The following is a 57,671-nucleotide window of genomic DNA, read 5'->3' as shown; positions in this document are numbered from 1 at the left end:
ATCGAGCCTAAGCTGTCACCTTTTGTTAAGAAAAGCAAAATACTTGGTTCTATATCCGTGCCTCTTCTCCTCTTTTCATTAGGTAGTATATATTTCTTACTGCTAACGGAAGCGGTAAACCGTAACACGATAGTTATGGTTGTTCTTCTTTCTTTTGCTGGAGCTGTGGGAATGGCGCTATTAAAAGAAGCGATGTATCAGCTAAAAGCAATTCGAGATAAGAGCTTGGAATACATCAAAGGGAGGATCGTAAAAAGCGAGGTTCTCCCTGAAGGGGCGAAAGTAAGATACTTGGAACAACTAGGCAGCGAGGAAACGGATATGTATCACGTTTTCCATGAATTCCTTAAACACGAGCGGCGAATGAATAACATGACTGCTTCTTAAACTTAAGGATAATGAAAGATGGTGGTGTGAAGACACACCGCCATCTTTTTATTTTAGGTTCTGAAACAAATGCTGGGATGAATAGGATTAGATTCTTCCACTTCTTACATAAGGTTGATGGCGAACAGGTGAGACGCCTGCGGGACGTCGGCTAAGATAAATGAACTTCTACTAAGACCGCAAACGTCTAATATGGATCTTTTGCTAAAAGCGCAAACGTCCTGTTTGCAACGCAAAAGTCAACGCGTTCTGCGTAAGCCAACGTAGAAGCCACCACATCCTGTGGCAGTAAGATCCACCGACGGCGGTTAGCTGAAGCCTTGCCCGCGGCTAAGAAGACACAGTGAAAGTCGTTTGAACTGATGTCGCCCTTGTGCCATGGTGCAAACGAACCTGAAGAGCCATTTATACGAAAGGGGATAAGTTCATTTTAACAACAAAGCTTATTTAATTGAAAAAAGGGCTGTCACAAGTTCATTTTTTATTAGCTTTTGATACAACTTTATTTTAAAGTTACACCATCACCTTACACATATCATTAGTGAAAGCGACGGGATCTTCTACAGGTAGCCCTTCAATAAGACATGCCTGGTTAAAGAGAAGATTCGTATACAATTTCAGTTTTTCCTCATCGCTTGCTAATGCGTTGGTCAAAGAGTTGTATATTTCATGGTCTGTGTTGATTTCTAACACTTTTTCTGCCTGAATGTTTTGATTATCCGGCATCGACTGTAATACTTTTTCCATTTCGATAGAAACTTCACCTTCTGCTGTTAAACAAACAGGATGGGTTTTTAAACGCGTAGATGCTCTTACGTCTTTTACACGAGTTCCGAGGATATCTTTCATTTTCTCAAACAGTTCTTTGTTATTCTCCTCTTCTTTTTCCGACTTTTTCTCTTCCTCCTCTTCGAATCCTAAATCCCCGCTTGCTACAGACTTAAACTCTTTACCTTCATACTCTCTTAAAGTTTTGATAGCAAATTCATCGATATCTTCATTTAAGTAAAGAATTTCATAGCCTTTGTCTAACACCATTTCCGTCTGTGGCAGTTTTTCTATGCGATCATATGAGTCACCTGTAGCGTAATAGATATAATTTTGATTTTCGGACATACGAGAGATATATTCTGAAAGTGTCACTAACTTTTTTTCTTTGGAAGAATAGAAAAGGAGCAAGTCCTTTAAATCATCCTTATGAGCACCGAAGTCCATTTGTACGCCAAACTTCAATTGGCGGCCAAAAGAACGGTAGAATGTTTCATAGTTCTCTCTGTCATCTTTTACCATGCTTAACAGCAGGTTTTTGATTTTATTTTTAATATTTTTGGCGATGAGTTGAAGTTGCCTATCATGCTGTAACATTTCCCTTGATATGTTTAAGGATAAGTCCTCTGAATCAACCATTCCTTTCACAAAGCTAAAATAATCAGGTAATAGATCAGGAGACTTTTCCATAATCAAGACACTATTAGAATACAATTCCAACCCCTTTTCAAATTCTTTCGTATAATAGTCAAACGGGGTTTGTTCAGGGATGAAAAGAATAGCTTGATAGCGAACTGCCCCATCCACGCTGAGATGGAGATGTTTTAATGGTTTATCAAAGCCATAATGCTTTTCCGCATAAAAAGCTTCATAATCCTCTGTTTTTAATTCACTTTTGTTTTTTCTCCAAATTGGCACCATGCTGTTAACCGTCTGCTCTTCCACGATTTCTTCAAACTCATTTTCCGTGCTTTCTTTTGGTTTTGGAACAGTGATATCCATTTTTATAGGATAGCGGATAAAGTCAGAATACTTTTTAATAATTGTTTTGATACGATGCTCATCTAAAAACTCATCGAAATTCTCATCTTCTGTGTTTTCTCTAAGTTTGATAATAACTTCCGTTCCCGTGTGCTTTTTATCTGCTGGTTCAATGGTGTACCCATCTGCGCCATTGGAGTTCCATTTAAAAGCTTCCTTACTGTCTGCGGATTTAGTCAAGACAGTCACGGTGTCCGCAACCATAAACGCAGAATAAAACCCAACACCGAATTGGCCGATAATATCATGACCATCTTTTATTTCTGTTTCCTTTTTAAATGCCAGTGATCCACTTTTTGCAATCGTTCCTAAATTGGACTCCAACTCCTCTTCGGACATACCAATGCCTGTATCTTCAATTTTCAATAATCTATTATTTTGGTCAGCAGTGATTTTTATGTAGAAGTTGTCTCGGTCGAAGGATATAGAGTCATCGGTTAAGGACTTATAGTACATCTTATCAATCGCATCACTTGCGTTTGATATTAACTCTCTTAAAAATATTTCTTTCTGAGAATAAATGGAATTAACCATCATGTCTAACAAACGTTTAGACTCTGCTTGAAACTCTTTCACAGCCATTCGGAGAGCTCCTTCCTTTTTAGCACTCCAAAACGTCGAGTGCTAATTTGTTTACTTTTATTTTACAACGTAAGATTTGTATGTCAATAAGTTGAAAATAGGCAGGCTATGCTAGTATGTCTGTATCAGGTCTTGTTTTGTGATCTTTGTGCAAAAGGCAATTTTAAACATTCATATGACAAGTTGATAAGGAGTGGAATGGGTGACAAAATATACGAAGCTAGGAAAGTCTGATGTCTTCGTTCATCCTGTCGGTTTAGGTACGAACACAGTGGCAGGGCATAATATCTATCCGAATACGCTGGACGAAGAAGAAGGAATTCGTACGATTGGTGTATCGAATTTTACGATTGAACAATTAAAGGAAGCAAACAAAGATGGGTACGTGGATGTTGTTCAGTCTGAATATAACTTACTAAACCGAGGAGCGGAACAAGACCTGCTTCCTTACACTGAAGAAAATAACATTACGTTTGTTCCTTACTTTCCATTAGTGTCTGGCTTGCTTGCAGGTAAATATTCCGAATCCTCCACATTCAATGACATCCACTCATCCTGAGTTTCAAGGCGAGCGTTTGAATCTATAGAAAGTAGAAGAACTTCGTGAGATTGCTCGCAGCAACGGAGTCGATGTTCCTCATGTTGTATTAGCCTGGTATTTAACCGTCCCTTCATTCGATGCTATTATACCGGGGGCAAAACGTCCTTCACAAGTCTTGGACAACCTGAAAACGATGGATGTGTCCCTTGCCTCCAAAGAAATACATAGCATCGATCACATTTTTCAATAATAGTAAAAGAACCAGCGGTGATAATGCGTCATTGCTGGTTCTAAAAATAGAAATCTCGGCTTGAAATTGTCTTACCCTGAATGGAGCTATAATAATGTATCCCTTTTCTTCTCCTAAAAAATATTTTGTTTTTTAATAAAAGTATTTCAATAGTTATTATGTTATTGTACAATATGATTAAATAATAACCTGTTATAGTACATTCAGGAATGATGAAAGGGGTAATTTTCATGGAAGGCTCGTTAGATTTTCGCGAAATTAAAGACATGGATCAGACCGCGAACCTTCAGAATTATGAGCAAACAGTGAAGGATATGAACTGGAAAGATATAGAAAAGCATTTCACCTGGTCTGATACAGGAAAAGTAAATATGGTCCATGAAGCCATTGATCGTCATGTGGAAGAAGGGAAAGGAAACAAGGTTGCACTCATATATGCCGATAGTCAACGAGAAGAAACTTTCACTTATTCTGAATTGAAAGACTTGTCTACCAGGTTTGCTAATGGCCTGCGTGATAATGGCATAACAAAAGGTGATCGAGTATTTATTTTTATGCCAAGAAGCCCTGAATTATATATTTCTATGCTCGGAATTCTTAGAATAGGGGCAATTGCGGGACCGATGTTTGAAGCGTTTATGGAAGGCGCTGTCAAAGAGCGGCTTTCAGACAGTGGGGCAAAAGCCGTCGTTACTACCCCTGAACTACTTGATAGGATACCAGATAACGATCTGCCTGATTTGGAATACGTCATTTTAGCAGGGGCGGACGAGAGAACCAAGAATAACCAGCTTCTGTTTAAGGATTTAATAAATAGTAAGGACGAACACACTATCGAATGGGTAGACCGTGAAGATGGGATGCTGTTAATTTATACCTCGGGATCAACTGGTAAACCTAAAGGAGTTTTACAAGCTCATGATGCCATGCTTCATCAGTACTTAGCAGGCAAATGGGTATACGATCTAAAAGAAGATGACGTATATTGGTGTACGGCAGATCCTGGTTGGGTTACTGGAACTTCAGCAGGAATGTGGGCACCTTGGCTGAATGGTGTGACAAATGTAGTTCGTGGTGGCCGTTTTGATGCAGAAGAATGGTTTTCTACCCTTGAAAAGCACAAAGTCAGTGTGTGGTTTAGCGCTCCTACAGCCTTTCGCCTCTTAATGAGTAGCGGGGACGAGCTTCCGAATAAATATGATCTTTCTCACCTTCGTCATATGTTATCGGCGGGAGAGCCATTAAATCCAGAAGTCATTCGCTGGGGACAAGAGGCATTAAAGTTACGTATTCACGATAATTGGTGGATGACAGAAACGGGAGCCCCGGTATGCGCGAACTTCCGTTGTAATCCAATCAGGCCAGGATCCATGGGTAAACCGCTTCCGGGCATTGAAGTCTCTATCATAGATGATAATGGAGAAGAACTACCGGCTCGCCGTATGGGTAATCTTGCCATTAAGCCGACATGGCCGGCTATGGTACGTACCGTTTGGAATAACCCAGAACGCTATGAACAGTATTTTTTAAATGGTTGGTTTATTTCGGGAGATACTGCGTATAAGGATGAAGAGGGATACTTCTGGTTTGAAGGACGGGTAGATGATGTAATCAATACGTCTGGTGAACGTGTGGGACCATTTGAAGTAGAAAGTAAACTAGTGGAACATCCGGCTGTTGCGGAAGCTGGTGTCATTGGCGTACCTGACCCTGTACGAGGGGAAGTGATTAAAGCGTTCCTTACCTTAAGAGAAGGGTATGAAGAGAGTGAGGAACTACTAGAAGAAATTAGACAGCATGTGAAGACAAAACTTGCAGCGCATGCGGCCCCTCGCCAATTTGAAATACGTGATTCCATCCCGAAAACGCGTTCAGGGAAAATCATGCGCCGCGTGTTGAAAGCATGGGAGCTTAACCTTCCAACTGGTGATTTATCAACCATGGAAGAGTAGTGGAAAAAGATAGTGACTGAGACCATTTCTTAAATTCTTCGTTTGATTGGTGAACCGTGGAACGTCGGCTGCAACAATCGAACTAGCGAGAGTGTAACCGATCTAGAATATCCACCTAGTATAATGTTCCATTGTTAGAAGAGGTAGTTGAGTTAGAAATAGAATAAAATAGAAAAACAACCAAATCCTTTGAAAGAAATGCTGACACGATAGCGGGAACGGGTGAGTGGAAAATCTGCAAACTAGAGAGCTTGCTCACTCATCTCCCGTGAAAAGTGGATAAGCATTTCTTTTTTGCTTCGTAGTACCATAAAGAATAGAACCACGTATGCTGGAGTAGTGATCTCACATAAGGAATGAGCAACTTACTTAGAATAAAGATAGTAATGATTTATACTTTTTATAGTTAATCGTTAGTTAACAAAATAAGGAGAGATAACAATGGATCATTTATTTTCCCCTTTCCGTTTAAAAGGACTGGACTTAAAAAACCGAATTGTGATGTCCCCCATGTGCCAATATTCCGTGACGGCTGAGGATGGAAAACCAAATGAATGGCATTTTCAGCACTACGTCAGCCGTGCCGTAGGAGGGGCAGGGCTTATTATGATAGAGATGACGGATGTGGAGCCAGACGGTCGTATTACAAACCGTGACCTTGGCATTTGGTCAGATGAACACATAGAGGCTTACGCCAACATTGTGAAGGAAGTTCATCGGTATGGGGCAAAAATTGGAATTCAAATTGCCCACGCAGGGCGAAAAGCAGAAGATGCTGAAACTCCTGTAGCCCCATCGGCAATTGCTTTCAATGAAAACTTTAAGCAACCGCGGGCTTTAGAAACGGAAGAAGTCAAAGAAATGGTAGAGAAATACCGTCTTGCTGCACGACGGGCTGTTCAGGCAGGATTTGATGTAATTGAACTTCACGGGGCTCATGGTTACTTAATACACCAATTTATTTCCCCTTATACGAATAAGCGAGAAGACGAATATGGTAAAGACCGCACGAAATTTGGAGTGGATATCATCCGGGCCGTAAAAGAAGAAATACCAGAAGATATGCCTTTGTTTATGCGCATATCAGCAAGAGAATATGTGGAAGAAGGGTACGGATTAGAAACAAGCATCTCCTTTTCTAAAGCTTTTAAAGAAGCGGGAGTAGATTTGTTTGATGTAAGCTCTGGAGGGGAAGGACCAATTGGCGGCGGGGGTAAACCTGGCACACATGCCGGCTACCAAGTTCCTCTCGCTCGTGAAATCAAAAAAGCTGTAGAGGTACCAGTCGGTGCAGTAGGACGCCTAGAGGACCCAGTACTTGCCAATTCTGTCATAGGGAATGGGGAAGCAGATCTGGCGATTATCGGAAGAGGAATGTTACGCAACCCTTATTGGTCATTAGAGGCGGCCAAGGCATTGAAGATGGAAGCAGAGCCGCCTGTTCAATACATGATGGGTTTTAAATAAAGTGCTCCTCGATGTTTTAGAAGATATAGAGGGAAATAAGGCATAATATTACATACTCCAGCTTTGACTCAGTCAATAGCTGGAGTATTTTAGTTGAAAAGAGTACAAGCATCACCAAATATGAAACGTTGGCCACCTTCTGTGCCTAGCCTCAGCGAACTTTGTAGGTAGTGGTTTATTCACAGGAAGTAAACGTAAATGTATTTTTGCGTGTATGTCTCTTGACCATTGAACTATAGGAAAAAGAGATGTATAATTTATAATCACATATTCAAATTTTTGAATATGTGATTATATAGAGCAAAAGAGGTAATATCATGTGGAATGATTTACAGCAATTTAAGGCGGATTTTTTTAAAGCATTGTCACATCCGCTAAGAATACGTATTTTAGAAGTTTTATCAGAGGGAGAAAAAAGTGTCAATGAGATCCAGCGTGCGCTTCAAAGTGAAGGGTCAGCTGTTTCTCAACAATTAAGTGTGCTCCGGAATAAAAATATCGTAGTTGGAACAAAAAATGGAAAACATGTCGTCTACTCGCTGCGCGATCCTGCAATTTCAGAATTGCTAGATGTAGCAAAAGATATATTTAACAATCATTTAGTGGATACCTATTCCATGTTAGAGAGGTTAGAAACCGACAAAAATAGTTAAGTAGATGAAACACTTTACTAGCAGACATTTTTTCTGGAATATACAAACAGCTTGAAGAAATGCTTGGAGATAACACAGTACATTTCAGGCAAATAGAGGCGATACTTTTTATCGGACAAGATAGAAGAAGTTTTTGGATAAAATAAATTTATATCGAAAAGAAGGGTGAAAAGTGAAAGGGTTATGGAGAGGGAGATTTGAGGGGTATTCCTTCCAGCATTTGCAAAAGGATTTATTGTCAGGGGTTATTGTAGGAGTTATCGCTATCCCATTAGGAATGGCATTCGCTGTAGCTTCTGGTGTAAAACCGGAATATGGAATATATACAACGGTTATCGCAGGTATCCTTATTTCAATTTTCGGTGGTTCAAAATTCCAAATTGGCGGTCCAACTGGTGCATTTATACCTATATTGCTAGGTATTGTGATTACATACGGATATGAGGACTTACTGCTTGCTGGTTTGATGGCGGGTATTATTCTCTGTTTGTTAGGTATGTTTAAGCTTGGTTCCTTCATTAAATTTATACCCAGACCTGTTACCATCGGGTTTACATCGGGCATTGCTGTCATTATTTTCACAGGTCAGATAGCTAATTTTTTGGGGCTGACAGAGATTGAAAAGCATGAATCCTTTATTGCAAATATGAAGGAAATTTACAAGCATATGGATACGATTAACGTCTATGGAGTCGCCACGGCAATGATTTGTCTCGTTACCATACTTATTTCCCCTAAGTTATTTCGGAAAGTACCAGGCTCGCTCATTGGTTTAATCGTATCAACGGTAATCGCATCTATCTTTTTTTCAGGACATGTTCCAACGATAAGCACAGTATTTGGCAATATTCCAAGTGAGTTTCCATCACTCTCTGTCCCTGAAATATCATGGGAACGTATCCAGTACTTGCTCGCACCAGCATTCGCCATTGCTATGCTCGGCGGAATCGAATCATTGTTGTCGGCAGTAGTCGCTGACGGAATGACGAATAGTAAACACAACAGTAACAAAGAATTAATTGGTCAGGGGATCGCTAATGTGGTGACACCATTGTTTGGTGGGATTCCAGCCACAGGAGCTATCGCTCGTACTGCTACGAATATAAAATCCGGAGCAGTATCTCCAATGTCGGGTATTATTCATAGTATTTTTGTGTTAATAACTATTTTACTTCTGGCTCCGTATGCATCTCATATTCCACTAGCGAGCATGGCTCCTGTTTTAATGGTGGTAGCTTGGAATATGAGTGAAAGGAAACAATTTGCCCATGTATTAAAAATGAAATCAGGAGACTCTCTCATTTTACTGACCACTTTCTTATTCACGGTATTTACAAGTATTACAACAGCAGTACAAGTTGGGCTAATATTAGCAGTGGTATTGTTTGCAAAGCGCATGAGTTCCATGCTTGTTGTGTCTAAGGTGCTCCCGGATCATTCGAAAGAGCAGGAAACCGTTCAGTCGCATGTAGTGAATGATCAACATGACTGCCCGCAAATTAGTATGTACACCATTGAAGGACCTTTGTTTTTTGGTGTAGCTCAATTATTTGAACAACGGATTATGGAATCGATTCACTATAAACCCAAGATATTAATACTACGCATGGGGAAAGTACCCTTTATGGATACAACAGGGGAGGCTAATTTCAGAAGCCTGATCCAACACTTTCAGAGAGGTGGCGGGACTGTTCTTGTTTCCGGCGTATTACCAGAAGTAAGAGAATCATTTAGGCGATCTGATTTAGATAACGTAATAGGTAATGAAAATATATTTGACCATACGGGAGAGGCTATTGATGATGCTCTCTCTCGAATAAACGAGAAGAAGTGTTCTGGCTGTAAGCATTTTGCTTTTCATGAGTGTCACAAGTTCTCACAACAACCTGGACATAAGGAAGTGGAATTCGTCTGATAATCGATTAGCCACCGTATGTATTATCTTTGTGTAATTATAGGAAAACAGGAATAAATGAAATAGCTTTATCTTCATGTGTCCACCAGTACATGGCATACTCCTCTTTTCCATATCGATGAAGTTGACTTTATACCCCTTGTGGTATAAAATGTAAATACTATGTTTAGAAAAAAGGAAGTGTCCTGTATGGAATATACAGATCAAATGAAAAATAGAGTAAAGAGAGTAGAGGGTCAGGTTAGAGCCATTCTTCGCATGATGGAAGAGGACAAAGAATGCCGAGATGTCGTAGGACAATTGTCCGCTGCCCGCAATGCCTTGGATCGCACTATTGGCTTAGTCGTTAGTACTAACTTGGAAGAATGTATACGAGAACAGATCGAAAAAGGGGAAGGTACCGAAGAAATGGTACAAGAAGCTGTGAATTTGCTTGTGAAAAGCAGGTAACCGGAGGCTTCCTAAAGGAGAATTATCCTTTAGGGGGCTTTTTTTGTGAGTGATGTCAACGACACAGCGATGATATTTAAACAATATTTGTTCAATTGAGTAAAAATGTTTTTAAACGCTCCGATATTAAGAATAATAGAAGTTTTGACAGATGCACGTTGAGCAGTCATTTATAGATAGATTCATGTAGATGTAGAGTGACAAGGAATCAGCAGCACGGCCGACCTGACCTGCCCTATATATGGTCGGTTCTTTTTCACTTGTTGAAGCTGACTCTACAATAGGGGCTCTTACAGCAGGAATGATAGATTTTAATCAGCTAGATGAGATGGATGACATACGAGATGGAGTGAGTAGCCAGTGAGTATTTTTGCGAAAAAGATTAGATCATGGCAAGAGTTTATGAGTTACGATGGCGATACAGACATCTATGTCGATACACGAGCTAAGGATTACTTGAAATTCTTAGGGATTGAACATGACACCCTTGAAGATGTACGGTCAGCAGCGCATGTGCTCGCCCCTCATAAAGAAGAAATCGTTAATTATTTTTATAAGCAAATAACACAGGTACCTCATTTGGAAAGTATTATTTCCAATTATTCGACGGTGGAACGATTAAGGAAAACGATGCAAATCTATCTTGATCAATTTCTCGCCGCAGATTTGAATGAAGACTATATTAAAACGAGGATCACGGTTGGGGAAGTACACAGCCGTATTAGTTTGACAGCCGATCACTTTATATCAGCTCATCATATGCTTATGCAAATGATGACATCAATTCTCATGGAAAAACTTCAACGTAAACCTAACCAGCTAATGGCTTCTGTTTTGGCTATTCAAAAATTAGCGGCATTTGACCAACAATTAATAGTGGGAGTTTACATGGAAGATACGTTTAAGTCCTTTTTGTTCGATATTTCCGGATTGTTAAATCACACGACTCAACTCGATACAACGAAAAATCTTGTAGTTGGTATGGATAAACAAATTGAGGAAACTCACAGCGTCTCGGCGGCAACAGAGCAGATGAGCGCCTCCATAAATGAAGTGGCAGATTATGCCATGAATGTCGCTGAGAGTACAGGTGATGCAGTAGTATCCGCAGAAGAGAGCAAAGAAATTATTCACCATTCCCTTGATGATATAAAAAATGTTGGAACAGTTTACGAAGATGTAGTGGAAAAGGTTAGTCAGCTGGATAGAGAAATTGAACATACGCAGAGTGTGGTAGGCATCATTAAGGATATTGCTGAGCAAACAAATTTACTAGCATTGAATGCCAGCATCGAAGCGGCTCGAGCGGGAGAACATGGACGGGGTTTTTCTGTGGTGGCCTCTGAGGTGAGAAATTTATCTGAGAATACCCAGCATCAAATCAAGCAAATTACCTCGAATATAGATGCACTGCAACACCTCTCCCGTGAAGTCACTGATCGTATTAAAAAGACTGGTAAGTGGGTGGAGCAAAGTGTGGATGGAGCGGAGCAGGCTGGAGATGCACTTTCTATGATTGTATCTACGATGAGTTCGATTAACGAATCCATCTCTCAAATTGCTGCCATGAGTGAAGAGCAAACGTCTACCGTCATGGATATCGCACAAAGAAATACAAATATATATGATCTAAGTAGTGAAACGGTGAAAATAGCGAGAGAAACAGGTACATTAGTGTTCGATCTCAGCAAACAAATGGATGACTATAGAAACTCCTTTTTTAATATAAACGTTGAACTAAATGGAAAAGACATTATGAAAGTAACAAAGACAGACCACTTACTGTTGAAATGGAAAGTATACAATACCATTCTTGGTATTGGGGACGTAAAATCTGAAGACTTCCACGCTTGCAGTTTTTATAACTGGCTCCAAGAAGACCTGCGCTCTCCTTTGAAAGATAATGAGATGTTACAGAAAATAGAGGAATCCCATGAAGCTATTCATCAACTGGCGGCACTAGCCGTGAAGCAGCATGGGGAGGGGAAGGGAAACGAAGCCCACAATACTTACGAGCGGCTAGCCACCGCGTCTGACACGTTTCTCTCTCTCGTATCTGAAATAGAATCAACCTTTCATTAGTCCAAGCCCCGTTCTAAACGAGTGAACGATGGCATCAGCTAGTGGACGGCTGATGTAGTTACACAATTTCGAATGAGAAGAGAGGGTACTTACGATGAAAGTTGAACATCCACATTTCCATCAGGATCAAACGAAGATTATCCAAATGATCTCTTCTGGGACATCGCTCAGAAAAATATTGAAATTCATTACGACAAGCATGGAAAAGTTGCAAGGTAGTGTTTCAATGTATGCTTCTATTATGTTGTACCATCCTTTAGAAAAAAAACTGGCAGATATGATTAGTACTTCTTTGTCTAAAGAATTCCGTAAAAGGATGGGAAGTGTGGATATTGGTCCTTATGAAGGCTCTTGTGGAACGGCGGCATTTTTCAAAAGAAATGTAATGGTATCCAATATAGAAGTAGATCCTTTATGGAGGAAATATCGTCACATCGCTGCTTCTTATGGATACAAGGCGTGTTTTTCCATGCCAATCCTATCTTCGAAACAGAAGATATTAGGGACAATGACTGTTTATTACAAAAAAGTCCACACACCAAGTGAAGAAATGATTAAGGCGTTAGAAATGTATAAAAGACTGGCGGCCATTGCTGTAGAGATACATTGCACAGGTGAGAGAGTGGATACGGCACCAAAGAAGGATAAGGTGGGTAAAAAAGAGAGTATCTTAATTGGGAAAACACAGAATGAATCCATCCTCACCCAGCTTCGGCGTGCTTTAGAAAAAGAAGAGTTTGAAGTATATTTTCAGCCTTATTTCGGTATAGAAGATAACAAATTTGGGATTGAAGCATTGATACGATGGAACCACCCAAATTCAGGATTATTACCCCCGGCCGCATTTATTGAAGTAGCAGAAGAAACAGGTTTTATACTGGATATGGAACAGTGGGTTCTTAAGAAATCCTTGGATGAAGTGAGCAAACTCCATCAAAATGGTTGGAAGCACCTTACCTTATCCGTTAATATCTCTGCCCGACAATTTGGGAATGATGATTTCGTCGAAGCAGTGGCTGATCTCTTACAAGTGTATTCCTTCCCTGCCTCACACCTTGTATTAGAAGTAACCGAACGCTTTATTATCGAGCGAGATAACATGGAAGTCCTAAGCAAGCTTCGAGACATTGGAGTAAAGATTTCTATTGATGATTTTGGAACGGCCTATTCCTCCTTGCATTATTTGAAAGATCTACCTGTCGATGAGTTAAAAATAGACCGCAGTTTTATAGCTAATATGGAAAAAGATATCAATAACCAAAAAATCGTTGAAATGATTATTTTACTAAGCCGACAATTAAATGTAACAACCGTTGCTGAAGGAGTAGAAACAAACAATCAACTGAAAATACTTACAGATATGCGTTGTGATCGTGTTCAAGGATTTTTGTTTAGTAAACCAATGCCTCTCAGAGAGATCACGAGAAAGTATCCTGAGATGAGAGGGTTACTGGAAAGTACCGCTAACATAACATAGCATACACGACTATTCTAACGTTACTAGGACTTGTGGCTTGGCACTTTCTCGGTGGGCTGTATGGTTAATCCTGCTTGATGCTCCTTTAAAGGTGATGCTTTGAGCAATGGCTCCGGTAATATATTCTTTAGCTGTTTTGACGCTGTTAAAGACGGAATGGCCTTTTGACAGCTCAGCTGCTATTGCCGCAGAAAAGGTACAGCCGGCACCGTTTGTATCAGTTGGTATGCGTTCCGTAGCCAACAACGTATACTGTTTTCCGTCGAATAACACATCTACCGCTTGTTTGGATGTTAGCCGCCCTCCCTTCACTATTACATATTTCGGTCCGAAAGAATGGATGATGTTGGCCGCCTCTTTCATTTTTTCCACTGAATCTACGCGGGACAAACCGCTTAGTTTTTCGGCTTCTGGGGTGTTTGGAGTTACAATAGTCGCTAATGGCAGAAGGTTGTTCTTCAACTTATGGATGGCCTCTTTCTCTACGATTTCTGCGCCGCTTTTTGTAACAATCACCGGGTCCACAATCACCCGTGGGATGCTCTGATTTATTGTTACATCCACTACATATTGAACCTGCTCTTCTGAATAAATCATTCCTGTCTTTATGGCATCTAGATCGGAACGCTCGGAAGCAGTAAGAACTTGAGCTTCCAGGGATTCTAACGATTGGGGAAAAATGTGTCTGCCTTTTTGGTCACTGATCGTGACGATCGCTGTAATAGCAGCCATGCCGTACACTTCTAACTCTTGAAATGTTTTTAAATCCGCTTGTATGCCTGCTCCGCCCATACTGCTAGAGCCTGCTATGGACAATACTTTTCTCATGTAAACCTCCTCTTTCCTACAATGCAGTTTACACTTCAATTCACGTTTATTTCTAATTCTTGGCGAAGTTTCGATCTTTCTAGCTATTATAACCATAAAGACGATTCTTTTCTAATAAAGCAAATGGTACAATGAGGGCAAAAAGAGTACCGGAGGTTATCAATGATACAAGTACTGTTTGTTTGTCTTGGAAATATTTGTCGATCACCCATGGCGGAAGCGGTATTTCGTCATAAAGTGAAAGAAGCAGGTCTTGAACGTGACATTGTCGTAGATTCTGTTGGAACAGGAGACTGGCATGAAGGAGAAACCCCTCATCAAGGAACGTGTGAATTACTCCGTGAAAAAGATATAGATTTTTCGGGGATCGTGGCGAGAAAAATAGAGAAACGAGATGTAGAAAATGCTGATTATGTCGTAGCGATGGATGCCGACAATATGAGGTCCATCCGTAGCTTGGCTGATGAAGCGAATGATACTAAAATAACGAAATTAATGGACTTCGTTCCTCGAAATAAAATAGAGGACGTACCAGACCCTTATTTTACCGGTAATTTTGATGAAGTGTATAACATGGTGGATGAAGGCTGTGACCAATTACTTGCTCATATACGGGAGCAAAGCAGCATATGAGAGAAAAGATAGAGAACGTGTTAAAAGACATGGGAGACACTTCTTCATTGAAGAACATTTATTCCGTTTCTGGAGGGGATATTAGCGAAGCATACCGGATAATCACTTCGGATGACCAATATTTTTTCAAGTATAACGGAAAAGCACCTAATGATTTCTTTCAAAAAGAAGCAGAAGGTCTTCGCATGTAAGAAACACAGACGCCTTGCAGGTGCCTTTGGTATATCATTGGAGTCACGAGAGCCATTCCACGGCCGGCTATATCCTTATGGAATGGTTGGAAGGGGAAGCGACAGTTGATACAGAGGAGCAATTAGGGCAAGGTCTGGCTCATTTACATTTTTCTCTGTCCAAGCATGGTTACGGATTAACATCAGATAATTATATTGGGACTCTCCCTCAGCCAAATGGGTGGCGGGAGGACTGGGTGACGTTTTTGCGGGATCAACGTCTTGGCTTTCAAGCGAACCTTGCTGAAAAACAAGGAATGTTGCGAGGAAAGCGAAAAGACAACCTTTATCGTTTGTTAATAAACTTAGAAAAATGGATCCCTCATCAACCAGGTCCTTCGATGTTGCATGGAGATTTATGGGGAGGAAATTGGATGACCGGTCCCAAGGGAGCCCCTTATTTAATTGATCCAGCTGTTTTTTATGGCGACAGAGAATTTGAGATAGCTTTTACTGAACTGTTCGGAGGATATTCCTCTCGTTTTTATGACGCATATCGAGAGATTTCCCCTTTATCTCCCGAATACGAGGAACGTAAACATATCTATCAACTATATTATTTACTTGTTCATTTAAACCTTTTTGGTGAGTCCTACGGATCATCGATTGACAGAGTTCTCTCTAGATATGTATAAGGTATCGAACTTTTCTCCTAAATAAGTGAAAAAAATAACCGATATTAAGGACAAGATAGTTCATAAAAAGAACTGTCCTGTCCTTTTTTAAGATAAGAAAGTATTACATTCATGGAGTAATGTCTAGCTACAGCTCCTAGTCGCTCGGAGGCCCACAGTTGAATGATCTTTTGCTAAAATCACAAACGTCCTGTTTGTAACGCAAAAGTCAGCACCTCCTGTGCAAGCCAGATCGGCGTTGTCCCAGGAACTTCCGCAGGAGGCGGTGGCTTCTACGTTGCACACACGAGGTGTGAGGTTTTAGTAGAAGTTCCTTTTTCTTTAGCCGATCATCTATATTCGTCATCACCTGCGGCCACCAGATGACCTGTATCTTATTGTCAAGCATGCGCACGACAATATGTATTCATATGAACGAATAGAGTGTCACTTCCTTTAGTAGATAGTTTTCTGCTGATAAATGATATAAAAATATTAAATTATGAAAGACGAGGAGGGGATTACATGGAGTACCAGGTAAGGAATGTGGTGTGTCAAATAGAAGAAGAGGAATTTGCTTTCCCTGTCGATCACATCACGGGGATAGAGAAACCACAACCGATCACGAAAGTGCCGAACACAGCTGATTATATAAAAGGAGTAACGAATATACGTGGAGAGGTTACCCCTCTCTTAGATTTGAGATCGTATTTGTTGCAGAAAGAAACAGAGTTGGATAACGATTATAAAATACTTCTGGCCCACGTTGGTGATATAAAGATAGGTCTTATCGTGGACAAGGCAAATGAAGTAATGGATATTCCTGAAACTATCCTTGAAACAGTTCAAGTTGATGGAGAGGAAACCGACCAAGCAGTACAAGTGGCTAAGATGGAAAACCGGTTAATTATTTTATTAGATATTGAGTACATGCTGAAAGAAATGGATGAGGAAACATTCGGTAAAATTAGATCTATGATATGAAAATAGAACACGGAATCCAGAGTGAGGAGATAACGAATGAGCACAAATCAATATATGGACCTCTTTCTAGAGGAAAGTGAAGAGCATCTGCAAGCGGTAAATGCCAATCTTTTAGAGTTGGAAAAAGAACCTGATAATTTATCGCTTGTTAACGAGATATTCAGATCTGCTCATACATTAAAAGGAATGGCTGCAACCATGGGATTTGAAGACCTTACCGCACTCACTCATCAAATGGAAAATGTGTTAGATGCCATTCGAAATGAAGAAATTCAAGTAGAGACAGATATTCTGAATGTTGTTTTTGATGCGGTGGAGGACCTTGAAGAAATGATAATAGACATTTCTCAAGGAGGGAGCGGGTCAAAGGATACAACCGTCATCGTCAGCCAGCTAGAGCAAGTATTGGAAGGATCTTCTGTTAGTGATTTCGTTGAAAAAACAGAGCGAGAGCAACCCGCGTTTGACTCCAATGTTGAATATGATGGCTTTGTACAATCTGTTCTTACACAGGCTTTTGAAGAAGAGTATCACGTTTATCAAGTGCAGGTTGAACTGCGAGAAGATTGTGTATTAAAACGCGCTCGTATCTTTATGATCATGGAGGGGCTGGAGGGCAAAGCGGAGATCATCCATTCTTCTCCTTCTGTAGAAGAACTAGAAGAAGAAAAATTCGATTATCAATTTACGATGACTTTAACTTCTATGAAAAACGCAGAGGAAATCGAAAAAATAGTCAGCCACGTTTCAGAAGTGGCATCTGTTAACGTGAAGCCGTTAACAGAAAAGGAGATAGCACCGGTAACACAGGAAAAGGAAACAGAAAAAAGCGAGACGGAGAAAAAAGTCGAAAAAGAGAAAAGTGAGCCAGCAAACAAGCCCGTTGGGGGAGGAATCACCTCTAAATCTATCCGAGTGAACATAGATCGAATCGATCAATTAATGCGCTCATTTGAGGAGTTATTGATTTATCGAGGACGACTTGAGCAATTGGCAAAAGAAAATGGAAATAAAGATAGTATAGAAACTCTTGAAAAGATGACAAGAGTATCGAACGACTTACAAAACCTTATTTTAAGCATGCGTATGGTGCCGGTAGAGCAAGTGTTTAACCGATTTCCACGCATGGTCCGAAGCTTGTCTCAGGAATTAGGTAAGAAAATTAACCTCAGAATTACAGGAGCCGATACAGAGCTCGATCGTACGGTTGTTGATCAAATTGGAGATCCTTTAGTTCATTTGATACGTAATTCAGTCGATCACGGGCTTGAACTGCCTGAAGAACGATTAGAAAAAAATAAACAAGAGGCTGGTGAGATACACCTCAAGGCTTATCATAGCGGCAACCACGTAGTCATTGAAGTGAGCGATGACGGAGCAGGCATTAATAGGGAAAAGGTAGCAAGTAAAGCGGTGAAATCTGGAATTATAACGAAAGAAGAAGCTGATCAATTCTCTGATAATGAGATTTATGACTTATTGTTTGCCTCCGGGTTTAGTACAGCAGATCAAGTTTCAGATGTGTCTGGACGCGGGGTAGGATTAGATGTAGTGAAAACAACGATTGAATCTCTAGGTGGTGCTATCACCGTCACTTCAGTCCCAGGGGAGGGTAGTCTCTTTTCTATTGAGCTGCCTCTCACGTTATCAATTATCTTGGCGTTGCTTGTAAGAGTGGCAGATGAAACATATGCTATCTCCCTATCCTCAATTAAAGAAACAACGATTATTCCAAAGTCAAAAATACGTACCGTCCATCATCAAAAAGTGATCAATTTCCGAGATTCCGTCATACCTATTATTTCGTTAAGAGAAACATTCGGATTTCCCGAGATCGATCAGGAAGAATGTCCCGCGGTTATTGTTCAAAAAGGAGAAAAAATGGTAGCACTTCTTGTCGATTCCTTGATTGGGCAAGAGGAAATTGTAATAAAATCACTTGGGGCATTTTTAACGAATGTACATGCTATTTCTGGAGCTACTATACTTGGGGATGGGAAAGTGGCTCTTATTCTAGACAGCAATGCTTTCATTGGGTAAAGTCAGGTGATTTTTACCATCGTCCTCCACGTCAGAGAAAGGTACGTAAAGAAGGAGAAACCAACATGAAAGTTGATGATTTTCAGGCTTTTAAGATGAAAGTAAAAGAGAAGGCAGGCGTAGATTTGTCTCAGTATAAAGAAAACCAAATGAAAAGGCGGTTAACTTCTTTACGGGACCGCCGTGGTTTTCACACCTTTAAAGATTACTATACCTCAATGGAAAGAGACCAGGCGTTGTTCGATGAATTTTTAGAACGAATAACCATCAATGTTACTCATTTTTTCCGAAACAAACCACAATGGACGGTACTAGAGAAAGAGCTTCCTTTATTGACCGCGGGGCGCTCCAAGATAAAAGTGTGGTCAGCTGCCTGTTCTACGGGGGAAGAACCCTACTCATTAGCTATGTTGCTTCATTCCATACCATCCATAAACGATTTTCACATTCTCGCGACCGACTTGGATGAAAAGGCACTTGACCACGCGAAAAGAGGCAAGTATAACAAAGAATCACTAAAAGAGTTATCACCGGACGATAAAAATAATTTTTTTAACAAAGACGATGGTTATTATAACGTTTTACATGAGCTCAAACAGTATGTGACATTTAAACAGCAGAATCTATTATCAGATCCTTTTGATACAGGGTTTGATCTCATTGTCTGTCGGAATGTGATGATTTATTTTACGGAAGACACGAAGAAGAAACTATATCAGAAATTTTCTCGATCCCTACGTACCGGAGGGCTATTATTTGTTGGGAATACCGAACAGATTTTTCAACCACAAGAATATGGTTTGCAATTGAAGCATTCCTTCTTTTATGTAAAGACATAGCAGCGGTGCGTGTATAAAAAAATATCATTTTCTGATATACTCAACTTTACCTCAGCTTATTGAAGGAGGAGACAGCGTTGGGTAATCAATCCAAGCTTCAAAAAGAAGCGATGCGGGTTTTAAAAGAAACAAGCAGGACATTTTACATACCTATTAATTCACTCGTCCCGGTATTAAAGAAGACCGTGGCATCTGCGTACTTGTGCATGCGTGCGATAGATGAAATAGAAGATCATGAAGGGTTAGCACCTGAACCGAAGGAGCATTTGTTGAGAGAAACGAGCAAATTGCTAAGCCAAAGGTTTGACCGGCAAGCATATGAATCTTTAATAGAGCCGTATGCATCTGATTTTCCTGAAGTGACTCGGCGTCTCGGTGATTGGATTGCATTTTGCCCGCAAGAAATTAGAGAGAAAGTACAAGAGTCAACGAGTATTATGGCTCAGGGCATGGCAGATTGGGTGAAAAAGAACTGGAACATTAATACAGAGGACGATCTTGATAACTATACCTACTATGTAGCAGGACTCGTTGGTGTGATGCTGTCCGATATATGGGAGTGGTATAATGGCACAAGCACTGATCGGGATTTAGCAATCGCGTTCGGGCGTGGCCTGCAGTCCGTGAACATTCTTCGGAATCAAGAGGAAGATTATGAGCGAGGCGTGGAGTTTTTCCCTGAACATTGGAGCCGGGAGGACATGTTTCAATACGCCCGCAGGAATTTAAGACTAGCCGATGACTATATGAAAGAACTCCATACAAGAAACATTCGTCTCTTTTGTAAGATCCCGCTTGTTCTTGCAAAGAGAACACTCAAAGCGTTAGAGCGGGGGCAAGAGAAAATGACTCGAACGGAAGTAGAAGCAGCTGTAGAACAAGTGAAAAGTGAATCGTAACAGGATGCCGCTCTAATGGGCGGCTTTTTGTTGCTCTCTTTTCCTTTTTTCGATATTATTTTAAGTAGAGAATAACAAGGAGTGGGTATATAGTGGTTGATGTTTCTATCACATCATTGATTGAAAGCTTCGAAGAATTGTTACCAAAAGAGACCTCTTACGCTATAGCGGATCCCGACCATTTTATTTACTATAAACCAAGCAAAATCATCGACTTAAAAATTAGACCAGGCGACAAAATAAATGAAAATACAGTGACTTATCAAGCGCTGGCAGTTCAACGGAAAATGTCACAGAAAGTAAGCAGTCAAGTCTTTGGAGTACCTTATTTCGGTACATCGGTCCCCATTCTGGATGAAGGTAATCCAAAAGGCTGTGTAACTGCTATTTTGCCAGCCAGTTATGGGAAGCCTCTTTCGAATGTGTTAACGGTTCGCACAGGGGACACTTGGAAACCGACAACGCTGCAAGATATCATATATTTAGAAGCCCAGAATAGAAAGACGTGGGTACAGTCCGTAAAAGGAATGGGAACGAATAAATATACTTTGAGTGAACTGGAGTTCCTGCTCCCTGACGAAACGTTTTTACGGTGTCACCGTTCTTATATTATTAACGTTCATTACATTGAAGAGATACAGCCTGATTCTCACTCAACGTTTTTGCTTATTATGAAGGATGGGTTAAAAGTACCTGTCAGTCAAACGTACGCTAGAGTATTTAGAAAAAGGCTCGGTTTTTAATAGGAGGAAGACTGCTCTTAAAGATGAGAGCAGTTTTTTTATTATAAAGTTAGGGAATCATAACATCTACAGCGAACAGTCCATTCAGATGATATCGGGTCGATCGTCTTAACATTACGGTGGGTGCTTTCTGTTTTTTTGTCAGTTGAGTACATGCTTTTCTGCTTCGTCCGATATATTTCTGTTTCGATCACAAATTAAGCCCTTTCATACAAAAAGACAAGAAATCGCCAAAAAACACTGATAAAATAGTGAAAAAACAACAATGAAATGAGGGATTGGTGTGGAAAATAGCATTAAGGAGCGTGTGCGTCACGCAGACCTCCAGAATCGTGTGGTTTCCCGCCAGATTGCGGCGTCATGGATTGAGGATGGAATGACGCTTGGCTTAAGCGGTTTCACCCGAGCAGGCGATGCAAAAGCAGTTCCGCTGGCACTCGTGGAACGAGCAAAAAAAGAGAATCTAAAAGTGAATGTATATACAGGTGCTTCTCTAGGGTCGGATGTAGACCGACTAATGGCGGAAGCTGGGATTGTTAATAAACGCTTACCGTTCCAGGCGGATAGCGTGATGAGAAAAAAAATAAATGAAGGCGACATGTATTTCGTAGACCAGCATTTATCGCATACCGCTGAGTATTTACGCAATGATGCCTTGGAGGCAGTGGACGTTGCAATTGTGGAAGCGGTTTCTATCACGGAAGATGGTTTCATTATTCCGACAACTTCTGTAGGTAACTCTTCTATTTTCGTAGAAAAAGCGAAGACAGTGATTGTTGAATTAAATGAAGCGCAGCCTCTTGCTTTAGAAGGAATGCACGACATTTATGAATTAGGAAAACAAGGCGAGCGGAATCCGATACCTTTGCAACACGTGGACGATAGAATAGGAACGCAAGGAATTCCAGTAGATTTAGATAAAGTAAAAGGAATTGTGTTAACCAATCAGCAAGATAGTCCGTCTACCATTGTTCCTCCTGATGAAGAAACAGCGACGATGGCAGACCATCTTATTCAATTTTTGAGAAAAGAAAACAAAGAAGGACGTCTACCGAAGAATCTTGCACCTCTGCAATCTGGGATTGGTTCCGTAGCGAATGCTGTTCTTCACGGATTGCTCGAATCCGAATTTACAGATCTGGAAGTTTATTCTGAAGTCTTGCAAGATGCTGTATTTGATTTACTGGATGCCGGTAAAGTCAGATTTGCTTCTGGTTGCTCCATTACGCTTTCAGAAACAAAGCTTGAGGGATTGTTGTCTGACTTAGATCGTTACAAAGATCGATTGGTTTTACGTCCGCAAGAATTTTCAAACCATCCTGAGATTATTCGTCGTTTAGGACTTATCGCTATTAATACAGCCCTTGAATTTGACATTTATGGAAATATAAATTCCACTCATGTTTCCGGTACGAAAATGATGAATGGCATCGGCGGGTCAGGAGACTTTGCCCGAAATTCAAAACTGTCCATATTTGTAACGAAATCGATTGCGAAAAATGGAAATATATCTAGCGTTGTGCCGTTTGTATCACATGTAGACCATACCGAGCATGACGTAGATGTTATCGTGACAGAACAAGGATATGCTGATTTGCGCGGGTTAGCGCCAATAGAGCGTCCGCCGGTCATCATTAAAAATTGTGCTCATCCTATGTATCGGGAACAATTACTAAATTATTTTGAAGAAGCCTGTAAGCGCGGCGGTCAAACCCCACACGTGCTAGAAAAAGCATTTTCCTGGCATACAAATTTTGCGAATAACGGAACAATGCTTGAAAAAACACCACAGTATTCAGGATAATGAATCATCAAAATGAGGATAAAATTAAAACGCACTTCTGATTATCAAAATGATATCGGAAGTGCGTTTTTAATACTACGTTTTGTTCTTAGAGAGAAAACTTTAAGAGATATAAGAAATTTGCCTCCATGTTTCATGTGAAACAGAGGAAATTCTTGTTGTGAGGGCAAGTAACTTATGCATGAGTGAATGAAACATGTAATTTACTCTATGAGGAAAGTCAGAGTCTGCTTTCCTGTCACAGGATATAATTAAATCACATTTTTAATTTATCTTCGGTCTCCTCCGAAAATATCATAAAGGCCGCGAGCAATACTTCCCTCGCCCTTAGATCCGCCTTCTTGCGGCATAGCAGCAAACACACGGCTGGCTAATCGGCTGAATGGAAGAGACTGAACCCATACTGTACCGGGGCCGCGTAAGGTAGCAAAAAAGATACCTTCCCCGCCAAATAATGCAGTTTTAATTCCTCCTACAAACTCAATGTTGTAATCCACATCTCCTGTCATAGCGGCAAGACAACCGGTATCCACTTTAAGTACTTCTCCTGCTTCTAGTTTCTTCTCATGTATTGTACCTCCTGCATGAACAAATGCCATGCCGTCCCCTTCGAGCTTTTGCATAATAAACCCTTCTCCACCAAAGAAGCCGGTACCCAGTTTCTTTTGGAATTCAACCCCAACAGATACTCCTTTGGCTGCTGCTAAAAAAGCATCTTTTTGGCAAATAATTTTTCCACCCACTTCGCTTAAATCAACAGGTACAATCTTACCTGGATAAGGGGATGCAAAAGAGACATGGCTTTTTTCTGTTCCCTCGTTCGTAAAAGCGGTCATGAATAGACTTTCCCCAGTTATCACTCTTTTCCCCGCTCCGATGAGCTTTCCCATAATCCCGCTCACGCTTGATTCATTGGATCCGTCCCCAAAGATTGTTTCCATTCTGATATTGTCGTTCATCATCATTAAGCTCCCAGCTTCGGCAATAACGGTTTCTTCCGGATCCAGTTCTACCTCAACAAACTGCATATCGTCTCCGAGCAGTTTGTAATCAATTTCATGATTATTCATCGTATCCCACTCCTTTCAAACGTAAAAACTAACATAACCTCGTTTAATAATTCGCGTTAGTTTCTGCTCATTCCTTTTCAAAATAAGTGAAACTATGGAGGGGATGTAATATTTTTGTAAAATGAATGTTAAATATTTTTAGGTTTTTACATTTGATAAAGAGGAAATATAGAGGTAGTTTAGAGGATAAGGGAGGTATGATGAATGAAAGGAATTGTACTAGCTGGTGGAAGCGGTTCAAGGCTTTACCCGATGACCAAATCAATTTCAAAACAAATGCTTCCTGTTTATGATAAACCAATGATTTTTTACCCGTTATCTGTACTCATGCTATCGGGGATTAAAGAGATTTTAATTATTTCCACTCCGAAGGACACACCGAGATTTCAGGAACTTCTCGGGGATGGAAGCCAATTTGGTATTTCATTGTCTTATAAGGAACAAGCTTCCCCTAATGGTTTGGCAGAAGCTTTTAAAATTGGAGAGTCATTTATTGGAAATGAGGATGTGGCTTTAATTTTAGGAGATAATATTTTCTATGGACAAGGTTTCACCCCTCTTTTAAAAAAGGCAGCTACTCGAAAAGAAGGAGCTACTGTCTTTGGATATCGCGTAAGTCAGCCGGAAAGATATGGAGTTGTAGAGTTCGACGAAGATTTACGGGTGAAATCTTTAGAAGAAAAACCGAAGAAGCCGAAATCAGATTTTGCGGTGACCGGTTTATATTTTTACGATAATGACGTAATAGACATTGCCAAAACCATTCGTCCGTCTGCCCGGGGAGAATTGGAAATTACTGATATTAATAAAGCTTATTTAGAAAAAGGAACATTGCACGTCGAACTTCTTGGCCGAGGGTTTGCTTGGCTGGATACGGGGACGCCGGAATCTCTGTTTGATGCCTCGCAATTCATTGAAACGGTCGAGAAACGTCAAGGATTCAAAGTAGCTTGTTTGGAAGAGATTGCATTTTATATGAATTATATTAGTAAAGAGCAACTCATGCAGCGGGTGGCCGGGATGAAAAACAGTGATTACAAAAAATATCTCTTGAAAGTCGCAGAACGGTCGGAGCACATGGCATATTTGTCTAACTCCAACGAGGCGTACAGAATGGAATTGATGAAATGAGGAACAACCATCAAACTCTATTAGTGACAGGCGGTGCTGGTTTTATAGGTCTGCATTTCATTCATTACTTTGCGGAAAAGTATCCGGATACCCGAATAGTGAACCTAGATAAGATGACCTACGCCGCCAACCGCACCGAAGAAGAAAAACTCAAGAAATATCCTAACTATCGCCTCGTCGAAGGAGACATCTGTGATAGAGAACTAGTAGAAAAGCTGTTTAAAGAAGAGGACATCCGAGGAGTTATACATTTTGCTGCAGAATCCCACGTGGATCGATCCATTACCGGACCCGACTTATTTATTAAGACAAATATTGAAGGAACCTTCGTTTTATTAGATACCGCCATGAAATATTGGATGAGACGTCCAGGTGAATATTATTCAGGTTACGAGTCATCCAGATTTCATCACATTTCGACTGATGAAGTGTACGGCACACTTGGGGAGACTGGTTTGTTTACAGAAACTACTGCTTATGCGCCAAACAGTCCGTATAGTGCTAGTAAAGCAAGCTCTGACATGCTAGTTCGCAGCTATTATCATACGTATGGTATGGATGTCGTTATGACTCATTGCTCTAACAACTACGGACCGAAACAACATAGTGAAAAGTTGATCCCTACCATTATCAGGAAAGCAGTTCATTTAGAGCAGATTCCTATTTACGGAGATGGAAAAAATGTACGTGACTGGCTTTACGTAGACGATCATTGCAGAGGCATTGATCTTGTGTACCGAAAAGGTAGGGCAGGAGAAAGTTATAATATAGGCGGTAACAATGAACGGACGAATGTGTATATTGCGAAAAAAATATGCGAACTCCTTGACGAAAGACGTCCGCATCAACTAAAACATAAACACATCACCAGTCATAAGGATCTTATTACATTTGTAGATGATCGCCCAGGTCACGATCGCAGATATGCAATTGACGCTAATAAGATAAAAACTGAACTAGACTGGCAGCCTGAAGAGAACTTTGAGAGTGGGATAAAAAAGACAGTGGAGTGGTATTTGCGCCATGAAGAATGAAAATCCTCATATGTCTGTGGTGATCCCAGTATACGGGTGTGGTGATTGCTTAATACAATTATATAAGCGACTGAAAGAAACACTAGAAACGGTAACGAACAACTTTGAAGTTATTCTGGTGGATGATTGCAGTCCCGATCAAGCTTGGGAAGTCATTCAGCAATTAATTATTCGCGACAACAGGATACGCGGTGTACGTTTTTCCCGTAACTTTGGACAGCATGCTGCGATTACCGCCGGTCTTGACAAGGCTTCTGGTGATTGGGTGGTTGTGATGGACTGTGACCTCCAAGATCAACCTGAAGAAATAACAAAGTTATATGCAAAAGCTCAAGAAGGGTATGATGTCGTCTTTGCCAGACGTTATGACCGCCGTGACACTTTTATGAAAAAGTGGAGTTCCCGAATGTTTTATAAAATATATGATTATTTTACAGAAGGGAAGTCAGATCCAACCATTGCCAACTTCAGCATCACTTCAAGAAAAGTAGTGTCTCATTTCAGGCAGATGCGTGAACAGAATCGTAATTTTCCATTATTTATCCAATGGATGGGATTTCGTACGGCTGCTGTTAACGTAGAGCACCACGAGCGGGTGCACGGGAAATCATCATATAATTTATCAAAGCTGGTAAACTTGGCCATTGACGGTATTGTGTCCCAATCCAATAAGCCACTTCGTCTTTCTATTAAATTCGGTTTTCTTTTAGCGGTGGGAGCCGTAATATATGGCCTTTATTTAATGTACCAGTATTTCTTTATGTTTAAACCTGTTCCGGGCTGGACGAGCTTAATGGTATCCATTTACTTTGTCGGAGGATTGCTGTTTGCTAATTTAGGTATGATTGGATTATATATTGGAAAAGTTTTCGACGAGGTAAAAAAGCGTCCTCTCTATATCATTGAGGAATCTTCCGGCTTTGAGGAGAAGAATATTCATAAAACCTTTAGAGACTCCACGTTAGCCGATAATGGGGAATAGAGTAGGAGGATAGAGAAGTGAAAGAGAATCTTATTCGCGAAACGCCATGGGATAAACGTTCCTTAGAGATGGAAACGTATGAATTGCTAGAGCTCTCTGAAGCAGCTCTCGATAAGAGTCAAGCAATGAAAGGTCATTTTTCCATTAAAGTAGATCCACTTGCCTCAAAAGAGCTTCTGCATGAATATGGGTTCTATTACACAGATACGTTGCTTACACCCGTTTGTACAAGAGATCAGTTTGTTCCGTATGATCATGATAAGATAGACGTTATCAGTGAGGTGGAAAAGGGTGAAGTCATAGCCATATCAGAAGGAATATATGAACATGGCCGGTTTCACAGAGACTTCATGTTAGAGCGCCGACTTGCTGATCAACGCTATGATAATTGGCTGGGACAGCTGTATGATGAAGGTACCGTGTGGGGATTCGTGTATGACGAAGAACTTGCTGGATTCTTCGCATACTCTGGCAATCAAGTATTGCTGCAGGCCTTTAAAGAAGAATATCAAGGTAAAGGGCTGGCAAAATACTTTTGGAGCCGCTCGGTCCGTACTCTTTTTGATGAAGGACATAAGGAAGTGGCCACCTCCATTTCTGCAGCTAACTTGGCAATGGTGAACCTTACTGCTTCTTTAGGATTTAAATTTAAAAAAGCCGTTGATGTTTACCACAAACTGAATAGGTAAAGCAGAGAGGATTTTAATCGTGGGTTATATCTATATTTTCGGCACGGTGTTTTTTACTGTTTACGGGCAAATTATACTAAAATGGCAAATTTCTAAATACGGAGGCCTGCCTCCAGAACTATGGGACAAAGTTCTATTTGTATTACGACTGTTATTAGACCCGCTCATTCTATCGGGTTTTCTTTCTGCATTTGTGGCTTCCTTGTTTTGGATGGCGGCGATGACGAAGTTTGATATTAGTTATGCCTATCCGTTTATGAGCTTGTCGTTCGGGCTTGTTTTCTTATTATCGATTTTTCTTTTTCATGAACCGATTACCGCCCATAAAGTGATTGGGCTTGCTTTAATTATCGCTGGTATCCTTGTAACCAGCCAGTCTGCTTAATGTGGTTATCTCATTGCATGGAGGTAATGAACCTGTGATTCCTTTTAACCGACGCCCTTATTTAGGGACTGAAGATACTTATATACAAGAAGCGCTGCAGGGTCAGTCATTGGCTGGGGATGGTCCGTACACGAAAGACTGCCAACAATGGCTGGAGGAGGAGTTTCATTGCAATCGTGCTTTTTTAACGCCATCTTGTACGCACGCTTTGGAAATGACTGCCATCCTTGCAGGAATTGAGCCGGGAGATGAAGTCATCATGCCTTCTTATACCTTTGTCTCTACGGCCAATGCTTTCGTTCTTCGAGGCGCTGATATCGTATTCGTGGATATCCGTCCTGATACGTTGAATATCAATGAGAAGTTGATTGAGGATGCCATCACTCCCAAAACAAAAGCGATTGTTCCTGTCCATTATGCTGGGGTTGCCTGCGAAATGGACACGATTATGGAAATAGCGGAAAAACATAAATTGTTTGTCATTGAAGATGCTGCTCAAGGCGTAAAAAGTACATATCATGGAAAAGCGTTAGGGACAATTGGGCACTTAGGGGCATATAGTTTCCATGAGACTAAAAATTACACAAGTGGTGGTGAAGGTGGCGCTCTGCTCGTAAATACGAATGATTTAGAAACACGTGCAGAAATTATACGTGAGAAAGGAACAAATAGATCTCAATTCTTTCGTGGGCAAATCGATAAGTACACATGGGTGGATGTTGGCTCTTCTTATTTGCCGGGAGAATTAAATGCCGCCTATTTATATGCTCAATTAAAAGAGGCAGATCACATCAATGAAGACCGTCTGACTTCCTGGAAGCGTTACTATGAACTCTTAGAACCTCTTTGTGAGGAAGGAAAAATATCTCTTCCTGTCGTCCCGGAAAGCTGCAGCCATAATGCTCATATGTTTTACATAAAAACCAATAGCTTAGAGGAACGGACCGAGTTAATCCAGTGGTTGAAGCAAAAGGGCATACAAAGCACGTTTCATTATGTACCGCTTCATACCTCAACAGCAGGAGAACAATTTGGCCGTTTTCATGGGGTAGATAAATACACGACTGAAAATAGTGATCGCTTAGTAAGACTTCCTATGTATTATGGCCTTACATTAAAAGATATTAAATATATAACTACGACGATCAGGAGCTTTTACGAATGAAAAAAGAGCGTTTTTATATATTTCTTTCCATTGTAGGCATCATTATCTACTGTTCCCCCTTTCTATTTCTCGGGGAAGGGGTGCATGTACGTCTGCATGATCATTTGGATTCAAATGTAATCTGGTACAAGACATTGGTTGAGACAGGTACGGTGTTTGCGCCAAGTCATACAGAGATTCAAACGATGATGAATGGCTTGCCGCGTGGATCATTGGATACTGCCTTTAGTTTATACGTTCTTTTATTTTCGTTGTTTGAGCCGTTGACTGTTTTAGTCTTGAATGAATTTCTTATGAGATTCATCGCTTTCTTCGGAATGTTTTTGTTTTTAAAACACCATGTCTTCAAAAGCGATCACTCTTACATTTTAATTGTGGCAGGAGTATCTCTTGCCTTTGCCCTACTCCCATTCTGGCCATTTGGAGGGGCAAGTATTGCAGGGATTCCTTTGGCTTTATATGCTTTTCTTAATATCAGAAACCGGTGCTCTTCTTTCAAAGACTGGTTTATTATTACTTTCCTTCCTTTTTACTCAAGCTTCGTATTGTCTTTTATTTTTTTTCTTGGTCTTATGGGAGTCGTATGGCTCATTGATTGGTTCCGAACAAAGCGCTCTAATTGGCAGTTTTTCTCAAGCATTGCCTGGATGACTATGCTATTCCTTCTGAAGCAATATCGGCTAGTGATGGGAGTGTTGTTTGGGCAAGGGTTCGTCGATCATCGCGTCGAATTTTCTCGTGGCCATAATTCGTTTTCACGTACGATGGAACTTTTCGGGGAGAACTACTTAACAGCGCACACTCACTCTTATTCACATCACGATACTCTCATTGTGTATGTTGTTCTTTTTGCCCTCCTGCTTCTGGCAGGGCTGAGAATACGAGAGTGGCTTCGGCCTTCTGGACAATTAATAACATTTACGGCCGTTGAAAAAGCGTTACCATCTTTGTTAATAGTGGCTGCCTTGTTTTCTTTTTGGTATGCCCTGTGGTACTGGGAAGGTTTCCGGTTATTAAAAGATACGATTGATATTACAAATACTTTTAATTTCGGCCGCTTTCATTTATTAAATGCTGCCATTTGGTACATTGTGTTTGCCATTTCTTTGTCGGTGATAAAAAAGTATATACCGCGGATTTCCTGGCTCATTGCTATACTGATAGCAGGACAGCTATATGTTGTCTTCTACGAAAACTTCGAATGGAAGTATTCGCGTTCTGATTATCCTTCCTATGGAGAGTTTTATGCGGAAGAGCAATTTAAAGAAATAAAAGATTTTATTGATAGACCCCCAGAGGAGTATCGGATCGTAAGCATCGGCATGTATCCAGCGGTTGCTCATTATAATGGAATGTATTCGTTAGATATGTATGTAACGATGTATCCTCTCTCTTACAAACATCAGTTTCGGGAAATTATCGAAGGAGAATTAGAGAAGAACGAGTCACTGAAAGACTATTATAATACATGGGGGAGCAGAGTATACGTGTTTGCCGATGAGTTGGGAAAAGAGTACTTATATACGAAAGATAAAAATGAAACAATTGAGAACTTGGACTTTAACACGGAAGCGTTTAAAGAAATGGGCGGGGAATATGTATTGTCAGCCGTAGAAATAGAAAACGCAGAAGAAAATAATTTAGAGTTGTTGAAGGTGTTTGAGTCTGAATCCTCTGCCTGGCGCATTCACTTATATGAGGCAATATAAAAAATGGCTTGCTATCATCTCGCCAAACAGAATAGTAAAAACAAACGCCGTGTAATGATATTCATTCCATGGCGTTTGCTCGTGCAGACAAAGAAAAGAAAGGCACCTTAGCTGAAGCACCTTTCCGTATTATGGTCCTTCTGTCAGGAGTGATAACGTCAACACCTCATGTATGAGCCATACCAAGTCAAGGCACTTACGTTTCTTAATGCGAGAGAATTTTCTCCAAGTGTTTGACCGTAGGTGTTAAATTTACTAAGAAGTAAGCCTCACGAAGCCTTCGTGATGGATTGCTCTTGTACAGATAGCCCCCGCCACCGTTGTGAATCATGCTCGCTTCTACAGCGCGCAAGGTTAGATAGGTAATTTCTAATCGAAAAGCAGCAAAATCCTTCCACTTATAGTTCTCTGATCCTCTATCTAAATAACGGTACACCCGGTTTCTCACATCAGTATGAGATGTTTTTAGATCTTCGGGTTGAACAGGCAGGTACTGGTTGCAAGCAGATTGTTTGTTTTTTACTTTTTCCATCGATTGAACAGAAGCATCTGTAACTCCCAAACCAAGAGGTATTTGGTACATCAGGAAATACGGCCGTACGCGGCTGATAAAAGTATCTGCATCCTCAGCAACAATCCATTTATCAGGGATGAAGCATTGGTCAAACTGGCAAACATACGTAGCACTTCCGTTAATTCCAAGATAATCTGTTTTTTCTTTAAGGGTTAAACCGTCTGCTTGGCAGGGAATAAAAGCCATAATACGCTGATTATCAGCCGTGCTCGCCACTGCTCCAAACCAATGATCGGTCCCTAGATTAGAAACCGAGGGGAGAGTACCAGAGACAAGATAACCATCATCTGTTTTTTCGGCTCTTAAATGGAGTTTCTCCACTCCTCCATAAAATTTCATCGGGTTCGATAAACCAGTACCTGCCAATAAACTGCCATCTTCCAGCTTTGGCAATATATTATTTTTTAAAAATTCATTTGTCGTGTGGCGCAAGTAAGTGAGAGCAGCTAACTGACACCACAATACGAAACCAGTCGTCATACATACCTTGGATACTTCTTCAACCAATTGGAATTCTCGGAGAAAAACTTCCTTCTTTGTACAAGAATCCGATGCATAGTAACCCTCTTTTCCCAATTGATGTAAAAATTCTTTAGGGTACAAACTATCCGTATCAATAGAGCGGACAAGTGGTTTTAAATTCTTTTGGACGAGACGGGTTAAATGGTTGGACTCTGTCATGGGGTTTGACTTTATCATAGGACAGTTTCTCTCCTTTCCAATACGGACTTTTATTTATCAGTTGAGATTTCAGTGATGGAATCAAGTGGTGTTTTGACAGCTTCACGTGCACGTTTGACAGCGTCTTCGTCTGGAGCATCATAAAAACATAGACACTTGGACATGTCTTCACATACATACGTACGTTCAAAAGATACTTCTGGTACTTCGGCGTAATGAATAGAATTTTTCTTCTTCCGGGCTAGGTATTGATCCATCGTAAGATCCTCGGGAAGGTTCCATTCTACAAGATAATTTACTTTATCTGATTGCTTTTTCACTTCTTCTAGATCCTTTCCAACAATACGAACGGCTTTCACTAAATCAACAGATAACCCATTGCCATTTAAAGTGTCAGTAAGATTAGATTCATTTTCCGTTTCGAAAATGAAAAAAGATCTTGAAAAGTCAGCAGCTGTTTGGACTTCGATTAATTCTATATTTTCTTTTTGAACAGCTTCCTGTAAAGCAGAGACCCTATCTTCAAACGTTTTCTTATCATTGATTTCACCGTTAAAAGTTGATTCTACTAAAAACAATCCCATTATTACTCCTCCTAATCATTAAATCCGATAATTTTTATATGAAATTAAGTTTATAATTCATATTATTATACTATGATTAAAAAATCAACTGAAAATAGAAATAAATTTAAATAAATATTAAGGTGCTCTATTGCTCTATAGAAAGGAGAAAGAAGGAAAAATAAATATAATAAAACTGAGTTGACAAATTGGTAAACATATAATAAAGTGGTCAAAAACATACTATTCTTATTGGAATAAAAAACAAAAGGGGGGACTTTTTTGAATCAAACAACTATCATAAACGTTGAAAAAATGAGCAAAAGCTTTGAGAAAAAATCTGAAGTTCTTCCCGTATTGAAGAATATAACGTTTGACATTCAAAAGGGAGAAGTTGTATCTATCTTAGGTGAAAGCGGTTGTGGTAAAAGTACTCTCTTAAACATCGTTGGAGGATTTGTCACTCCTGATGAGGGAAACGTTTATTTAGATGGAAAAGTGGTAGAGCAGCCAAACCGAAGATGTATTATGTTGTTCCAAGATTACGGATTACTGCCGTGGCGATCGGTACGTCACAACGTCGAGCTTGGCTTAGAAGGGTTGAAATTAACTGCTAAGGAACGAAAAGAAAGAGCGTTATATTACTTGAAGTTAGTCGGTCTTGAAGATAAAGGGGAATTGTTTCCAAAAGAGATGTCAGGTGGTATGCAGCAACGTATAGGAATAGCAAGAGCTTTGGCGTTACGTCCTGAACTCATACTGATGGATGAACCGTTTGCGGCCCTTGACACTTTTAATAGATACTACCTTCAAGACGAACTTTTGCGAATTCAAGAGCAGGAGGATACAACCATTATACTCGTTACTCATGATATAGACGAAGCGATTTATTTGTCAGATCGGATATTTATTATGCATCCTAACCCTGGGATTATCCACAAGGAAATCAATATTGAGCTTGCAAAACCCAGAGATAGAAGTCATGGGGATTTTCAATATTATAGGAAGTATATCTTTGAAGAATTTCGCTTTAATCGGCCGGAAATGGCTATTGATTTTAATATTTAAGAATAACAAAGCAATGCACCAAACAGATATGAAAAATACCTGTGAGTAACTTTAAAACATGTCATATAATTGTTCGGGTTAAACGTTTAATGAAATTATATGGAGAGCAACGAAAGAAATAGGGAGGACGAACAATGAAGAATTTGAAGGGTGTTTTACAATTAGCAGTGTTTATCTTTGTAATAGGGCTGTTGGCAGCTTGCGGAGCGGGGGAAGACACAGCAGCAGATAGTTCTAGCGATGAAAAGCCTACCATAAAGATCGGGTATTTGCCGATCACCCATGCGGTTCCCTTATTCATTGAAGAACAAGAAGAGAAGTATGAAGGTTTTAATTTAGAATTAGTGAAATTCGGCTCATGGACTGAGTTAATTGATGCCTTAAATACAGGTAACATTGATGGTGCGTCCATGTTGGTAACACTAGCGATGAAATCAAAGGAACAAGGGATTGATTTGAAAGCAGTAGCCCTTGGTCACCGTGACGGAAACGTATTAGTTACAAACAACGATATAGATAATGCAGAAGACCTCAAAGGGAAAAAATTTGCCATCCCTCATAAGTTTTCTTCTCATAATATTTTACTGTATCACATGCTTAAGCAAAATGGACTTGAATATGAAGATGTCGAAGCAATTGAACTGCCACCTGCTGAAATGCCGGCTGCATTGGCTGAAGGAAGAATTGCAGGTTACTTAGTAGCTGAGCCGTTTGGAGCGGTATCTGTTGCGATAGACCAAGGAAAAGTCCTATATCAAGATCAAGAAGTGTGGCCGGGATCGATTGATTGTACACTCGTTCTTCGAGAAGAATTTATAGAAGAACAAAATGAAATAGCACAAGAGTTTATGGATTATTATGTAGAAGCCGGAGAGACAGCGGAACATAAAGATGAGCACGCTTACGAGATGGCATCCGAATATTTAGATGTTGATCAAGAAGTAATGGACTTGTCTTTTAAATGGATTGCTTATGATGATTTAAGAATTCACGAAGACGATTATGAACAATTAACGGATAGTCTTGTAGAAATGGGCCTTCAGGACAATCCGCCGTCCTATGAAGAGTTTGTGGACAATTCTTTCATTGATAAGGCGAAGTGATACGATGAGCATTCCTAAAACTACCATAAATATCATTGCTGGGATGGCAATTTTGTTAGTAGTGTGGCAAGCTTTGATCCTAATAGGAGGATATGAAGAAGCACTTTTCCCACCGCCTCTGCGAGTGGGAGAGGGCATTCTTTCTTTAATAGCGGATGGCACATTATTTACTCATTTCCAAGTGAGTTTCTTAAGGTTCTTAGCTGGATATATATCCGCGGTTATATTGGCTATTTTCTTAGGGCTCATCCTTGGTAGAATGCCATTATTATGGGGAGTTCTAAACCCGATTGCACAATTAATAAGACCGGTTTCGCCCGTAGCGTGGTCTCCATTCATTGTATTATGGTTTGGAATAGGTAATATGCCAGCAATCGTTATCATTTTCATTGCTTCCTTCTTTCCGGTTTTGCTCTCCACTGTATCAGCTGTTAAGAATGTTGATCAAACCTATTTAAAAATTGCTCAGAATTTCGAGATGAAAGGGTTCGAATTAGTAAAAAAGATTATCTTTCCGGCTGCATTTCCATATATTGCAAACGGATTGCATATTGCTGTAGGAACAGCTTGGATTTTTCTTGTAGCTGGAGAAATGGTCGGAGCGCAGTCTGGTTTAGGATACTTGATTGTTGATGCCAGAAATTCGATGAGACTGGATCTTGTGATGGCTGGTATTCTGTTTATAGGAGTATCCGGATTGCTTCTCGATAAAGCGGTAGGGCTGTTTGAGAATTGGATTAACAAAAAATGGGGAAGAACTTAAATGGATACGCTGCTCAGCTTGTAGTTTAAAGCATGAGCAGTTTTTTTATTATTATCGCGACGATTGTGTCGAATACTACAAGAGGAAGGTGGGGATAGTAAGGGCATGAAAAAATGAGCGGAGGGATAGTTATGACTCAGTCTGAAGAAAACATGCCTAAAAATCCGGAACCTTACTGGCGAGAAGGGTTAAATCTGCCGGAATTTCCTCGTTTGAGTGAAAGCAAAGATGTTGATGTCGTTATCATCGGAGGGGGTATGACGGGGATAACATCTGCTTATTTATTATCACAGGAAGGGTTGAAAGTGGCTGTATTGGAGGCAGATAAACTGTTAAACGGTACGACTGGGCACACTACAGCCAAAATTACCGCACAGCATGGACTTATCTACGATACTTTTATTCAAAACCTTGGAGCTAGCAAAGCAAGATTATATTATGAAGCAAACGAGAAGGCAGCTCAATTTATACGCAATACAATCCAAGAAGATAACATAGACTGTGATTACAAGGAGCAAGATGCTTATCTATATGCCACGACGGAGCAATATGCAAAAAAGCTAGAAAAAGAATGGAAGGCGTATGAGCGTCTTAAAATAGAAGGAGAAATGGGGAACGATATTCCTTTTCGTATAAAGGTAACACAGTCACTATCTATGAAAAATCAGGCCCAGTTCCACCCTTTGAAGTATTTGACTCACCTTACGAATAGGATTAAAGAGAATGGGGGAGACATACATGAACATACAACGGCGGTAAACATTACAGAAGGAAAAACTCATCCTATCATTCACACTCGGGATGGGTATAAAGTGAGAGGACGCTATGCACTTATCTGCTCTCACTTTCCATTTTATGAAGGTGCAGGTTTTTACTCGACTCGAATGCATGCAGATCGTGCTTATGTGTTAGGTGTTACAACAAAAGAATCTTATCCTGGAGGTATGTATTTAAGCGTTGATCAACCGAATCGTTCATTGCGGGCCGCCAATATAAATGGAGAAGAACTCATATTAGTAAGCGGAGAGAGTCATAAAACGGGCCAGGGCGAGGATACTATGAATCATTATAAAGCACTGGAAGAATTCGGGAGAGAAATATTCACAATTGATAAAATAGCATATCGCTGGTCCACCCAGGACTTGATCACGTTAGATAAACTTCCATACATCGGACCTATCACAAAAGGAGAACCTCGTGTTCTTTTGGCCACCGGCTTTCGAAAGTGGGGCATGACGAATAGTACAGCGGCAGCATTGCTTTTCAAAGATAAAGTACTTGGTGAGAAAAGTCCGTACGAAGAACTTTATCATCCATCACGTTTTTACGTACAGCCAAGCTTGAAAAATTTTCTCGTAGAAAACGGAGATGTAGCTCGTCATTTAATAAAAGGGAAGCTTGATGTTCCGGCGTGGAGTCCGGAAGTTGTAGTAAAAGGAGAAGGGAAAGTGGTCTCGGTCAACGGCCATCGAAAAGGAGCATATCGGGATGAAACGGGTGATTTGCACATCGTTGATACTACATGTACTCATGTCGGTTGTGAAGTAGAGTGGAATGACGGAGACCGTACTTGGGATTGCCCGTGTCACGGCTCTCGTTTCTCTTATACGGGAGAAGTCATTGAAGGTCCAGCCGAAAAGCCACTACAAAAACACGATCACACGATTTTTGACAACCTAACATCTGAAAACTCGGGATATTAACATTCGGAAAGAGGGCTCTCAGCTCTCTTTTCTTTTGCGAATACATAAAATCGTTGCTATGCTCGCATTGAATGTTGATTTAAATGGAGGGATAATAGTGAGCGAGGTAGTGCTTCCAGACCAAACCGTTGTTTCTCAACTCGGACAAGGAACATGGCACATGGGAGAAGATCCAAAACAGAGGGCTGCAGAAATCAGGGCTTTGCAGCTTGGGATTGATCGAGGAATGACGCTGATCGATACGGCTGAAATGTATGCCGATGGAGAAGCCGAAACAGTGGTAGGCGAAGCAATAAAAGGGAGAAGAGATGATGTTTTTTTAGTTTCTAAGGTGTATCCGTTCCGGGCTGGACGGGAGTTGATTGAGCAGGCATGTGAGCAAAGCTTAAAACGTCTGCAAACAGATTACTTAGATTTATATCTGTTACACTGGCAAGGCAATGTTCCGTTATCAGAGACCATTGAAGGCATGGAAATGCTGCAAGCGGCCGGCAAAATCAAACGGTGGGGTGTGTCTAACTTGGATATATCCGATATGAAAGAGTTACAGAGCCTTCGTGGCGGAGAGCGCTGTGCTGTCAATCAAGTACTATACCATTTGGGTTCTAGAGGAATTGAGTATGACTTGTTACCTTGGCAAAGAGAAGCGGGGATGCCCATTATGGCATACTGTCCCCTGGCTCAGGGAGGGAGACATCGTCAACAATTAATACAAAATCCGACCCTTGATAAAATTGCCAAAAATCATGACGCCTCCCCTTTGCAAATTGCACTCGCTTGGACAATGAGAACAAATGATGTGATATCGATACCAAAAGCTGTTCAAGAGAAACATGTAATTGAGAATGCGGAAGCCGCAATGATAAAACTGACAGAGACAGAACTCGAGGAATTAGATCGTGCGTTTCCTCCGCCTAACAGAAAACAACCACTAGATATCGTTTAATAAGGTAAAGGCAAGGTTCATTACTACCCTGGATTTCCACGAATCCTGGGTAGTTTTTGTATGTATGGAGGGGGGGAGTGGTGTTTTGATCATTTTCTCAATTGAGGTTTATATTTTTGATCCTTCTCATGGTAAATGTCACTGGGTTTAACATCAACGTAAAAAAATTGGAAGGTTAAGCTTTCTGTTCGCGGGTATAGAAATATTGACTCAAGCTAACAACCACAACAGAAAGAAAGAGCGAGGTGTATCAACAATGAACATTTTATTAACATCAGGCGCAAGGAGAATAGATTTTGTTAGTTTTTTTCGAGATGCTTTAAAAAATGCAGGTATCGTTGGTGACGTTATTGTGGCAGACCCAGAACACAATGCTCCATCACTCCAAGTGGGTGATGTGAACTATGTCATCCCCCATCAAACAGATGAGCGCTATATGGAGGCTATCGTTAATATATGCAAAGATCACGAAGTAAAAGCGCTTGTCCCATTAAACGATTGGGAAGTGCCAAAGATTTCAAACCATAAAAAAGAACTCGAGGATCTAGGTGTTCACGTTTTCACGCCTGATTCTGAAGTGGTAGATAAAGTGCGCGATAAAGGGAAGTATCGGGAGCTGCTCGGTTCATTTGATGTTGTCGCTCCTCGCTCCTATTTAAACGTAGAAGACGCAGAACGTGCTCTCAATAATAGTGAAGTAGATTATCCTCTGATTGTCAAACCGAGAAATGGCTCAGCATCTATTGGTATTGAAATTGTTCATGATTTAGATGCATTAAAGTTTGCGTATCAGCAAGCGGTTCAGACCATTAAAGAAACCCCGCTGGATGACGCGACTTCTAAGAATGCGGAAGAGAACGTTATTATTCAAGAAGTGATTGAAGGGGAAAAGTTTAGCTTGGATATGTTTAATGACTTAAACGGCAAATTCCTCGCTTCGTTTGTTCGTAAACAGCTAGAAATGAGGGGTGGAGATGTAGATCGGTGTATCACTGTCCACCAGAAAGAATTAAAAGACATTGCTAGAAAAATGGGAGAGAATTTAGGACACGCTGGTTATATGAATGCAGACGTATACTATGATGGAAAAGAATATTATGTGATTGACATTAATCCTCGCTTCGGCGGCGGCTATGCATTTTCTCATGTGGCGGGGGCAGATATACCGTCAGCTATTATCGCATTAGCAGACGGCCGAGAGGTGAAGAACGAATGGCTTGAAGATGATCAGGAAATTGAACTGGCTCGTCATGACACGGTTGTACGAATTGACGAACGGAAAGTAAAAGATTCTCTGACTCTACGAAACTAAATAGTGTTAGAAGGCTGTCTCGCGCTTCTTTTATTTCATAACCGTAAGAGAATGTTTATCTCCGGAGTCCTCAGGAAAAAGAAGTATGGAAACGGTAAGAATAATAGGAGGGAGACAATGGGTGATCCAATCCCTTTGTTAGAAAAACTTGTGAAAATAGACAGCTCAACAAAGTCAGGCGTTAATCAATCCATTGCTTATTGTGAAGAGTGGCTGAAAAAACGAGGATTACCAGTGAAAAAGCTTGAGAACAATGGGTATCATATGCTTGTTTCCGAACTTGGTAAAGGTGATAAAACAATCATCTTAAACGGTCATATTGATGTAATAGAAGCCGATGAAAAACAATTCCAACCTTATATAGAAGAGGGGAAATTATATGGCCGTGGTTCAGCCGATATGAAAGCCGGCGTAGCGGCGATGATGGAAACGATGGATCAGTTAAAGAAAATGAATCCTAATTGTAAGGTGCAACTGCAAATTGTCCCTGATGAAGAAACAGGCGGGATTAACGGAACGAAATATTTGACGGAACAAGGATATATTGGGGACTTCATAATTTGTGGTGAACCGACAAATCTCGGAATTGCTATTCAATCCAAAGGTGTTTTACAACTTGATTTTACACTAGAAGGAAAGCCGGCTCATGGAAGCAGACCTTGGGAAGGAAAGAACGCAATAAAAGAAGCGTATGATCTTTATGAGGATATTCTGCAGCTTCCTTTTGCATTAGAAACAGCTCCTCCGATGTTTGATAAACCATCGATTAATCTGGCGAAGATAAAGGCTGGCACAGTGTACAATAAAGTTCCGGAAAAATGTGAGATGTCACTTGATATTCGCTTTCTGCCGGATCAGTCGCCTGAGGAGATATTCAAACAGATTAAGGACATTACAAAAGGTGAGGTGCACATTCATATACTGAATGACCCTGTTAAAACAAAGGAGGACAATCCATTTGTTCTTTCCTTGGCCGAGTCCTTAACCAGCCAAACACAGTTAGAACGTGCAAATTTATATGGACAGCATGGTTCAAATGACGGACAATATTTCACAAAATACGGAGGCTCCGCCGTTGAATTTGGACCTGCCGGTTTTGATTGGCACGGAAATAAAGAAATGGTCTACGTGGAATCCGTAAGAGCATATCAGAATGTACTTGTGGACTTCGTACTATCATGTTCTGGAATTGAGAAAGCTATATCAAGTGGATAGATAATAAAAGAACCCCATCCGTCAATGACGGATGGGGTTCTTTGTTGTTCGTGGGGGAGTATTAGTAACCTCCGTATCCTCCGCCCCAGGCAGCTCCTACGATAATTAACAAGATAAACAGAACAACAATTAAGGCGAAGCTTCCGCCGTATCCGCCTGAATAACCCATTATAACCTCTCCTTTTATTTAGTAATGTTCAGCTACCGCTGACGTTATATCTATATGTAGCTAAGAGAGAAATGGGAGAGCATAAACACATTTTATGTAAATTGGGCACCCACTAATCTTTTTAACAAATAATACACATAATTAAATTATAATTATTATAAATTAGTATTGATTTTATTTTGATAAGTGTTATCATATAAACATAGAAAATAACTGAGGTGATGACAATGAGTATAGATAATAAAAAATTAACAACAGCATCAGGGGCTCCTGTTGGAGATAATCAGAACTCCATCACAGCCGGTTCACGCGGTCCTGTACTAATTCAGGATGTACATTTATTAGAAAAGCTTGCCCACTTTAACCGGGAACGCATCCCGGAACGTGTTGTCCATGCAAAAGGGGCAGGGGCCCATGGTTATTTTGAAGTGACCAATGATGTGACAAAATACACAAAAGCTGATTTCTTGAACCAAGTTGGAAAACAAACTCCTGTCTTTCTTCGGTTTTCCACGGTCGCAGGGGAGTTGGGATCAGCCGATACAGTTCGTGATCCACGCGGATTCGCGGTGAAATTCTATACAGAAGAAGGGAACTATGATCTAGTTGGGAACAACACACCTATCTTCTTTATTAGAGATGCTATCAAGTTCCCTGATTTTATTCATACTCAAAAACGCCATCCGCAAACCCATTTAAAAGACCCCAACATGGTCTGGGATTTTTGGTCCCTGTCACCAGAGTCCCTTCACCAAGTTACGTACTTACATGGTGATCGAGGAATCCCGGCCACTCTTCGCCATATGAATGGATACGGAAGTCATACCTTTAAATGGGTGAATGACGAAGGAGAGGCCTACTGGGTAAAATACCACTTTATTAGTGAGCAAGGTGTAAAAGCTTTAGACGAATCACTTGCTACAAAAATAGCTGGAGAAAATCCAGATTATCATACAGAAGATTTATTTCATGCTATTGAAAATAAAGATTTTCCTGCGTGGAAGCTTTACGTTCAAATTATGCCGTATCATGAAGCAGCCACATACAAGTGGGATCCATTTGATGTGACGAAAGTGTGGTCACAAAAAGACTATCCGAGAATAGAAGTGGGACGTCTTGTACTTAACCGTAACCCGGAGAATTACTTCGCAGAGGTGGAACAAGCCGCGTTTTCACCTGGTCACTTTGTACCTGGAATAGAGGCTTCCCCTGATAAAATGTTACAAGGTCGTCTGTTTGCCTATGCGGATGCCCATCGTTACCGTCTTGGTGCCAACCATGAACAGCTGCCGGTTAACCAGTCTCGTCACAACCCTCATAATTACCAGCGAGATGGTTACATGAGAGTCGACGGGAATGGGGGCAGTTCTGTAAACTATGAACCTAACAGCTTTGACGGACCAAAAGAATCACCAGAAACGAAACTCACTCCTTTCGAAGTTTCAGGCCAAGTGGACAGTGTAAGTTATGATCGTGATGATCATTACACTCAAGCTGGTGATTTATACCGATTGATGAGTGATGAGGAAAAAGATCGTCTCATAGAGGCTGTTGTTAATCATATGAAGCCTGTAGAGAAAGAAGAAATAAAGCTTCGACAAATCTCTCATTTTTATAAAGCGGATCCAGAATATGGACGCCGTGTTGCTGAAGGTCTTGGTCTTTCAGTACCTGAAGACCAAACAGTAAAAAACTAATGTAAAAAGCCAGCAGAGTCAAACTTTGCTGGCTTTATCTGTATCGGCTCTCGGAACGTACGCCGTTATGAATCTGTTTGAGTTTTTCCTGGGTGACCTTCCCACGAAGGCTGATCATCGGTTTCATATATACCTAAGGTAACATCATCAATGTCAGGATCTGATAATATGTCATTTTGTACCTGATTCTTTATGTCGTCAGCTTCATCAAGGGATAATCCTTTCGTCAATTCGATATAAGCTTCGACATGATATTGCCTTCCTTCTTGTAAAATGCGCATTTTCTTAATATCTACTACTTCCGTGTGACTTAGAATTGTATCGGCCACTCGATCTTCCACTTTCTTTGGCGCAGCTACTCCAATGAGGCCGACCATATTGTCATACCCAACTTTCAGGGCGATTCCAATAAGAAGAAGGCCAATTAATAATGTCCCTACCCCGTCAAGAAACAACATACCGGTGTAGTTAGCCAATAGCACGAAAATCAAAGCAAGTAACGTACCAAAGGTAGCAATGTTGTCTTCGTAGAATACGAGCCGTGTGGGCGGTGATGCGTATTTAACATTTTTATATGCCTCAGGGATGATTGCGAACCCAGTAGTATCGGATCGTGATTCTTTCGCTATCTCCTTTATAACTTTAATTAAGACGTAACCATCAACGAGAACTGCAGCTGCTAAGATAAAAACATTTAACCAGAAGTTAGAAGAGGCTTGTGGATTCCAAATCAGATCCCATCCAGTAATAATCGATTCATATGCCATAACAGCTACTACCATGACGGCGACTAGCACAAAAAGGTTAACGACCCGTCCGAATCCTGCGGGAAAACGCTTAGTAGGTTCTTTTTCTGCGAGGGCACTCCCAAAAAAAACAAAGCCTTGGTTTGTAGCGTCAGCAACTGAGTGCAACGTCGTTGCAAACATAGTCCCACTCCCGCTTAAAGTCGCAGCTATACCTTTTACAACAGCTAATACTGTATTCCCTAAGGCTGCTACACCGGAAGAGACATTTCCTCTTTTGAAAAACTCAATGATTGCCATTTGCTTCACCTGACCAATGTCTTTTCTTTTAATGAGAAGAGACAGATTTTAATCTTAGTATGGCTTCCGCTCAAAAAAATATGAATGCAGTCCTGGAATGAGATGAATAATTGTAGTCTAAAAAGGATTGACAAATATCAGGACTGATCTTATACTAATAAAACAAATGAATGAGTCAATAAGTGATACTTTTATCAAGAGCGGTGGAGGAAACTGGTCCTATGAGCCCGCGGCAACCATTTATAAGCTGATTGCTTTATAAAAAGGTGCCCAATCCAGCAGACACGATGTCTGAAAGATAAAAGGGAGTAGGATATTGAATATTATTCGGCCCCTTTTTCTTTTCAGGAAAAGGGGCTTCTTGATTGATATAGAGAGAAAAGGAACATTATTGATATCTAAAACCAAGTAAATTTATAAAAAATATAAAATATATTAATTAGGAGATAGGAGAGAGATACATGAGTGCTTATGGAGCGTGGACGATTGGATTTGCACTAATTTATACACTGGCCTTGATTATTGTTGGAAACGTTGCTAAACGGAAAACTACTCGTGGAGATGGCTATTTTGTTGGTGGAAGAAATTTTAGGTGGTGGACGGTCGCATTTTGTATTACCGGATTGTTTTCAGGTTCAACGTACATATCAATTGTTGAATTATCATATCTTACAGGTGTGTCGGCAGTATGGTATGGGGTAGCAGAGACCATTCAAGTGTTGATTATTGCTTTATTAATTATTAAACCATTTCGTAAAAAAATGCTTACTACTGTATCTGGTCTCATCGGAGATCGCTATGGCCGCGGAGCGAAGGCTTTATCAGGAGCGATTACTGCCTTTGCATTTCCAATGTGGTCGGTAGCAACAGCGATTGCCTTTGCTTCTGCCTTTCACGTATTTACTGGCATCTCTTTATCCGTTTCTGTTGCTTTCACAGCGTTATTGTTATTTATTTACTTGCAGGCGGGAGGTATGTGGTCTGTCGCTTTTACACAGACGATGAATACGATTGTTTTTGCTTTAATGTTCATTGTCGGGGCCATCGCATTTTTCATCAATCCAGGTATATCCGGTATCCAACAGTTAGCTGTAGACCGTCCGGAATTGTTCGATTTTGGCGGGGCTGGCTTACAAGTCATCTTAGTATGGTTTGGGACATTCTTTGTAAACGTTATTCTTGCTCAGGCGGCTTTCCAAATGGCTTTATCAGCAAAAAGTCCGGAAGAAGGGCAGAAAGGTCTAATTATTGCTGAAATAATGAGTTTACCTTTTATCTTTTTTGGGGTGTTATTTGGGCTTTCCGCAGCTGTCGTCGTCCCAGGAGAAAGTCTTGGATTAGTCGCATTGCCGCTTTACTTAATGGAAGTTCTGCCTGCACCACTCGTTGGCCTGTTCTTTCTTGGTATATGGGCATGCGCGCTCGGCTGGGGAGCACCTTGTCAATTCTCAGGCGCGACTAGTTTAGGGAAAGATACAGGAAGTGCCATTTTTCCACAAGCAAATCCGGAACAATTGGTGAAGTATACCAAATGGTCCTTGTTGATATTAACAGGTCTGATGATTGTATTTGGTACCCTGCGGACAGAGCAATCAGCATGGTGGAATGTATTTGCTTGGACAATACGTAACTCCGCTACCTTTGCTCCCGTGGTTGCTGCTATATTCTGGCCGCTCGTTACACGGAGCGCGGTAGTTTCCTCATTAGCCACTGGATTTACTTCAGGCTTACTATGGTACCATTTAGGCGGATGGGCACCTGATCAGTTTTTCTTGAACATTCATCCTGTTTGGATAGGGATGTCTGTAAATATTGCTACAATCGTCTTTGTTACTGTATTAACTACTTTGGGTAAATGGAGCATTCAACCAAAAGAAAAAGCGGCAAAAGGATTCGGCTTCCTTGCCGTCGGGATCGTTCTTGTAGCGATTAATGTGGCTTATTTCCAACCACTGTATGAACAAGGACTCTTCGGGCTGGTTGCTTTCGCCGCTGTTATCGCCTTTTTCATTACGACAATGTTATTTGTGAGAGAGAAAGATACGGCTCATCGGATAGCGAAAACTGCATAATAAATTACAAAATCCTCGTTCCTGTCATAAGACGGAGCGAGGATTTTTGTATATAAAATCTAATGAAGAGTGAGTGGGAAAGTACGTAACTATGCATGCTGCCATTAGAAAAGGAAAGAATTTTACCTTCATTTATTGCTAAAGAGAATTTGAAGTCCGATTACTGTAAATAAGCTGCCTTGTATGATGTTCATCCGTCTTGAAATCATGGGGTTGTTAAAGATGAAGCGTCCTGTTTTACTCGCTAGTATACTAACAAGAGAAAAGATGACAAAAGCCTGTAGTAAGAATAAGAGGCCGAAGATTATCATTTGAATAGAGACCGGAACAGCTCCTTCATGAGTAAATTGCGGCAATAATGCTAGAAAAAACAACGACACTTTGGGGTTTAGTAAATTCATGACAATCCCTTTTCGGTACAATGCTTGATATTGCATGGAGGGCTGAGCATCCGCATCCAACGCTGCCTTTTCACGAGAACGAAAAGCTTGCCACGCTAAATACAGCAAGTAAGCGGCTCCTGCATATTTTACAATAGAAAAAGCGAGCGAAGATTGATAGATGAGAGCGGAAATACCAATGGCTGCTGCAGTAATATGTACCAATAATCCGGAACAAAGGCCGAGAGCCGTTGCTATTCCCGCTTTTTTATCTTGGGCAATGCTTTGAACAATGACAAAAAGAATATCAGGCCCTGGAGCTAAAGTAAGAGCCACTGCCGTTCCGATAAAAGCAAGAACAATGACAATATCCAATCCAAACTCCTCCTTTTATGCATGGTTAGTAAAGTATAAGATGTTAGAGAACGAATGTGTCCCATTTTGGCATTTTTTGAGAGTTATCTTCAGCCGCCATCAGCTCGAAGGCTCTCTAGCGTGCTCGTCAATAGGCAGGCACAAGCGCGCCTTTTATGAAGTCTCTGATTTCAGAAAATATTCAACGAAAGCGGTAAACTGACCAATGGAGTCCTTGGGAAAACGCTGAATTCTGCTTGCAGTCCATAGTGGGCGTTGAATCTGAATGCTACTTACTTGCACTTCCGAAAGGAGGCCTACCCTCAGTTCTTGCCGTACTGCCAAGCGGGAAACAAACCCATAGCCCAAACCGGACTGAACGGCGCTTTTTATGGCTTGTGTAGTACCTAGTTCAAGGGTTTGTTTGATTCTTCCTGTATTCAGCCGTTTGGCCAGGTGGTCCTCAATAATTTGCCGAGTAGCGGAATTGCTTTCTCGGCGTATCAGTCGGTCCTGGGTCAAATTGTTAGGCACAATTTGTTTCCCTGCCCATGGGTGACCGGGGGCCACGATGAGAATAATATCATCGTAAGCAATAACTCTTTTATTAAGCTCTTGGTTTGTTATACCACCTTCTACAAATGCGATCTCAATCTTTCTATTTTCAAGATCAGACAAAATAGTAGGGGTGTTGCTAATCGATAATTGCAAGTGAGTGGAGGGCTGTTTCTGCTGAAAGGCACTGATTATTTCTGGAAGTACATATTCTCCAAGAGTATAAGATGATCCGATGTTAAGGGAATGGGTTCCTTCGTTTCGGATGTTACTTATTGCCTCTACTGAATCATGGTAGTTTTCTATCATAGCCTTGGCATAATGGTATAGGCGTTTGCCGGCAGCAGTTAGTAACAGAGGAGTATAATCCCGTTCGAATAAAGAAGTAGAATAGTGTTCCTCCAACTGTCTGATTTTTTTCGTAGCAGCAGGTTGAGATAAAAAAGCTCTTTTGGCCGCACCACTGATGCTTTTTTCTTCGACTGCATAGCAAAAGAGCTGGAAGGTCTGAATATTCATACCATCGTCCCCACGTTAAATTTGAAAAAACATATTAATACCCATAATAATCACGACTGCGGCTAAAAGACGGACAATGGTGGTGGCTTTCATCTTTTTCGAAAGCATCGCTCCGGCTTGGGCACCAAGGAGAACACCGATTCCGCTCATGCCGACCACTGCCCAATCGACGGATTGGTCTATCACGGATGGAATGAGACCAACCAATGAATATATGGCAAGCGAAAACATAGAAGTTGCAGTGGCTGCCTTAATGGAAAGACTGTATCCATATACTAAAATAGGTACGAGCAGCCATCCTCCTCCAATGCCGAAAAAGGAAGAGATCACTCCTAACAATGCACCTGTTAATAACAATTTCCAGAATTCTACGGATTTATCTTCATTTTCTTCCTTAGTCTCCTCAGAGGACATAACATTTTCCGCCGTAGCGGCTGTTTCTGCTTCTGATTTGGCAGGCTTTTGCTTCTTTAATGTTAAGAATAAACCAAGACCAATGAGAAGACAAGCAAACAAAGCATAGAATATACCGTCCGGGCTGAAGGTGACTAGCCATTTGCCTAAAAAGGTACCGGGGATGGCTCCTAAAGATAAGAATAAACCTGTTCTTATTAGAATTCTTCGCTGTTTCAACAGTAAAGGCATCCCGGCAGCAGCATTAATGAATACAATAGCTAACCCTGTAGCCGCAGCAGCCTCCGGACTAATCTCGTAAAATGTTAACAGAGCCGGTACGAACAAAAAACCACCACCGGCACCGATGATCGTACCATAAGCGCTAGCGGCGAAACCCAATAAAATAAGCAGTATAAACGTCATGGTCACTCCTCCTTGCTGCTGTTACTTCTATTTATACCATGAAAAAAGGGGAGAAGAAGGTAAAACAGCAAAACAGAATAGCATATAACAAAACGCGATGAACGATAAAAAACGGTTCTCTGTCAAATGTGGTGGTGTGATTTCATGTCCTTCTCTTATTCAAAGGCTTTTCATTAACATGAGGGTACTTATAGGCCATAGAGAAAAAATACTCGCTTTCCGCGGACGAACGCCCGAGCCTCCTCACTTAGACCATTGCGGGGTCTCGGTCGTCCGTTTTTCCGCAGGAGTCTCGCATTTTTTCTCTGCTTCACGGTTTATCTATCATCCATCAGAGCTTTTCTTCCCTCTTGTCGCTATAATATTTTGCTTTTCTTCAATCGATATCATAAGACATGCGTTTGGTGACCTTAATGGTATTATTCACGCCTTCCATGCACTCATTATTGAATGCATACATAAAGGATTGTAAGATCTCTTTTCGGCCACCGTTTAAATGTCTTTATCACTTTAAGGAAGGCCTCTATAAAGGGGCTCTTTCCAAGTTCGGTTGAACCTCACGCCTTACTTCATCGAGCACTTAATACACTTGTCTCATAAAATGAAAACGATCAGCAAAGATACCCAACATTTCATGATAAAATGTTCTTGCACTCTTTTCCTCTTCTTTGATCTTTTGTGTCGCAACTTTAGATTGGCTAAAGAGAGGGAATGAGTGTATTTTTTGGCTTCTTTTAAGCCTTGATAGAATAGGAGGCACCATCACATTTAGTATAGAACCGAAAAAACTGTACAAAAAAGTGTCCCGTGAACCTGAGGAGGTTCCGGGACACTTTTAAAATGACTATTTAAACCTTTGGTGTATGTTATTTTTCTTATAAGTAGCGTGTTGAAATTCATGAAGTTCAAATGACAGAGCTAAGTAGCGTTTTTCTAGTAAATCTTCAAAGTGGTCAGTCATGACTTGAAATATATCATCGCATACTTTTTTCTTTTCCTCATCACTGCGTCCGCCACCAATACGAAGTTGAGCGTGCACGAATGCGTCATCTTCTTTGCCGTCTGCCACTACGTAATCCTTTAATTCTATGGCTCGTGAACGTATACCGCCGGTTGGAAATACACCCCCTTGATCAATGATGACATCGTTTACTTTTTGTAGAAGGGAAGGAATGTCTCCCTCTGATTTTAGGTTATCTGTATATTCCACAATGAAATGCGGCATGACATCTCCTCCGTTGTTAGATGTTGGAGTAATTGTAGCTGGGGATTAGGCAAATTCTTTATCACTAATAATATTATTTTTTAAAGCGCCGATACCTTCAATTTCAGTAACCACTTCATCCCCCGCATGAACACCAGCTGTTCCTTTTGGTGTTCCAGTCAAAATAATGTCATTTTCATTTAATGTCATGAAGCTGCTAAGATACTCAATTAAATCAGGAACTGTAAATATCATGTCTTTTGTACTGCCTTCCTGCACTACTTCTCCATTTACAATTGTACGTAATGGAAGATTCATAGGATCCTCTATATCATCTCGGTCTACAAGCCAAGGTCCAATCGGTGTACAGGTGTCGCGATTCTTAACACGCAGATTCGGACGATAGTAGTTTTCAAGATAGTCGCGAATAGCATAATCATTAGAAACGGTATATCCTTTTACATATTGATAAGCATCCTTTTTCTTGACGTTTTTAGCAGTTTTTCCTATTACAACACCTAACTCACATTCATAATGCATGAGTTCAACTTCATCTGGACGCTTCGTCCATGCATTGTGTCCAATAAAGGTGTTTGGGCCTTTTAAAAATACCAACGGCTCTTTAGGAGCACTAAAAGACAACTCTTTGGCGTGATCGGCGTAGTTCAAGCCTAGTGCAAATACCGTCTGTGGTTCCACAGGGGAGAGCCATTCTACTTCCTCTTCTGAGAATACACGGCCATCTGTTAATTTTACTTTTCCTTTATACTCAAAGGCATCATGGACTGTACCGCCTACAGCTACTCGTGCTTTTTTCATTGATGGAGCCTCCTTATTTGTCTCATTCTTCGTTATTCAGCTTCAACTTTGTTTTCTAGTGTGCCAATTCCCTCAATTTGTATGGCGACAGTGTCTCCTTCTCTCACAATCGGAGCATTTTCTGGTGTGCCGACGAGAAGGACATCATCTTTGTAGAATGTCATGAACTCAGAAACGTCCGCAATTAATTCCTTTACATTTCTTACAAGGTTCTTCGTCGAGTTTGTTAACTTTACTTCACCGTTTACCATTATTTCTATCCTCAAGTCATCCGGATTGGAGATGTCTTCTGCTTGTATGACCCAAGGGCCGATCGGACAAAAGCCGTCTCTCGCCTTTTGTTTAATGGCAGGGCGGTGTACACTTTCGTGAGGAATGCTGACATCATTTACAATGGTAAAGCCTTCGATATAATCAAGTGCCGAGTCAGCTTCAACTTGTGTTGTTGTTTTTTTAAATACTACCCCAAGAGCCGCACCAATCTGTAATTCTTGTTCTCCGTCAGGTAATGGGATAGAAGCTTGATGAGGGGTAAACGTGTTTATAGGCTTAATATATAAAACGGGCGCTTTTGGCGGAGCTTTATATGGATCTTCATTCAGACTGTCACCCATTTGCTCGAGCTGCCCTTTATAGTTAAGCGCAGTCCCATAGACAGTGCCAGACACAGGAACACGCCAGTGTAAATCGTTGGCTTGGTGTGTGTTATTTTTATGAGTTACTTGGTTAGTTGCCGTCTCCACTTCGACTGTTGTAGATTGATATAAGTCATTAAAGAGACTCCTTGCTTTCGCCATATATACATACAACTCCTTTATGGTCAGGAAGATAAATATATATGTTATTATATATAATGGGTTATAAGATTTCAATTAATTCTGATAATTAACAATGCAAGATGTTGCTTGCATAGATATAAAACCTTAGGTGGATCATAAATTTCGGTGGGGAAATATAAAAATTCTTCGAATGTTAAAAGGGAAAAACACGCGCAAAAAGAAGCGCCTTGTAGATGCTATAAAGAGGGAGGGCTGCCTGTAGCTATAATTACAGAATCAGCAGGAAATCCGTTTATAATATCGAAAATGCAAAATCTACCGACGCACAAGTTATTACGTAATAAGGGGATTTTTAGTCTTGTGGAGTACTGCCATAAATAGTTTCTAGGTTTTCTGCTGATAAGGTTTCCGGAGAATTATCAAATACGACTTTTCCGTCTGACAGGCCAATCACCCGAGTTGCGAAAGACTTAGCAAGGAAGACATCATGCACGTTAATAAGGGTAATAAGGTCTTCGTTTTCATGAATATTCTTCAAAAGTTGAAAGATGGAACGGGAAATACTAGGATCCAAACTAGCAACGGGCTCATCCCCCAAAAAAACTTCAGGTTCTTGCATCAGTGCTCGAGCTACACCTACGCGCTGCTTCTGGCCGCCGCTCAGCCATTCTACTCTGCGGTCGGTCATTTGTTCCAATCCCACTTGGCGTAACACCTCGTTTGCTTTTTGTATTTCGGAAGCATTAAAAAGGCCGAGAATATTTGAGATGGCGTTACGTTTACCAAAAAGGCCGGTAAGAATATTTTGCTCAACGGTAAGTCGTGGGATTAAATGAAAGTGCTGAAATATCATACCTGTTCTGCTTCTCCACTGACGTCGTTTGTTTTCAGACAGCTTAGATAGATCTTCTCCATTTATTAAAACCTTACCCTCACTTACGGGCTGAAGCGCATTTATAGTACGTATCATCGTCGACTTTCCTGCTCCGCTCGGACCAAGGACACAAATAAATTCCCCTCGCTCAAACGTGAGATTTACATTTTTTAAAGCCGCTTCTTTTGCTTGTGGATAAAATACGGTTACATCTTTTAATTCAATCATATTTTTCCCTTCTTTTTATCAAATCACTTTCTTACGAACAAAAGCCCCGAATAAATCAACAATAATAACTAAAATCATAATTAAAAGCACTTCAACTGTAACTGCTTGATAATTATAGCTGTTAAAATCATTGATCAATTTTTGTCCTATTCCTCCGCCTCCAATAAATCCGAGAATAAGGGAGGTACGAATGGCCACTTCAAACCGGTAAAAGTAATGAGATAAGACATTTGGCCAAATTTGTGGAAGGATAGAAAATAAATTACCTGTTCGACGTCCAGCGCCAACGGACTTCATTGCTTCCTGCGGCCCAGGATCTGCTGCTTCCACGAGTTCTGATATTAATTTACCCAACACTCCGATATTATGCAGTAAAATTGCCATCACAGCAGGGAAGGGGCCAAGGCCAAAAACTACTACAAAAATTAGACCAAATACAATCTCTGGAACAGAACGAAGAATAGAGAGAAAAAAACGATTAAAGAAATAAATGAAACGATTGCTTGTCGTATTTTTTGCAGCTGTATAACTAAGTGGTAAGGCGATTAGGAAAGCAATAAATGTCCCTAAAAATGCTACGGCAAGCGTAACAAGGATAGGATCCATCAGACTCGGAATAATATCCCAAGTACCGGGTAAAAATCGCTCTTGTAAAAATACAAATGCATTGCTGAGTTCCTTGAAATTTTCCCACTCAAATTCTGTTTTTCTCATGCTCCACCAGGTGAACAGAACTAAAACCGCGGCATAAATCCAGGCTCTTTTTCGAAACCAGCTCATTCCTTTAACCCCTTCTATTTAACGTACCATTCATATGTTAATCAAGACTGTCTGTGTTCAGCATACCAAAGTCTTCTGCTGCCTTTCTAATGCTTTCATAATGGCTATGATCTGTCTTTACGAACGCCGACGCTCCTCCGAATATATCCAAAATCTCCTGGTCTTCAATGTTTGTGAAAGCATCTTGAAGGTCCTCTTTTATTTCATCGTCCATATCTGCTGGCACGGCCCATGGATACTGATAGAGTTGTTCAGATTGCCATATTTTTTTAAATTGACTCTCATCTATTGTTCCGTCACTCACCAGTTCATGAAAAATAGAGCTGTCAATAGCACCCGCGTCCACTTCTTTACTTGCAATAGCCGTAGCCGTTACATCGTGAGAACCTGTATATCGCACAGTGGAAAAATCATGATCATCTTCTGAATTAAATACGCCTCGCTCTCTTAATTCCAAACCGGGGATCAATGAACCAGAGGTAGAGGAAATACTACCAAAAGCGAAGTCGACTTCCTCAGAGTCTTCCAGTAAATCATCCAAGTTTTCCCAAGGGCTATCTGCATGAGTGAGAATGTAGGAGTGATAATATGGTGTTCCATCAATTTCCTGCGTAATAATTGCTTCTGCCCCGCTAACTTCATGGGCAACGACATATGTAAGAGGACCGAGGTAAGCAAGATCAATATGACCGTAATTTAACGCTTCAACGACAGCGTTGTAATTTGGATAATGTTCTACTTCTACCGTTTGTTCCATTTGTTCATTCAAGGTATTTTCAAGTTTATCTAAACCAGTGGCCATTTCACCTGATGACTGGGCTGGAATTACTGCTACCTCCAGTGAATCATCGGAAGTATCCTTAGTATTTTCTTCTTGATTTTCCTGTCTCTCATTTTCTTCCCCGCCGCAAGCTCCTAGTAAACAAACAGAACTTACGATAAGAGCAGTGAACCATTTTTTCATACAAGTAATCCTCCCATTTCACAAATATCATTATCTCGCTCATTTAATTTCAAATCGTTGCGTAAATAAGCTATCATTGTTTATTCTTTGTGTAAAGGAAAAAAGGTCCTCAGTGGAAAGGAGAGGCTAACTGAGGTGGGGGGATAAGTGAGTATACTACCACCATTTAAAGTACTGAACCTGATCACATGAAGCAATGTGGTAATTTATGATGATATCATCGTTACATAAGTATGGAACGGCCACTTAAAAAAGGAATCTCTTTATACGAGGAGATTCGTAAATGCATCTGGTCTAAGAACAATCGATATAGTGTACCAATGTACCAAACGATAACGAAAAAAGCTCTCCGGACAGCACCAAGGGAAAAACGCATATCATGGGCGGTCGAATGAGAGGCCCTCTTTAAATGGATTCTTGCGTCTTTTTAACCAATATCTCTTCCAAAAAGTGATGAGTCTCTTCATTAGTACTATAGAGTTACCGGGATCAGTACGCTTTATTCCATTCAGGACACGTGCTTTTTCCTATTTTCCTCTATTTTTTTCATAAGCGGTCAGAGTATTTAATTTGTGCTGGCGTGTATATGCTTCTAGCTCCTCGGTAGGAGCTTTTTTCGTTAAAAGTTCAATGATATTATCATGTTCTTTTACAGATTCGGGCGCTCTCATCGGGAAGAAAGCAAATCGGGAATTCCTAACGGTATCTAACCTCTCCCATGATTCTTCTATTTGTTTAATAAGAAGTTTATTGGAGCAATGAGAGTAAATAGCAAAATGAAACTTCTTGTTTAATTCACTAAATGTATGAAGGTCATATTGATGAAGAGATTCTTTCATTTCATTATTAATGCCACGGAGCTCTTCGATATCTCTTTCGTTCATATAGGGAGCACTGCGTATAGTCGCGTAACCTTCAAGTACGCTTAATAGTTCTAATGTTTGCTTATAGACGTTCTCATCAATGGATAAAACAATAGCCCCAACATTGGGTTTATATTCGATAAGCTGATCTGCTTCTAAACGGCGGATAGCCTCCCGAACAGGGATATGGCTGGAACCAACCTCCTTTGCAATTTGATCCAAAATGATACGCTGGCCTGGAGCATATGTCCCATCGAGAATTCGTGTACGGAGTACGTTATATGCGTGTTTGCTTTTATTGATTTTTTTCTGTGTCATGAATTTTATTATATATAGTATTATATATAATGGCAACAGGACACCTTTTTATCACTACATTGTATGTGGGTAAGAGCTTTTGAATAGATCAAGTAATCGCTGGGCTGTCTTGGTTATATAATGGTCTTTTTTCCAAATGAGACCGAGCTCGGCAGCAATAGAAGCATCTTCTAATTCCAACACTCGTATATTATCATAGGGAAACCCATATAATGTGGATTTAGGAACAATAGTAGCACCAACACCACTGGAGGCAAGGGAAAGAAGCATGGTAGCGTCAGGACATTCACATATAACGTTAGGTTCGAATCCATGATTCCTGCATTCATTAACAACGAGCTCGAATTGCCCTGTTCCGCTAATTCGGTGTAGTAGCATGAGAGGAATGTCTTTTAATTCTTTCATGGAAACGTGAAAAACATCTGACTCACCATTCTGCCATTCTTCCGGAATAACAACGACGTATGGTTCGGAAGGGAGACGTAAAATAGAAAATTCCTCCAAGTTAACGGGGAGACGGACAAGAGCAAGCTCAATCTCCCGTTTTGTGATGCATCCTTCTAAAAAGTATGTATCACCTTCACGGAGTTGATATGAAATGTTTGGGTGCAGCATCCGGAGGCGCTTTAGCTGTTCTGCCAGATAGGAAAAACATGATTTATTGGAACCTACCGACAAGACCCCGCGGATTCCTTCTTTGGTTTCTTTCACTTCAACCATCGTTTCCTCCAGGTCTCGAAGAATCTTCTTTGCTTTCTTGTATAATACCTCTCCTGCCGCGGTTAATTCCAGATCACGTCCATGTCGTTCAAACAGTTTACCATCTACCTCTTCTTCCATTTTTTTTAATTGCTGACTGAGAGGCGGCTGTGCCATATGAAGTTTTCTAGCAGCCTTTGTCACTTGCTTTTCCTCTGCCACAGTACAAAAATAGCGTAAATGCTTGATATCCATATTAATTTTATCCTTTCTTCCATTCTGTTCAAGTCATTGTATATTAAAAAAGTATAAAAAACCAATATTTTAAATATTTTTAATATAATATATAACATGATATGTTGAAAACACAAGTATTTAGATAATTCCATAAACATACCTTATTTTTATTGAAAGTTGCGTTATTCCATGATAGGAGGAATGAAAGCATGAGTAATGATCGTCTAACTGATGTTAGCGAAGCAGGGAAAAAAGTAATCAATTCTATTACAGACATCAAACTATATATTGACGGTTCGTTTGTCGACGCCGAGAGCGGGGAGACGTTCGAGAATATCAGTCCTTACACGAATGACAAAATCAACGAAGTGGCTTTCGGAGATGAAGCGGATATCGATAAAGCAGTCAAAGCAGCCCGTAAAGCCTTTAAAGGAGAATGGGGCGGCTTGAAATTGAAAGACCGTCTGGCTTACATCTATAAAATCGCTGATTTGATTGATGAGCATATCGATGAAATCGCGCCGCTGGAGTCGTACGACACAGGTCTTCCACTGAGCCAGACGAAGAAAATGGTCGCTCGTGCGGCCAACAACTTCCGCTTCTATGCGGAAATGGTATCCGCCCGTTTGGTTGGAGAAACATACCAAGTGGATGATGAATTCTTAAACTACACGGTCCACGCTCCGGTAGGAATTGCCGGTCTCATCACTCCGTGGAACGCTCCGTTCATGTTGGAAACGTGGAAAATAGCCCCGGCGCTTGCGACAGGAAATACGGTCATTCTTAAGCCGGCCGAGTGGTCCCCGCTCACCGCGAACCGTTTGGCGGAAGTGATTGACAAAGCCGGACTTCCAGACGGTGTCTTCAACGTGGTACACGGCTACGGAGAAATGGCAGGGGCCTCTTTGGTGGCGCACCCGGATGTAGAACTGATCTCATTCACCGGGGAGACGACAACCGGCTCAGAAATTATGAAAAACGGCGCAGATTCCTTGAAACGCTTTTCGATGGAACTCGGAGGGA

General features: G+C 40.7%; 52 protein-coding genes, 2 pseudogenes and 1 riboswitch (2 of these 55 running past the window's edge). Of the genes and pseudogenes, 35 read left to right on the top strand and 19 right to left on the bottom strand.

All coding sequences use genetic code 11. From position 1 onward, the window contains the following. Positions 1-387, top strand: the 3' portion of a protein-coding gene (locus tag BM095_RS11110) for a DUF5392 family protein (protein WP_091661635.1). Its footprint begins 57 nt before the window's first position; 387 of the gene's 444 nt are visible here — the last part of the coding sequence; its start codon lies beyond the left edge, outside the window; the stop codon is at positions 385-387. A gap of 513 nt (positions 388-900) precedes the next feature. On the opposite strand, the gene htpG is transcribed toward BM095_RS11110, so the two are convergent. Continuing rightward, positions 901-2,778: a molecular chaperone HtpG gene (gene htpG, locus BM095_RS11105; RefSeq protein ID WP_091661632.1), complete on the bottom strand. Its 1,878-nt coding sequence runs from the start codon at positions 2,776-2,778 to the stop codon at positions 901-903. Positions 2,779-3,079: 301 nt separating this feature from the next. Here htpG and BM095_RS11100 point away from each other — a divergent pair. The 8 genes and pseudogenes from BM095_RS11100 to BM095_RS11065 all read left to right on the top strand — a co-directional run. Continuing rightward, a pseudogene (locus tag BM095_RS11100) lies at positions 3,080-3,569 on the top strand (aldo/keto reductase); the annotation flags it as partial. A 230-nt stretch (positions 3,570-3,799) separates the two neighbouring features. After that, positions 3,800-5,521 (top strand): acetate--CoA ligase, encoded by a 1,722-nt coding sequence (acsA, locus tag BM095_RS11095; protein ID WP_091661630.1) that lies wholly within the window; start codon positions 3,800-3,802, stop codon positions 5,519-5,521. 441 nt (positions 5,522-5,962) lie between these two features. After that, positions 5,963-6,988 (top strand): NADH:flavin oxidoreductase/NADH oxidase, encoded by a 1,026-nt coding sequence (locus tag BM095_RS11090; protein ID WP_091661627.1) that lies wholly within the window; start codon positions 5,963-5,965, stop codon positions 6,986-6,988. A 317-nt stretch (positions 6,989-7,305) separates the two neighbouring features. After that, entirely contained in the window at positions 7,306-7,641 is a 336-nt protein-coding gene (locus tag BM095_RS11085) for an ArsR/SmtB family transcription factor (protein ID WP_091661625.1), read from the top strand. Between the two features lie 172 nt (positions 7,642-7,813). Continuing rightward, entirely contained in the window at positions 7,814-9,556 is a 1,743-nt protein-coding gene (locus tag BM095_RS11080; RefSeq protein WP_091661622.1) for a SulP family inorganic anion transporter, read from the top strand. 189 nt (positions 9,557-9,745) lie between these two features. After that, complete coding sequence (locus BM095_RS11075) at positions 9,746-10,006, top strand: metal-sensitive transcriptional regulator (protein WP_091661620.1); 261 nt, start codon at positions 9,746-9,748, stop codon at positions 10,004-10,006. A 360-nt stretch (positions 10,007-10,366) separates the two neighbouring features. After that, complete coding sequence (locus BM095_RS11070) at positions 10,367-12,088, top strand: methyl-accepting chemotaxis protein (protein WP_091661618.1); 1,722 nt, start codon at positions 10,367-10,369, stop codon at positions 12,086-12,088. Positions 12,089-12,182: 94 nt separating this feature from the next. Next, on the top strand, positions 12,183-13,565 hold the full coding sequence (locus BM095_RS11065) for a sensor domain-containing phosphodiesterase (RefSeq protein ID WP_091661615.1): 1,383 nt from the start codon (positions 12,183-12,185) through the stop codon (positions 13,563-13,565). Positions 13,566-13,574: 9 nt separating this feature from the next. Here BM095_RS11065 and thiD read toward each other — a convergent pair whose 3' ends face one another. After that, the gene (thiD, locus tag BM095_RS11060; RefSeq protein WP_245757881.1) at positions 13,575-14,393 is read right to left on the bottom strand and encodes a bifunctional hydroxymethylpyrimidine kinase/phosphomethylpyrimidine kinase; all 819 of its coding nucleotides are present in this window, start codon (positions 14,391-14,393) and stop codon (positions 13,575-13,577) included. A 162-nt stretch (positions 14,394-14,555) separates the two neighbouring features. Between thiD and BM095_RS11055 the strand changes: the two genes are divergently transcribed. The 9 genes from BM095_RS11055 (at position 14,556) to BM095_RS11020 (ending at position 23,179) form a co-directional block, all read left to right on the top strand. Next, a complete protein-coding gene (locus tag BM095_RS11055) occupies positions 14,556-15,026 on the top strand; it encodes a low molecular weight protein-tyrosine-phosphatase (protein WP_091661610.1) in 471 nt (156 codons plus the stop codon). Further along, positions 15,023-15,217: a fructosamine kinase family protein gene (locus tag BM095_RS16885; protein ID WP_322787611.1), complete on the top strand. Its 195-nt coding sequence runs from the start codon at positions 15,023-15,025 to the stop codon at positions 15,215-15,217. The genes BM095_RS11055 and BM095_RS16885 overlap by 4 nt, the downstream gene beginning before the upstream one ends. Positions 15,218-15,237: 20 nt before the next feature. Continuing rightward, the gene (locus BM095_RS11050; RefSeq protein ID WP_322787610.1) at positions 15,238-15,891 is read left to right on the top strand and encodes a fructosamine kinase family protein; all 654 of its coding nucleotides are present in this window, start codon (positions 15,238-15,240) and stop codon (positions 15,889-15,891) included. Between the two features lie 504 nt (positions 15,892-16,395). Further along, a complete protein-coding gene (locus tag BM095_RS11045) occupies positions 16,396-16,854 on the top strand; it encodes a chemotaxis protein CheW (protein ID WP_091661607.1) in 459 nt (152 codons plus the stop codon). Positions 16,855-16,890: 36 nt separating this feature from the next. After that, on the top strand, positions 16,891-18,894 hold the full coding sequence (locus BM095_RS11040; protein ID WP_091661604.1) for a chemotaxis protein CheA: 2,004 nt from the start codon (positions 16,891-16,893) through the stop codon (positions 18,892-18,894). 65 nt (positions 18,895-18,959) lie between these two features. Then, positions 18,960-19,733: a CheR family methyltransferase gene (locus BM095_RS11035; RefSeq protein WP_091661602.1), complete on the top strand. Its 774-nt coding sequence runs from the start codon at positions 18,960-18,962 to the stop codon at positions 19,731-19,733. Positions 19,734-19,810: 77 nt separating this feature from the next. Next, the gene (locus tag BM095_RS11030) at positions 19,811-20,632 is read left to right on the top strand and encodes a squalene/phytoene synthase family protein (RefSeq protein WP_091661599.1); all 822 of its coding nucleotides are present in this window, start codon (positions 19,811-19,813) and stop codon (positions 20,630-20,632) included. Positions 20,633-20,724: 92 nt separating this feature from the next. After that, a complete protein-coding gene (locus BM095_RS11025) occupies positions 20,725-21,375 on the top strand; it encodes a LytTR family DNA-binding domain-containing protein (protein WP_091661596.1) in 651 nt (216 codons plus the stop codon). 295 nt (positions 21,376-21,670) lie between these two features. Then, positions 21,671-23,179: an acetyl-CoA hydrolase/transferase family protein gene (locus BM095_RS11020; RefSeq protein WP_091661812.1), complete on the top strand. Its 1,509-nt coding sequence runs from the start codon at positions 21,671-21,673 to the stop codon at positions 23,177-23,179. A gap of 269 nt (positions 23,180-23,448) precedes the next feature. Here the strand turns inward: BM095_RS11020 and BM095_RS11015 are convergent, their stop codons facing one another. Continuing rightward, entirely contained in the window at positions 23,449-24,249 is an 801-nt protein-coding gene (locus BM095_RS11015) for a TIGR00266 family protein (protein WP_091661594.1), read from the bottom strand. Between the two features lie 204 nt (positions 24,250-24,453). Here BM095_RS11015 and rfbA point away from each other — a divergent pair, with 204 nt between their 5' ends. From rfbA to BM095_RS10980, 7 genes are all read left to right on the top strand, one after another. Continuing rightward, positions 24,454-25,380: a glucose-1-phosphate thymidylyltransferase RfbA gene (gene rfbA, locus BM095_RS11010; protein ID WP_091661591.1), complete on the top strand. Its 927-nt coding sequence runs from the start codon at positions 24,454-24,456 to the stop codon at positions 25,378-25,380. Further along, a complete protein-coding gene (rfbB, locus tag BM095_RS11005; protein ID WP_091661588.1) occupies positions 25,377-26,414 on the top strand; it encodes a dTDP-glucose 4,6-dehydratase in 1,038 nt (345 codons plus the stop codon). Before rfbA ends, rfbB begins: the two co-directional genes overlap by 4 nt. Next, a complete protein-coding gene (locus tag BM095_RS11000) occupies positions 26,404-27,396 on the top strand; it encodes a glycosyltransferase family 2 protein (RefSeq protein ID WP_091661585.1) in 993 nt (330 codons plus the stop codon). Before rfbB ends, BM095_RS11000 begins: the two co-directional genes overlap by 11 nt. A gap of 125 nt (positions 27,397-27,521) precedes the next feature. After that, positions 27,522-28,085, top strand: coding sequence for a GNAT family N-acetyltransferase (locus BM095_RS10995; RefSeq protein ID WP_407639160.1), 564 nt, complete (start codon positions 27,522-27,524; stop codon positions 28,083-28,085). After that, on the top strand, positions 28,078-28,470 hold the full coding sequence (locus BM095_RS10990; protein ID WP_456061742.1) for an EamA family transporter: 393 nt from the start codon (positions 28,078-28,080) through the stop codon (positions 28,468-28,470). Before BM095_RS10995 ends, BM095_RS10990 begins: the two co-directional genes overlap by 8 nt. A gap of 34 nt (positions 28,471-28,504) precedes the next feature. Beyond that, positions 28,505-29,635, top strand: coding sequence for a dTDP-4-amino-4,6-dideoxygalactose transaminase (gene rffA / locus BM095_RS10985; RefSeq protein ID WP_091661576.1), 1,131 nt, complete (start codon positions 28,505-28,507; stop codon positions 29,633-29,635). After that, positions 29,632-31,344: a DUF6044 family protein gene (locus tag BM095_RS10980; protein WP_091661573.1), complete on the top strand. Its 1,713-nt coding sequence runs from the start codon at positions 29,632-29,634 to the stop codon at positions 31,342-31,344. Before rffA ends, BM095_RS10980 begins: the two co-directional genes overlap by 4 nt. Positions 31,345-31,549: 205 nt before the next feature. Here the strand turns inward: BM095_RS10980 and BM095_RS10975 are convergent, their stop codons facing one another. Then, positions 31,550-32,617 (bottom strand): acyl-CoA dehydrogenase family protein, encoded by a 1,068-nt coding sequence (locus BM095_RS10975; protein ID WP_143083218.1) that lies wholly within the window; start codon positions 32,615-32,617, stop codon positions 31,550-31,552. Between the two features lie 32 nt (positions 32,618-32,649). Next, positions 32,650-33,183, bottom strand: coding sequence for a DUF4242 domain-containing protein (locus BM095_RS10970; protein WP_091661571.1), 534 nt, complete (start codon positions 33,181-33,183; stop codon positions 32,650-32,652). Positions 33,184-33,444: 261 nt separating this feature from the next. Here BM095_RS10970 and BM095_RS10965 point away from each other — a divergent pair, with 261 nt between their 5' ends. The 7 genes from BM095_RS10965 to BM095_RS10935 all read left to right on the top strand — a co-directional run bounded on the left by BM095_RS10965 (position 33,445) and on the right by BM095_RS10935 (position 41,272). After that, on the top strand, positions 33,445-34,230 hold the full coding sequence (locus BM095_RS10965) for an ABC transporter ATP-binding protein (protein WP_091661568.1): 786 nt from the start codon (positions 33,445-33,447) through the stop codon (positions 34,228-34,230). Positions 34,231-34,364: 134 nt separating this feature from the next. Next, a complete protein-coding gene (locus tag BM095_RS10960) occupies positions 34,365-35,333 on the top strand; it encodes an ABC transporter substrate-binding protein (RefSeq protein WP_091661565.1) in 969 nt (322 codons plus the stop codon). Positions 35,334-35,337: 4 nt separating this feature from the next. Beyond that, a complete protein-coding gene (locus BM095_RS10955; protein WP_091661561.1) occupies positions 35,338-36,096 on the top strand; it encodes an ABC transporter permease in 759 nt (252 codons plus the stop codon). 131 nt (positions 36,097-36,227) lie between these two features. Beyond that, complete coding sequence (locus tag BM095_RS10950; protein WP_091661558.1) at positions 36,228-37,799, top strand: FAD-dependent oxidoreductase; 1,572 nt, start codon at positions 36,228-36,230, stop codon at positions 37,797-37,799. 97 nt (positions 37,800-37,896) lie between these two features. Continuing rightward, positions 37,897-38,745, top strand: coding sequence for an aldo/keto reductase (locus tag BM095_RS10945; protein WP_245757880.1), 849 nt, complete (start codon positions 37,897-37,899; stop codon positions 38,743-38,745). Between the two features lie 256 nt (positions 38,746-39,001). After that, positions 39,002-40,057, top strand: a complete 1,056-nt coding sequence (locus BM095_RS10940) for an ATP-grasp domain-containing protein (protein ID WP_091661555.1) — start codon at positions 39,002-39,004, stop codon at positions 40,055-40,057. Positions 40,058-40,174: 117 nt separating this feature from the next. Beyond that, the gene (locus BM095_RS10935; RefSeq protein WP_177194788.1) at positions 40,175-41,272 is read left to right on the top strand and encodes a M20 family metallopeptidase; all 1,098 of its coding nucleotides are present in this window, start codon (positions 40,175-40,177) and stop codon (positions 41,270-41,272) included. Positions 41,273-41,333: 61 nt separating this feature from the next. On the opposite strand, the gene BM095_RS10930 is transcribed toward BM095_RS10935, so the two are convergent. Continuing rightward, positions 41,334-41,441 (bottom strand): YjcZ family sporulation protein, encoded by a 108-nt coding sequence (locus tag BM095_RS10930; protein ID WP_091661553.1) that lies wholly within the window; start codon positions 41,439-41,441, stop codon positions 41,334-41,336. 233 nt (positions 41,442-41,674) lie between these two features. On the opposite strand from BM095_RS10930, the gene BM095_RS10925 reads away from it, so the two are divergent. After that, complete coding sequence (locus tag BM095_RS10925; protein ID WP_091661802.1) at positions 41,675-43,138, top strand: catalase; 1,464 nt, start codon at positions 41,675-41,677, stop codon at positions 43,136-43,138. Between the two features lie 65 nt (positions 43,139-43,203). Here the strand turns inward: BM095_RS10925 and BM095_RS10920 are convergent, their stop codons facing one another. Continuing rightward, positions 43,204-44,184 (bottom strand): cation diffusion facilitator family transporter, encoded by a 981-nt coding sequence (locus BM095_RS10920; protein ID WP_091661550.1) that lies wholly within the window; start codon positions 44,182-44,184, stop codon positions 43,204-43,206. 188 nt (positions 44,185-44,372) lie between these two features. Then, positions 44,373-44,489, top strand: a riboswitch (SAM riboswitch). Between the two features lie 156 nt (positions 44,490-44,645). On the opposite strand from BM095_RS10920, the gene BM095_RS10915 reads away from it, so the two are divergent. Continuing rightward, positions 44,646-46,256: a sodium:solute symporter family protein gene (locus BM095_RS10915; RefSeq protein ID WP_091661548.1), complete on the top strand. Its 1,611-nt coding sequence runs from the start codon at positions 44,646-44,648 to the stop codon at positions 46,254-46,256. A gap of 128 nt (positions 46,257-46,384) precedes the next feature. Here BM095_RS10915 and BM095_RS10910 read toward each other — a convergent pair whose 3' ends face one another. The 12 genes and pseudogenes from BM095_RS10910 to BM095_RS10860 all read right to left on the bottom strand — a co-directional run bounded on the left by BM095_RS10910 (position 46,385) and on the right by BM095_RS10860 (position 56,666). Continuing rightward, complete coding sequence (locus BM095_RS10910; RefSeq protein ID WP_091661545.1) at positions 46,385-47,011, bottom strand: LysE family translocator; 627 nt, start codon at positions 47,009-47,011, stop codon at positions 46,385-46,387. A gap of 153 nt (positions 47,012-47,164) precedes the next feature. Beyond that, positions 47,165-48,064, bottom strand: coding sequence for a LysR family transcriptional regulator (locus BM095_RS10905; protein WP_091661542.1), 900 nt, complete (start codon positions 48,062-48,064; stop codon positions 47,165-47,167). A gap of 15 nt (positions 48,065-48,079) precedes the next feature. Then, positions 48,080-48,883 (bottom strand): sulfite exporter TauE/SafE family protein, encoded by an 804-nt coding sequence (locus tag BM095_RS10900; protein ID WP_091661539.1) that lies wholly within the window; start codon positions 48,881-48,883, stop codon positions 48,080-48,082. A 382-nt stretch (positions 48,884-49,265) separates the two neighbouring features. After that, positions 49,266-49,505, bottom strand: a pseudogene (locus tag BM095_RS16935) (transposase); the annotation flags it as partial. Positions 49,506-49,727: 222 nt separating this feature from the next. Next, entirely contained in the window at positions 49,728-50,108 is a 381-nt protein-coding gene (locus tag BM095_RS10895; protein WP_091661536.1) for a 5-carboxymethyl-2-hydroxymuconate Delta-isomerase, read from the bottom strand. 45 nt (positions 50,109-50,153) lie between these two features. Beyond that, positions 50,154-50,906, bottom strand: coding sequence for a fumarylacetoacetate hydrolase family protein (locus tag BM095_RS10890; RefSeq protein ID WP_091661533.1), 753 nt, complete (start codon positions 50,904-50,906; stop codon positions 50,154-50,156). A gap of 32 nt (positions 50,907-50,938) precedes the next feature. Then, positions 50,939-51,703, bottom strand: coding sequence for a fumarylacetoacetate hydrolase family protein (locus tag BM095_RS10885; protein WP_091661530.1), 765 nt, complete (start codon positions 51,701-51,703; stop codon positions 50,939-50,941). A gap of 334 nt (positions 51,704-52,037) precedes the next feature. Then, positions 52,038-52,787, bottom strand: a complete 750-nt coding sequence (gene phnC / locus BM095_RS10880) for a phosphonate ABC transporter ATP-binding protein (protein WP_091661528.1) — start codon at positions 52,785-52,787, stop codon at positions 52,038-52,040. 18 nt (positions 52,788-52,805) lie between these two features. After that, the gene (gene phnE, locus BM095_RS10875) at positions 52,806-53,567 is read right to left on the bottom strand and encodes a phosphonate ABC transporter, permease protein PhnE (protein ID WP_091661526.1); all 762 of its coding nucleotides are present in this window, start codon (positions 53,565-53,567) and stop codon (positions 52,806-52,808) included. A 37-nt stretch (positions 53,568-53,604) separates the two neighbouring features. Continuing rightward, a complete protein-coding gene (gene phnD / locus BM095_RS10870; RefSeq protein ID WP_091661525.1) occupies positions 53,605-54,531 on the bottom strand; it encodes a phosphate/phosphite/phosphonate ABC transporter substrate-binding protein in 927 nt (308 codons plus the stop codon). A 527-nt stretch (positions 54,532-55,058) separates the two neighbouring features. Continuing rightward, positions 55,059-55,712: a GntR family transcriptional regulator gene (locus BM095_RS10865; RefSeq protein WP_091661800.1), complete on the bottom strand. Its 654-nt coding sequence runs from the start codon at positions 55,710-55,712 to the stop codon at positions 55,059-55,061. Positions 55,713-55,766: 54 nt separating this feature from the next. Next, complete coding sequence (locus BM095_RS10860) at positions 55,767-56,666, bottom strand: LysR family transcriptional regulator (protein ID WP_091661522.1); 900 nt, start codon at positions 56,664-56,666, stop codon at positions 55,767-55,769. A 191-nt stretch (positions 56,667-56,857) separates the two neighbouring features. Here BM095_RS10860 and hpaE point away from each other — a divergent pair, with 191 nt between their 5' ends. Next, on the top strand, positions 56,858-57,671 hold the 5' portion of the coding sequence (gene hpaE, locus BM095_RS10855; protein ID WP_091661519.1) for a 5-carboxymethyl-2-hydroxymuconate semialdehyde dehydrogenase. Its footprint extends 710 nt past the window's final position; the window shows 814 of its 1,524 coding nt (coding positions 1-814); its start codon is at positions 56,858-56,860; its stop codon lies beyond the right edge, outside the window.

Origin of the sequence: Alteribacillus iranensis, from assembly GCF_900113025.1 — a bacterium.
GTDB classification, from domain to species: Bacteria; Bacillota; Bacilli; order Bacillales; family Marinococcaceae; genus Alteribacillus_A; species Alteribacillus_A iranensis.
The sequence above is the reverse complement of the archived record's forward strand: the minus strand, read 5'-3'. Positions and strand labels throughout refer to the sequence as shown.

What these genes read in the sequence shown, in the direction of transcription:
- htpG (WP_091661632.1), bottom strand. Translation starts at nt 2,778, where the DNA reads ATGGCTGTGAAAGAGTTTCAAGCAGAGTCTAAACGTTTGTTAGACATG.
- acsA (WP_091661630.1), top strand. Translation starts at nt 3,800, where the DNA reads ATGGAAGGCTCGTTAGATTTTCGCGAAATTAAAGACATGGATCAGACC.
- BM095_RS11090 (WP_091661627.1), top strand. Translation starts at nt 5,963, where the DNA reads ATGGATCATTTATTTTCCCCTTTCCGTTTAAAAGGACTGGACTTAAAA.
- BM095_RS11085 (WP_091661625.1), top strand. Translation starts at nt 7,306, where the DNA reads ATGTGGAATGATTTACAGCAATTTAAGGCGGATTTTTTTAAAGCATTG.
- BM095_RS11075 (WP_091661620.1), top strand. Translation starts at nt 9,746, where the DNA reads ATGGAATATACAGATCAAATGAAAAATAGAGTAAAGAGAGTAGAGGGT.
- BM095_RS11065 (WP_091661615.1), top strand. Translation starts at nt 12,183, where the DNA reads ATGAAAGTTGAACATCCACATTTCCATCAGGATCAAACGAAGATTATC.
- thiD (WP_245757881.1), bottom strand. Translation starts at nt 14,393, where the DNA reads ATGAGAAAAGTATTGTCCATAGCAGGCTCTAGCAGTATGGGCGGAGCA.
- BM095_RS11055 (WP_091661610.1), top strand. Translation starts at nt 14,556, where the DNA reads ATGATACAAGTACTGTTTGTTTGTCTTGGAAATATTTGTCGATCACCC.
- BM095_RS16885 (WP_322787611.1), top strand. Translation starts at nt 15,023, where the DNA reads ATGAGAGAAAAGATAGAGAACGTGTTAAAAGACATGGGAGACACTTCT.
- BM095_RS11045 (WP_091661607.1), top strand. Translation starts at nt 16,396, where the DNA reads ATGGAGTACCAGGTAAGGAATGTGGTGTGTCAAATAGAAGAAGAGGAA.
- BM095_RS11040 (WP_091661604.1), top strand. Translation starts at nt 16,891, where the DNA reads ATGAGCACAAATCAATATATGGACCTCTTTCTAGAGGAAAGTGAAGAG.
- BM095_RS11035 (WP_091661602.1), top strand. Translation starts at nt 18,960, where the DNA reads ATGAAAGTTGATGATTTTCAGGCTTTTAAGATGAAAGTAAAAGAGAAG.
- BM095_RS11015 (WP_091661594.1), bottom strand. Translation starts at nt 24,249, where the DNA reads ATGAATAATCATGAAATTGATTACAAACTGCTCGGAGACGATATGCAG.
- rfbA (WP_091661591.1), top strand. Translation starts at nt 24,454, where the DNA reads ATGAAAGGAATTGTACTAGCTGGTGGAAGCGGTTCAAGGCTTTACCCG.
- rfbB (WP_091661588.1), top strand. Translation starts at nt 25,377, where the DNA reads ATGAGGAACAACCATCAAACTCTATTAGTGACAGGCGGTGCTGGTTTT.
- BM095_RS11000 (WP_091661585.1), top strand. Translation starts at nt 26,404, where the DNA reads ATGAAGAATGAAAATCCTCATATGTCTGTGGTGATCCCAGTATACGGG.
- BM095_RS10995 (WP_407639160.1), top strand. Translation starts at nt 27,522, where the DNA reads ATGAAAGGTCATTTTTCCATTAAAGTAGATCCACTTGCCTCAAAAGAG.
- BM095_RS10980 (WP_091661573.1), top strand. Translation starts at nt 29,632, where the DNA reads ATGAAAAAAGAGCGTTTTTATATATTTCTTTCCATTGTAGGCATCATT.
- BM095_RS10975 (WP_143083218.1), bottom strand. Translation starts at nt 32,617, where the DNA reads ATGATAAAGTCAAACCCCATGACAGAGTCCAACCATTTAACCCGTCTC.
- BM095_RS10970 (WP_091661571.1), bottom strand. Translation starts at nt 33,183, where the DNA reads ATGGGATTGTTTTTAGTAGAATCAACTTTTAACGGTGAAATCAATGAT.
- BM095_RS10960 (WP_091661565.1), top strand. Translation starts at nt 34,365, where the DNA reads ATGAAGAATTTGAAGGGTGTTTTACAATTAGCAGTGTTTATCTTTGTA.
- BM095_RS10955 (WP_091661561.1), top strand. Translation starts at nt 35,338, where the DNA reads ATGAGCATTCCTAAAACTACCATAAATATCATTGCTGGGATGGCAATT.
- BM095_RS10950 (WP_091661558.1), top strand. Translation starts at nt 36,228, where the DNA reads ATGACTCAGTCTGAAGAAAACATGCCTAAAAATCCGGAACCTTACTGG.
- BM095_RS10940 (WP_091661555.1), top strand. Translation starts at nt 39,002, where the DNA reads ATGAACATTTTATTAACATCAGGCGCAAGGAGAATAGATTTTGTTAGT.
- BM095_RS10935 (WP_177194788.1), top strand. Translation starts at nt 40,175, where the DNA reads ATGGGTGATCCAATCCCTTTGTTAGAAAAACTTGTGAAAATAGACAGC.
- BM095_RS10930 (WP_091661553.1), bottom strand. Translation starts at nt 41,441, where the DNA reads ATGGGTTATTCAGGCGGATACGGCGGAAGCTTCGCCTTAATTGTTGTT.
- BM095_RS10920 (WP_091661550.1), bottom strand. Translation starts at nt 44,184, where the DNA reads ATGGCAATCATTGAGTTTTTCAAAAGAGGAAATGTCTCTTCCGGTGTA.
- BM095_RS10915 (WP_091661548.1), top strand. Translation starts at nt 44,646, where the DNA reads ATGAGTGCTTATGGAGCGTGGACGATTGGATTTGCACTAATTTATACA.
- BM095_RS10905 (WP_091661542.1), bottom strand. Translation starts at nt 48,064, where the DNA reads ATGAATATTCAGACCTTCCAGCTCTTTTGCTATGCAGTCGAAGAAAAA.
- BM095_RS10900 (WP_091661539.1), bottom strand. Translation starts at nt 48,883, where the DNA reads ATGACGTTTATACTGCTTATTTTATTGGGTTTCGCCGCTAGCGCTTAT.
- BM095_RS10895 (WP_091661536.1), bottom strand. Translation starts at nt 50,108, where the DNA reads ATGCCGCATTTCATTGTGGAATATACAGATAACCTAAAATCAGAGGGA.
- BM095_RS10890 (WP_091661533.1), bottom strand. Translation starts at nt 50,906, where the DNA reads ATGAAAAAAGCACGAGTAGCTGTAGGCGGTACAGTCCATGATGCCTTT.
- BM095_RS10885 (WP_091661530.1), bottom strand. Translation starts at nt 51,703, where the DNA reads ATGGCGAAAGCAAGGAGTCTCTTTAATGACTTATATCAATCTACAACA.
- phnC (WP_091661528.1), bottom strand. Translation starts at nt 52,787, where the DNA reads ATGATTGAATTAAAAGATGTAACCGTATTTTATCCACAAGCAAAAGAA.
- phnE (WP_091661526.1), bottom strand. Translation starts at nt 53,567, where the DNA reads ATGAGCTGGTTTCGAAAAAGAGCCTGGATTTATGCCGCGGTTTTAGTT.
- phnD (WP_091661525.1), bottom strand. Translation starts at nt 54,531, where the DNA reads ATGAAAAAATGGTTCACTGCTCTTATCGTAAGTTCTGTTTGTTTACTA.
- BM095_RS10865 (WP_091661800.1), bottom strand. Translation starts at nt 55,712, where the DNA reads ATGACACAGAAAAAAATCAATAAAAGCAAACACGCATATAACGTACTC.
- BM095_RS10860 (WP_091661522.1), bottom strand. Translation starts at nt 56,666, where the DNA reads ATGGATATCAAGCATTTACGCTATTTTTGTACTGTGGCAGAGGAAAAG.